This is a genomic window from Streptomyces sp. NPDC040610 (assembly GCF_055594065.1).
The window spans coordinates 1-55,618 of sequence record NZ_JBVIXA010000001.1; the positions used below are offsets into that span (position 1 = coordinate 1).

Sequence of the window (55,618 nt, forward strand, 5' to 3'; positions counted from 1 at the left end):
AGATATGGAAGCCCTGTAAGGGGTGGAGTTGACTGGTACTAATAGGCCGAGGGCTTGTCCTCAGTTGCTCGCGTCCACTGTGTTGGTTCTGAAACCACGAACAACCCCGTATGCCTGGTCACGAGTGTGGTGCGGTTGACAGTTTCATAGTGTTTCGGTGGTCATAGCGTGAGGGAAACGCCCGGTTACATTCCGAACCCGGAAGCTAAGCCTTACAGCGCCGATGGTACTGCAGGGGGGACCCTGTGGGAGAGTAGGACGCCGCCGAACTAAATTTAAGGGAAACCCCCGCACCTCACGGTGCGGGGGTTTTCTGCGTTTAGGGTCTAGGCATGCGATACGAATTGATCATCTTTGACAACGACGGTGTCCTGGTCGACAGCGAGCCGATCTCCAACACGATTCTCGCTGCGTACCTGACGGAACTCGGGCACCCCACCTCGTACGAGGAATCCCTGCGGGATTACATGGGTGGTGCCATGCACCGCGTCCACGACCTGGTCCTGGAGCGGTCCGGGCAGCGGTTGCCGGACGACTTCGACGAGGTCTTTCACGAGCGGGTCTTCGCTGCCTTCAAGCGGGAGCTCGAGCCCATGGCCGGGGCCGTGGAGGTGTTGGAGAAGCTGACCGCTGAGGGCGTCCCCTTCTGTCTCGCGTCCTCCGGCAGCCATGAGCGGATTCGGGTCGGACACCGGAAGACCGGGCTCGACAAGTGGTTCGACGACGGGCGGATCTTCAGCTCGCAGGATGTGGGGCGCGGGAAGCCGGCCCCGGATCTCTTTCTGCACGCGGCGGAGCGGATGGGCGTCGCTCCCGACAAGTGCGTCGTGGTGGAGGACAGCCCGCTCGGGGTGCAGGCGGCGCTCGCGGCCGGGATGGATGTCTGCGGCTTCACCGCCATGACCCCGGCGGAGCGGCTTCGCGATGCCACTCGACTCTTCAGCGAGCTGCGTGCGCTGCCCGACCTGCTCGCGTGAGCGCGTACTGAAGGAGGAGACGGTCGGGAAGGCTCTGCGGGAGCGGCTGGGGAAAGTCGTGAGGTGATCTATCTACCCACGGGTAGAGCGGGGATCTACGCTTCGCGGTCATGACAGAAACGCTGCGGCGTGGCAGGGCCTCCCTTGCGTTCGGCTTCCTGGTGCAGGGCGTCACGTTCGCGCTGCTGGTGACCCGGATACCCGCGCTGCAGGACCAGTACGGGATATCCGACAGCCTGCTGCCCGTGTTCCTGGCGGCCGTGCCGATCCTCGCGGGGGTCGGGAGCGTGTGCACCGAGCGGCTGGTGCGGACGGTGCCGCCCAGTCGGGTGCTGCGGTGGTCGCAGCCCGTGGTGCTGCTCTCCCTGCTCGGGGCGGGCGCGGGCGACTCGGTGTGGCAAGTCGCCGTCGCGCTCGGGGCGTTCGGCCTGGCCGTCGGGGCGCTGGACGCGTCGATGAACATGCTGGGGGTGAGCCTGCAGCGGGCGTACGGGCGCAGCATCATGCTCGGGTTCCACGCGGCGTACAGCCTGGGCGGGATCGTGGGGGCCTCGCTGGCGTGGGTGGGAGCGCACTGGGATCTGTCGTTGCTGGTGTCGTATCTGCCGGTGGTCGTCGTGCTGTTGCCGGCCGCGTTGGTGGGGAGTCGGTGGTACGTCGACGCGGGTGAGGGGGAGGGGAGCGGTGGTGAGGGTGGTGCCGGTGCGAAGGCTGGTGCTGGTGGGGCTGTGGGGCTCAAGGTGTTGTGGCCGCTGTGTCTGGTGATGACGTGTGCGTACATCGGTGACTCGACCGTCTCCAACTGGAGCGCGAAGTATCTGCAGGACGTGCTGGGGAGTTCGGAGCAGCTGGCGACGGTTCCGTACAACGTCTACATGGTGATGAACCTGGTGGGGCGGGGAGTCGGGGACCTGGGGGTGAGGCGGTTCGGGGCCGTCGCCGTGGTGCGGTGGGGCGCGGTGATCGGGGCGGCGGGGTTCGGTGTGGTGGCGGTGGCGCCGGGGGCCTGGACGGGGATCTTGGGCTTCACGCTGCTGGGGATCGGGCTGTGTGTGATCGTGCCGCAGACGTTCGCGGCGGCGGGGCGGCTGTTCCCGGGGGCGTCGGACACGGCGGTGGCGCGGCTGAACGTCTTCAACTACGTGGGGTTCCTGATCGGTTCGCCGTTGGTGGGCGGGCTCGGGGACGCGTGGAACTACCGCGGGGCGATGGTCGTTCCCATGGTGTTGGTGCTTGTGATCTTCTGGTCGGCCCGGTCGTTCGCTCCTGGACCGGACCGATACGGTGACGGTCATGAGCGGCCGCGCACAACTGATGTGGGACGAGGCAGTAACGGGCTATGACTTCGGTCCAGAGCACCCCATGGACCCGGTCCGGCTCGCGCTGACGAGAAGCCTGATCAACGCCTTCGGTCTCGACCGCGACCTGGACGTGGTCGCGGCGAAGCGTGCCGGGGAGTCGACGCTGGGGCTCGTGCACCGCGAGGACTACGTCGACGCGGTGAAGGCGGCCTCCGCGGACCCCGCTTCGGCGCGCGGGGCGTATGGGCTGGGGACCGAGGACGACCCCGCCTTCGCCGGCATGCACGAGGTGTCGGCGCTGATCGCCGGGCAGTCGGTCGGTGCTGCCGAGGCGGTGTGGCAGGGGGACGCGCTGCACGCGGTGAACTTCGCCGGTGGGCTGCACCATGCCATGCCGGGGAGCGCCGCGGGGTTCTGTGTGTACAACGACGCGTCGTTGGCCATCGCGCGGCTGTTGGAGCTGGGGGCCGAGCGCGTCGCGTATGTGGATGTGGACGTGCACCACGGGGACGGGGTGCAGGCCACGTTCTGGGACGACCCGAGGGTTCTGACGATCTCGCTGCACGAGCATCCTCGGACGTTGTTCCCGGGGACCGGGTGGCCCGAGGAGACGGGGGCGGAGTCGGCGGCGGGGAGCGCGGTGAATGTGGCGCTGCCCGCGGGGACGGGGGATGCGGGGTGGGTGCGGGCGTTTCACGCCGTGGTGCCCGAGTTGTTGGCGGAGTTCCGGCCGCAGGTGCTTGTCACTCAGCATGGGGCGGATACGCACTTCGAGGATCCGTTGGCGCATTTGGCCGTTTCGGTGGACGCACAGCGGGCTGTGCAGGTCGCCTGTCATGAGTTGGCGCACTCGTATGCGGACGGGCGGTGGGTTGCGCTGGGTGGGGGCGGTTATGCCGTGGTGGATGTGGTGCCGCGGTCCTGGACGCACTTGGTGGCTGTTGCGGCGGGGCGGGAGATCGAGCCTTCGGCTGAGGTGCCTGAGGGGTGGCGGCGGGAGGTTTTCGCTCGTACGCGGATGCTTGGGCCTGGGCGGATGACTGATGGGCGGTGGCCTGTGGGGTGGCGGGGGTGGGACGAGGGGTACGACCCCTCGGATCGGGTGGATCAGGCCGTGTTGGCTGCTCGACGGGCTGTGTTTCCGTTGCGGGGGTTGTTGGCTTAGGAGGGGTTCCCCAATCCCGCCCCTTCCCGAGACCGGGGCTTTGCCGCTGGGCCCCAAGGGTGGGAGTCGCCTTCGGGCGGGACGGAGCGCCGTCGAATCGGCGCTTCGCGCCTCGTCCTCAAACTCCCTCAAGCTCTTAAGGAGCAGGGGGTACCCCCATGACGGGCTGAGATCTTGCCGGGGCGGGCTGGTATGAGCGGGCCGTGGGGTTGGTGGGGTGGGGGGAGTGGGTGGGGTTAGCCCGACTGTGGGGTGTTTTCTGGGTTTTCGGGGTTCCGTGGGGGTATGTGCGGCAGCATCGGGGCGTGTTGAGCACCGGAGCGTTGCGCGCGCATCTGCTGGCGGCCCGGCTCGCCGGGCCCGTGGCCACGTCGCGGGAGGAGAGCCTGCGGAGCTACCGGCTCTTCGCGGCGCGGGATCCGCGGATACTTCTCGGGCTCGACCCCGAATGGAGCTGGGGCGCGGGAGACTTGCTGCGGCTGATGGCGGACAAGTGCGGGGTGTCGGACGACCCCCGGCACACCACGGGGGCCGATGTCATCGACCCGGAGCGGACGTTGGCGGCCCTGGACGCGTTCGCCGAGCGGCTGCGGGAGGCGGCCGGGCGTCGGGTTCCCGTGCTGCTCGGGACCGGACACCCGCATCGGCTCCTTGGCTTCTACGCCGCGTTGGCCGAGGCCTTGTCGGCGGCGGGATGCCCGATTCTCACCCCTGCGCAGGGTTGTCGTGTCGACATAACGACCCGGTTCGGCCTACGCACGTACAACCTTGACTACGTACAAGGCGTCGCGCTGGTGCGCGAACCCGGCGTGCGTCCCACCGGGAGTGAGACCGGCGCACACAGCCATTCCCCACTCCCGGTTCGGCGGGCCCTGGCGGCCCAGGCCGAGTCCGGAGGGCCGCTGCCCGAGCTGGTCATCGGGGACCACGGCTGGGTCTGCGGGGCAGGTCAGCTGGGGTTCGAGGCGATCGGTCTGGCGGATACGGACGATCCCGCGCTGTTCGTCGGAGAGGCGGAGGGGCGGGTGTCCGTCGTCGTTCCGCTTGATGACGCTGTGCGGTCTGATTACTACCGACCGCTTACTCGCTATGTACTCAATCGAGCGTGTCTGTCACAGTAAACGGCCGATGGCAGCTCCTCTTCCCCACTCGCATCACCCGCCCCTACTCTGGGGAGTGAGCGCACAGCGACGAGGAGTCACCGGAAGGGGAAGCCGGTGCGCGTCATGTGCGGAAGGTTCAGGTGTGTCATGGCTGCTGACCAGAGGCCTCTCAGCGAGGTTGCGTTTCTGACCGTGGCGGAGGTCGCCGCGGTGATGCGAGTCTCGAAGATGACCGTGTACCGGCTGGTGCACAGCGGTCATCTGCCCGCAATTCGGGTCGGAAGGTCCTTCCGAGTCCCGGAGAACGCGGTTCACGAGTACCTTCGCGACTCTTACGTGGGGGTGGAGACAGCCTGATCGATGTCCCTCGATTACAGGCTCGGCGCCAGGGCGGGTAGGCTAGGCCGACGTAGGTCGTGTGGGCCCAGACGCCCCGCACCGATGTCCCCGCGATGTGGGGATGTTCCGAGAAGTGAGCGAGGGTAGTCGTGGGCTCTGTTATCAAGAAGCGGCGCAAGCGGATGGCGAAGAAGAAGCACCGCAAGCTGCTGAAGCGCACGCGCGTTCAGCGTCGCAACAAGAAGTAAGCGACCGCTGACGTCAGCGAACGCAAGTGAATGTACTGAGGCCCTCCCGTCGTCCGACGGGAGGGCCTCAGTACGTTCGGGACCGGCTTCTCGGACCCGTGGGTTCGGGCGCGCGCGGTCGAGCCCATGCGGCGAGGCCCATGAGTTCAGGCCAGAACTTTCAGGGGCGGGTCGGGGCTTGTCGTTCATAGGGGATTCAATAGTTCAAAGCCGGGCGAACGGCTTGATCTTTGCGACGGAGTGTGTCCGTCGTCACTTCGCACGTCCCGCGGTCATCACAGCGCAACATCCACCCGCTAGCGTGGGCCCACGGACGTAATGCTCAGACGTGCCGCGGGGCGGGAGCATGCTCGCGCCTCGCGGGCTGGGGAAAGGCGGCGCTGATCTTGGGCAAGGTCGTGCTCGTGACCGGGGTGGCCCGGCAACTGGGCGGCAGGTTCGTCCGCCGTGTCCAGCGCGATCCGGAGGTCGACCGGGTGGTCGCCGTCGACGCCGTCCCGCCCGAGCACCATCTCGGCGGCGCGGACTTCGTCCAGGCCGACATCCGGCAGCCCACCATCACCAAGGTCCTAGCCGAGCACCGCGTCGACACGGTCGTCCACATGGACGTGACCGGCACCGCGCTCGCGGGCGGCAGCCGGGGCTCGGTCAAGGAGACCAACGTCATCGGCACGATGCAGCTGCTCGGCGCCTGCCAGAAGTCGCCGACGGTGAAGCGCCTCGTGGTGAAGTCCAGCACCAATGTGTACGGTTCGGCGCCCCGCGACCCGGCGGTCTTCACGGAGACCACACCGCCGAAGTCGCTGCCCAGCGGCGGCTTCGCCAAGGACACCGTCGAGGTCGAGGGGTATGTGCGCGGTTTCGCGCGGCGGCGGCCGGATGTCGCGGTGTGTGTGCTGAGGTTCGCCAACATCCTCGGGCCGGCCGCGGATTCGCCGCTCGCCGAGTACTTCTCGCTGCCGGTGCTGCCGACGGTCTTCGGCTACGACCCGCGGCTGCAGTTCGTGCACGAGGACGATGCCGTCGAGGTGCTGCGCCTCGCCTCGCACGACCCGCGGCGCGGCACGCTGAACAGCGGCACGTTCAACATCGCCGGGGAAGGGCTGCTGCTGCTCTCGCAGTGCGCCCGCCGCCTGGGGCGGCCGACGCTTCCGGTGCTGCTGCCGGCGGTGACATGGGTGGGCACGGCCCTGCGTACGCTCGGAGCCACGGACTTCTCACCGGAGCAGATCCGGCTGCTCACCCACGGCCGGGTGGTGGCCACCCGGCAGATGCGCGAGACACTGGGGTTCAGGCCCAAGTACACGACCGCGGAGGCCTTCGCGGACTTCGTACGCAGCCGGGGCCCCGGCCTGCTGCCCCCGGCGGCGCTCGCCGGGGCCGTCGACAGGATCGCGGCGCTGCCGTTCGCGGGCGGCGGTACGGAGTCCGGTGCCGGGGGCGGCGGACGCGATGCCGACAACAGTGCCCACCACAGCGCCAACTGAGGAGATCGTCAACGATGGCGGACGCCAAGGTCATTCCGTTCGACGACGACCGGTCGCGCGGGGCCGGCCAGCGGCCGGGGCGTCGCAGGCCCGGGCCGCGCCGTCCGGGCGACGGGGCGAAGGTGCGCGAGGTCAAGGCGGTCCCCGGACGGTTGAACGGGGATGTGCCGGAGGGTGCCGCTCCGGGCGCGGAGCCGCTGGACGCGGGGGCCGTCGGGGCGGTCGACGCGGGCGCGCGTCCCACCGGGCCCCGGAGCGCGGGGCAGGGCGCGGCGGCGGAGTCGGCTTCGGTGCCGGAGCCGCGCGGTGGGGGTGGCGGCGGCTGGGACCGGCGGATCGCGGGTGGCCTCGCGTTTCTGCGGCGGCGGCTGACGGGTGAGTATCACGTCGATGACTTCGGGTACGACGAGGAGCTCACCGATCAGGTCCTGATGTCGCTGCTGCGGCCGCTGTACGAGAAGTACTTCCGCGTCGAGGTGAAGGGCATCGAGAACATCCCCGCCGACGGTGGGGCGCTGATTGTCGCCAATCACTCCGGGACGTTGCCGTGGGACGGCCTCATGATGCAGGTCGGTGTGCACGACAACCATCCGCATGGGCGGCATGTGCGGCTGCTCGCCGCCGATCTGGTGTTCATGCTGCCGGTCGTCAATGAGCTGGCGCGCAAGGCCGGGCACACGTTGGCCTGTGCGGAGGACGCCGAGGCGTTGCTGGAGCGTGGGGAGCTCGTCGGGGTGATGCCCGAGGGGTTCAAGGGGATCGGGAAGCCCTTTGGTGAGCGGTACAAGCTGCAGCGGTTCGGGCGGGGTGGGTTTGTCTCCACGGCGCTGCGGACGGGGTCGCCGATCGTGCCCTGTTCCATTGTGGGGGCCGAGGAGATCTATCCGATGATCGGTAACGCGAAGACGTTGGCGCGGGTGTTGGGGATTCCGTACTTTCCGTTGACGCCTACGTTTCCCTGGCTGGGGCCGTTGGGGGCGGTGCCGTTGCCCACGAAGTGGACCATTCAGTTCGGGGAGGCGATTCCTACGGATGGGTATCCGCCTGAGGCCGCTGAGGATCCGATGTTGATGTTCAATCTGACGGATCAGGTGCGGGAGCAGATTCAGCACACGCTGTACAAGTTGTTGGTGCAGCGGAGGTCGGTGTTCTTCTAGGGGTGGGGCCCTGCCGAGGGCTCCCCAAGCCCGCCCCTTCCCGAAACCGGGGGCTGCCGCCCCCGGGCCCCCGCTGATCGGCGCTTCGCGCCTCGTCCTCAAAGGCCGGACGGGCTAAAAGTCCTCAAGCGCCGGACGGGCTAAGACGCAGCCGTCCGTCGGGCTGGGGAGAGGTGCCCGACGGACGGTGGTTGGTGTGAGGGCTGTTACTTCTGGTCTTCGCCCTCGATGCCCAGTTCTGGGAGCAGGCCGGGGAGCAGGGGTGGGAGTGTCACTTCCGGCTGTCCGGGCTTGGGGTGCTTGGTGGTGGGGGTGTTCTTCTCGTCTTGGGTGCCGGAGGGGGAGGAGGGGGCCTTCTCGGAGGGCGGGTCGAGGATGCCGTCGGTGACGCCGGGGAGGAGGCCTTCCTGGCTTTCCTTGTGGCCGGGGGAGGACGGCTTCGGCTTGCGGGGGGACTGGTCGCGGCCGGATTCGCCGGAGTCCCGGGGTGCGGGGCCCTCGCGGTGGGTGCCGGTGGAGGAGCCCTGGCGGGGGCCCTGGTCCGGGGTGCCGCCCTTGTCGGGCTTGCTGCTGGGGAAGAGGGAGCGCAGCGGCTCGACTTCCTGCTCCATGGCGTCGAAGACGGAGCTGACCTGCTCGCCGACGTCGCCGAGCTGGACGGGGAGCCGCTCGCGCAGGGCGCTCCAACTGCCGCGGTGGGACTGGGAGAAGGCGGACAGGGCCTGGATGGGGCCGAGTGATCCGTCGCGTTCGTACGCTTCGAGGAGGAGGCGGTGGCCCTCGGCGGCGTCGTGGCGCATGCCGGAGAGGGCGCGGCGGATCTCGCCGACGGATTCGTGGTCGAGGTGGCCGGAGCGGGAGCGCTCCATCAGGCGGCGGGCCTCGTTGAGCCGGGTCGAGGCCTGGTCGAGGTAGATCTGGCCGCGGTCGGTGTCGCTGTCGGCCATGCCGAGCTTGAGGTCTTCCATGCCGCGCTTGAGGCCGTAGAGCGAGTCGCCCGGCAGGGCGTCTCCGCTCGCCGCGGCCACGCCGCCGAAGGCTCCGGCCGCGACGCCCACGGTGAGGCCGCCGGCGGCGATGCCTTTGGACAGGCGTGTGCGGGGCTTGAGTTTCCGCAGGGGGCTGGCCCGGTGGGCGCCCTTGGCGCCTTTTCGGGAGCGTTGCTCCGGTACGGAAGGGCCTGTGCCGTCGCCCGCCGCCGTGCCCTCCGCGAACATGGCTTCCATGGCGGCCACCAGCTGGGCCCGCTGGACCACTTTGACCTCGGGGTCCAGCTGGGGCGCGGGCAGCCGTGCGAGTCCGTCGGCGAGCGCGAGCATCTGGTCGCGCTCGGCCGCGCCGGGGGGCGCGGTGTCGGCTCGGGCGGCCACCGAGGTCGCGGCGGAATCTTCGGGCTGCTCGGCCGCCGGGTCCTGGTCGGACTGCTCCTCCAGGGCCTGGGCGAAGGCGTTCGCCCGCCGGTGTGCCGATACGTTCGCGATCACTGGCGGCACCTCCTCTCGTCATGACGGTCGACTCCCCAGGGGGTCCTGAGGGTTGCACGCCCTGAACACTTCCACACGTTCGAGTGAGCGCATGGTGCCTCCCTTCGCTCTCGGAGAGCTCGGGGAAGGTCAGGTCGCAACCACAGGGAGCCTGCATCCCGCACAACGAGCGTCGCGGCACTTGGGTTACGGACGAAAGATGATCGGACCGCGAAGGGCTCGGCAAAGTCCGTGACGGCCAGCAGGCCGTCACGGATGGTGAGTTGGGCGTCGCACCCGGTGGCGGGACGCCGTGCGGGCGGCGCTAGCGGGCGTCGTCCGGGAGGAGCCGGGCGAGGGTGCGGACCGCTCGGTACTGGAGGGTTTTGATCGCGCCTTCGTTCTTGCCCATGACGCGGGCGGTCTCGGCCACGGAGAGGCCTTGCAGGAAGCGCAGCGTCACGCACTCCTGCTGTTGGGGGTTGAGGCGGCGGACCGCGTCCAGGAGCGCGGCGTTCGAGAGGGACTCAAGGACGGAGTCCTCGGGGCTGCGCTCGACCTCGTTGGCGTCGAGCATCTCGCCGGTGGTGACCTCGAGGCGGAAGCGGCTCGACTTGAAGTGGTCGGCCACCAGGTTGCGGGCGATGGTGACGAGCCAGGCGCCGAAGTCGCGGCCCTGCCAGGTGAACGTACCGATCCTGCGCAGGGCGCGGAGGAACGTCTCGCTGGTGAGGTCCTCGGCGGTCGCCTTGCCGCCGACGCGGTAGTAGATGTAGCGGTAGACGGTGTCGCTGTACTGGTCGTAGAGGCGGCCGAAGGCGTCGGACTCGCCTGCTTGGGCGCGCTCGACGAGTTCCATCATGCGGGCGCTGTCACTGTCCGCCGCGGGACGGCGGTGGGTGGTCGTGGCGGCGGCGGAGCGGGTCCGTCTGCTCACAGCCGCACCGCCGTCCGCCAGGGCATAGCACGGCCCGGCGGGTGCCGGGACGGCGAAGGCGGGGACGGCGTACGCGGTGGGGACGAAGCCGCGCAGGCGGTCCACGACCGTCGCGCGCAGCGTAGCCAGGCCCGAGGCGTCAACCCCGACGTGTGGGTACACGGGACTCCCAGAGGCAGAGCTTCCATCACTTGCAGTACCGAACCGTTCACCCGTCGTAGCGACGTGCATGGTCCGTTATGCGTCTGAGGAGAATAACGCTTCGTACAGGCAGCGCTACACCCAGTTGCTCAAATCATCGATTACGTCGCTTCTGTTACCGATCGGCGGTCGATCAAGCACCGGTTATTGAACGGTTGTTGATCGGATTAGCGCGCATTCGGGGTGGGCGCGGGGCGTGTTGTGGCCGAGTTGAACGAACGGGACTGGCGGGGGGCGTGGCGGGTAAGACAGAACGATTGCCGTCGTTTCCGCGCGCGGCAGGCGGCGGAGGCCCGGGTTCCGAGGTCTCCGCGCGAGATGGTCACCGTGAGTGTTCGCCCTGGGGGCGGCCTGCCGTCAGTGGCGGCGGCGGTGCAGGGCGATCGCGGCCGCCGTGCCGCCCGCGAGGGCGCCGACGCCCGCGGCGGCCGGGATGCCGACCTTCGCGGCCTTGCGGCCCGTGCGGTAGTCCCGCAGCCGCCATTCGCGGGCGCGGGCGTGCTTGCGCAGCTTGGTGTCGGGGTTGATCGCGTACGGATGTCCGACGAGCGACAGCATCGGGATGTCGTTGTGGGAGTCGCTGTACGCGGCGCAGCGGGCCAGGTCCAGGCCCTCGGCGGCGGCCAGGGCGCGGACGGCCTCGGCCTTCGCGGGGCCGTGCAGCGGCTCGCCGACGAGCTTGCCCGTGTACACGCCGTGCACGGACTCGGCGACGGTGCCGAGGGCGCCGGTCAGGCCGAGGCGGCGGGCGATGATCGTGGCCGTCTCCACCGGCGCGGCCGTGACCAGCCAGACCTTCTGCCCCGCGTCGAGGTGGGCCTGGGCCAGGGCGCGGGTGCCGGGCCAGATGCGCTCGGCCATGTACTCGTCGTAGATCTCCTCGCCGATGGACATCAGCTCGGCGACGCGGTGGCCCTTGACGATGGACAGGGCGCTGTCGCGGGCGTCCTGCATGTGCTCGGGGTCCTCGATGCCCGCCATCCGGAACCACGCCTGCTGCCAGGCGAACCGGGCGAGCTCGCGGCGCTGGAAGAACTTCCGCTTGTACAGGCCGCGGCCGAAGTGGAAGAGGGCGGCGCCCTGCATCACGGTGTTGTCGAGGTCGAAGAACGCGGCGGCCTTCTCGTCGCCGGCGACCGGGAACTCGGGGGCCTCGGGGGCCTCGGGGGCCTCGGGGGAGCCTGCCTCCTCGGGCGGGGCGTCCTCGGCCCGGTCGTCGAGCTCCTCCAGCTCTTGTGACGACTTGCGCGCTGCCTCCGCCGAGGCCTCGCCTGCCAGCACGCTGCGCGCGGTGGCGGAGCGCCTGCGGGGATGGAGCCAACCCAGAGCGGCCATGCCGTCGAGCATAGCCACTCTGTTCGGTCCCCCTGTGAATGGAGGGATTCGAACCCGTCAACGATCCGTGTCGCGCTGGTCACACTGGGGTGCGGCGCGGGCCGGTGCCGGGCGGGCGGCGCCGCGTAGGAAGCTGGGGGCATGAGTCCTCTTTTCCGCCGTGGCGGCGGTGCAGCGAAGAAGGTGCCGGGCGACCGCCTGGTGACGTTGATCGGCAAGCCCGGGTGTCACTTGTGCGACGACGCGGAGGCCGTGGTGCGGAAGGTCTGCGGTGAGCTCGGGGTGGCCTGGGAGAAGAAGGACATCACCGTGGACGAGGCGCTGCACAAGGAGTACTGGGAGCAGATTCCGGTGGTGCTCGTGGACGGGGAGCAGCACACGTTCTGGCGGGTGGACGAGGGGCGGCTGCGGCGGGAGTTGGCCGGATAGCGCGGGGTCGCCGGACCCGATGGCTGGTAAGGACGTCCGGAGCTGTCCGGAAAGTCGTTTAGCATCGGGGGTCGGTTTTGAGGTCTCGGGGGCGAGGGTCGTGAGGAGTGTGTGCGGTTTTGCCCCCGTCGGTTGAGTGTCGTCGCTGGCCGTGCGCCGGTTCCAGGAAAGTGCGCCGGGGGTGCGTGACCCCGGTCACGTTGGGCGGGCAAATCGGACACCATCTTTGTGCACGCGTTCACAAAGACATAGCCTGCTGTCGACGGGGCGGTCTTGGGATGAACGGCCGCCTTCAGCCCCGCTCTACCCGCAGGAGCACCGTGGCAACTGGCCGAACTCACCGACCGGCGACCCGCAGCCGAGGGATTCCCGAGGCCACTGTCGCCAGGCTTCCGCTGTACCTGAGGGCTCTGACCGCGCTGTCGGAGCGCTCGGTGCCCACGGTCTCCTCCGAGGAGCTCGCGGCCGCCGCGGGGGTCAACTCCGCGAAGCTGCGCAAGGATTTCTCGTACCTCGGGTCCTATGGGACGCGGGGCGTCGGCTACGACGTCGAGTACCTCGTGTACCAGATCTCCCGTGAGCTGGGCCTGACCCAGGACTGGCCGGTTGTCATCGTCGGTATCGGTAACCTCGGCGCCGCGCTGGCCAATTACGGCGGGTTCGCCTCGCGCGGTTTCCGCGTGGCCGCTCTCATAGACGCCGATCCGGCGATGGCGGGCAAGCCCGTCGCGGGGATGCCGGTGCAGCACACGGACGACCTCGAGAAGATCATCAGCGACAACGGCGTCTCGATCGGCGTCATCGCGACCCCGGCGGGCGCCGCCCAGCAGGTCTGCGACCGGCTCGTGGCCGCGGGTGTCACGTCCATCCTGAACTTCGCGCCGACCGTCCTGACCGTCCCCGACGGCGTCGACGTGCGCAAGGTCGACCTCTCCATCGAGTTGCAGATCCTCGCCTTCCACGAGCAGCGCAAGGCCGGTGAGGAGTCCGCCGCGGACGCCGAGGCCGCGGCCGGGCCCGCCGTCACCAAGAACCAGCACCGCAAGGGACCCGACGGGGACGTTCCCGCCGTGATGCCGGCATGAGTCTCCTCGTCGTGGGCCTCAGTCACCGCAGCGCTCCGGTGAGCGTGCTCGAGCGGGCCGCGCTCACCGTCGACGCGCAGGCCAGGCTGCTGCACGACACGGTGGCCGCCGAGCCCGCGGCCGAGGCCGCCGTGCTCGCCACCTGCAACCGCATCGAGCTGTACGCGGACGTGGACAAGTTCCACGCGGGCGTCGCCGAGCTGTCGACGCTGCTCGCGCTGCACAGCGGCGTGAGCCTCGAGGAGCTCACTCCTTATCTGTACGTGCACTACGAGGACCGGGCCGTCCACCATCTGTTCTCGGTGGCGTGCGGGCTCGACTCCATGGTCGTCGGCGAGGGGCAGATCCTCGGCCAGATCAAGGACGGTCTCGCGCGGGCGCAGGAGCTGCACACCGCGGGCCGCCTCCTCAACGACCTCTTCCAGCAGGCCCTGCGGGTGGGCAAGCGGGCGCACTCGGAGACCGGCATCGACCGGGCCGGGCAGTCGCTCGTCACCTTCGGCCTGGAGCAGCTGGCCGGGCGCGAGCCCGTGCACGCCTGGGCCAAGGGCAAGCGCGCCCTGGTGATCGGCGCGGGCTCGATGTCGTCGCTGGCCGCGGCGACCCTCGCGCGCTCCGGCGTGGACGAGGTCGTCGTCGCCAACCGCACCCTGGACCGGGCCGAGCGCCTGGCCGAGATCCTCACCGAGGGCGGCACCGGAGTCGTCGCCCGTGCCGTGCCGATGGCCCAGGTGGCCGGGGAACTGACACGTGCCGACGTGGCGGTGTCCTGCACCGGTGCCACAGGGCTCGTGCTGACCGCCGCGGACGTCGAGGCGGCGCTCGCGGGGCGCGTCGGTGACGTGCGCGACGGGTCGGTCGGTGACGTACGGGATGGTGTGCGTGCCGGTCATGACGGGTCGGCCTGCGATGACGACGACTGTGTGATCGCGCCGCACACCGCGGCCGAGCGGCCCGCCGAAGCCTCCGCCCCGGACACCGCCGCCTCCGCCTCGGACGCGGGCGGTTGCCCCGTCGGCGCGCAGGTCGGCGACGAGACCGCGTACGAGCAGCACGCCGCGCTCGTCGAGAACAGCCCCGCCGTCGGCGGCGGCCCTGTGCGGGCGGGCCGGGTGGCCGCCGCCGTGGTGCCCGCGGCCCGCACCGCCGCGCTGTACCTGCTCGACCTCGCCATGCCCCGCGACATCGACGCCGCCGCGCACCGCCTCACCGGCGTGCGCCTCGTCGACATCGAGTCCCTCGCGGACGCCTCCGCCGACGCGCCGATGGCCGCCGACGTGGACGCCGTGCGCACCATCGTGTCCGACGAGGTCGCCGCGTTCGGCGCCGCGCAGCGGGCCGCGCACATCACGCCGACCGTCGTCGCGCTGCGCACCATGGCCGCCGACGTCGTCAGCGGTGAGATCGCGCGGCTCGACGGCCGGCTGCCCGGCCTCGGCGACAAGGAGCGCGCGGAGATCACGCAGACCGTGCGCCGCGTCGTCGACAAGCTGCTGCACGCGCCGACGGTGCGGGTGAAGCAGCTCGCCAGCGAGCCCGGCGGCGCCGGATACGCCGACGCCCTGCGCACCCTCTTCGACCTCGACCCCGAGACGGTGGCTGCCGTCTCCCGGGCCGACCTGCTGAGCAACGCGGGCGGCCAGCAGAACCAGCTCCACGAGAACGACGAACCCAAGCGAGGCCGCGCATGACCGAGAAGGCACTCAGACTCGGGACCAGGCGCAGCAAGCTGGCCATGGCCCAGTCCGGGCAGGTGGCGAGGAAGGTCACCGAGCTGACGGGGCGGCCCGTCGAGCTCGTCGAGATCACCACGTTCGGCGACACCTCCCGCGAGCACCTCGCCCAGATCGGCGGCACCGGTGTGTTCGTCACCGCGCTGCGCGACGCGCTGCTCGCCGGCGAGGTCGACTTCGCCGTGCACTCCCTGAAGGACCTGCCGACCGCGCAGCCCGACGAGCTGACGCTCGCCGCGGTGCCGGAGCGGGAGGACCCGCGGGACGTACTGATCGCGCGCGACGGCCTGACGTTCGCGGAGCTGAGGGACGGCGCCCGCGTCGGCACCGGCTCGCCGCGCCGCATGGCGCAGCTCAACGCCTACGCCCGCAACCACGGCATGTCCATAGAGGCCGTGCCGATCCGCGGGAACATCGACACCCGCATCGGATACGTACACGACGGGAAGCTGGACGCCGTCGTGCTCGCGGCCGCGGGGCTCAGCCGCGTCGGCCGGATCGACGAGGTGACCGACTTCCTGTCGGTCGACACCGTTCTGCCCGCCCCCGGCCAGGGGGCACTGGCGATCGAGTGCGCCGCGACCCACGCGTCACTCGCCGCCGCGCTCGCCGAGCTCGACGACCCGTACACCCGGGCCGCCGTGACCGCCGAGCGATCCCTGCTCGCCGCCCTGGAGGCCGGTTGCAGCGCGCCTGTTGGCGCGTTGGCCGACTTGCTGGCCGACGGGCAGGTTGTCAAGGAGATGCGCCTGCGCGGCGTCGTCGGTGCCACCGACGGCTCGACGCTGGTGCAGCTGTCCACCACCGGTCCCGTGCCCGGGACACACGACCAGGCGCTGGCACTCGGGCGGGAACTCGCCGCCGAGATGCTCGCCAAGGGCGCGGCCGGTCTGATGGGGGAGCGAGCACTTTGAGCCCCACCTCGAACCTTCCCGGCCTTCCCGCACACGGGCACGTCACCTTTCTCGGTGCCGGACCCGGAGATCCGGGACTGCTGACTCTGCGCGCCGTCGAGGCGCTGGCCCGAGCGGATGTGCTGATCGCCGAGCCGGATGTTCTCGATGTCGTACGTGTGCATGCCCGAGGGGGTGTGGACACACCTCTCCCGCAGGCCGCTGACGGCACGTCAGCGGGCGGCGACGGGCCTTCGGCCTCAGCCGCGGCCAATCTTGTCATGGAGGGCGCGCGCGGCGGCAGGCGGGTCGTGCGCGCGGTGAGCGGTGATCCGGGCCTTGATGCGTACGCGGCCGGGGAGATGCTGGCCTGCGCCGCGGAGGGCATCCCCTTCGAGGTGGTGCCTGGCATCGCGGCCGCGGTCGGTGTGCCCGCGTACGCGGGGGTGCCACTGCGGGACGCGCAGGGCACCGACGTCCGGTTCGTCGACGCCCGCACCGCCTCCGAGCGCTGCTGGGGCGAGGTCGGCGCGTCCGACGGGACGGTCGTGGTGTCGACCTCCCTGGACTCCGTCGCGGCCGCCGCCGGTGAGCTGGTGTCCGCCGGGCGCAAGCCCGACACCCCGATGACGGTGACCGTCGCCGGTACGACGACGCGCCAGCGCACCTGGACCGCGACGCTCGGCACCATCGCGCAGGTGCTCAAGCAGGCCAAGGTGCTGCCCTCGCCCGACGGCGGGCAGGCCGTCATAGCCGTGGTCGGTGAGCGCTCGGCCGCCGCGCAGCGCGACCAGCTGTCGTGGTTCGAGTCGAAGCCGCTCTTCGGGTGGCGGGTCCTCGTACCCCGCACGAAGGAGCAGGCGGCCTCGCTCTCCGACCAGCTCCGGTCCTACGGCGCGGTGCCGCACGAGGTGCCGACGATCGCCGTCGAGCCGCCGCGGACGCCGCAGCAGATGGAGCGGGCGGTCAAGGGGCTCGTCACCGGGCGCTATGAGTGGATCGCCTTCACCTCCGTGAACGCGGTCAAGGCCGTGCGGGAGAAGTTCGAGGAGTACGGGCTCGACGCCCGGGCCTTCGCGGGGATCAAGGTCGCCGCCGTGGGCGAGCAGACCGCCGCCGCGCTGGTCGCCTTCGGCGTGAAGCCGGATCTGGTGCCGAGCGGGGAGCAGTCCGCGGCCGGTCTCCTTGAGGACTGGCCCCCTTACGACCCCGTCTTCGACCCGATCGACCGGGTGTTCCTGCCGCGCGCCGACATCGCCACCGAGACGCTTGTCGCCGGGCTCATCGACCTCGGGTGGGAGGTCGACGACGTCACCGCCTACCGGACCGTGCGGGCTTCGCCGCCGCCGGCCGAGACGCGTGAGGCCATCAAGGGCGGTGGGTTCGACGCCGTTCTCTTCACCTCGTCCTCGACGGTGCGGAATCTGGTGGGCATCGCCGGTAAGCCGCACAACGTGACCGTGATCGCCTGTATCGGGCCTGCCACCGCCAAGACGGCGGAGGAGCACGGGCTTCGGGTGGACGTGATGGCTCCTGAGCCCTCCGTGCACAAGCTGGCTGCCGCGCTTGCCGAGTTCGGGGCGCGGCGGCGGGCTGCCGCGATTGAGGCCGGGGACGCTGTTACTCGGCCGAGTGAGCGGAGGCCGGGGGCGCGGCGGCGGCGGGCTGCGGCGCCGTAGGGTGCCCTCGCGGGGGCGCCCCGGGCCCGCCCCTTCCCGAAACCGGGGGCTGCCGCCCCCGGGCCCCCGCCATCGGCCTGAACGGCCTCGTCCTCAAACGCCGGACGGGCTGATACCTCGCCGAGGCGGGCCGAAGAGCGCGCCCGAAGGGCGAAGCGCGCAGCGCGATTTACCGTGAGGTGGATTCTGCAATGAGTACGTACGGTTCGTTTCCCGGTTCGCGGCCCCGGCGGCTGCGTACCTCCCCCGTCATGCGGCGCATGGTCGCCGAGACGCGGCTGCACCCGGCCGATCTGGTGCTGCCCGCGTTCGTGCGGGAAGGCATCGGTGAGCCCGTCGCGATCGGGGCGATGCCGGGGGTGTTCCAGCACACCCGGGACACCCTGAAGAAGGCCGCTGTGGAGGCGGTCGAGGCGGGGGTCTCCGGGATCATGCTCTTCGGTGTGCCGGAGGAGTCGAAGAAGGACGCGCTCGGCACCGCCGGGACCGACCCGGACGGGATCCTTCAGGTCGCGCTGCGCGATGTGCGGGCCGAGGTCGGGGACGACCTGATCGTCATGTCCGACCTGTGCCTGGACGAGTTCACCGACCACGGCCACTGCGGTGTCCTGGACGAGCAGGGCCGGGTCGACAACGACGCGACCCTGGAGCGGTACGCCGAGATGGCGCAGGTCCAGGCCGACGCGGGCGCCCATGTGGTGGGCCCGAGCGGCATGATGGACGGCCAGATCGGCGTCGTCCGTGACGCGCTCGACCAGACCGGGCACGAGGACGTGTCGATCCTCGCCTACACGGTGAAGTACTCGTCGGCGTTCTTCGGGCCGTTCCGCGAGGCCGTCGGGTCGTCCCTCAAGGGCGACCGCAAGACCTACCAGCAGGACCCGGCGAACAGCCGTGAATCCCTGCGCGAGCTGGCGCTCGACCTCGAAGAGGGCGCCGACATGGTGATGGTCAAGCCCGCGGGCCCCTACCTCGACATCCTGGCCAAGGTCGCCGAGGCGTCCGACGTGCCCGTGGCCGCGTACCAGATCAGCGGCGAGTACGCGATGATCGAGGCGGCGGCGGAGCGCGGGTGGATCGACCGGGACCAGGCGATCATGGAGTCGCTGCTCGGCATCAAGCGGGCCGGGGCGCAGATGATCCTCACCTACTGGGCCACCGAGGTGGCGCGCAAGCTCTAGCGGTTCCCGGCGGTGCGAACAGCGGTTGGAGTCCCTTGACTTCAACCGCTGTTGAGGTTCGAGAGTGGGGGCATCTACTCGATCCCACGTCCGGGAGGACCAGATGCACGCCGTTGTTCTTCATGAGTTCGGGCCCGCCGCGAATCTCTCGTACGAGAGCGTGCCCGACCCGGTGCCAGGGCCCGGGCAGGTGCGGGTGGCGGTGCGGGCCGCGGGCGTGCACTTCATCGAGACCGTGATGCGGGCGGGGGCCGCCAGTGATCTCGCGCCGCCGCTGCCGGAGTTGCCGGCGATCTTCGGCGGGGAGGTCGCCGGGGTGGTCGACTCGGTGGGCCCCGGCGTGGGGCAGGAGTGGCTCGGGCGGGGTGTGGTGACGGCGCGGGGCGGCCCTGGCGGGTACGCGGAGCTGGCCGTCGCCGGGGTGGAGGAGCTGCACGCGGTGCCCGAGGGCCTTGGATTCGAGGCCGCCGTGGCGATGGTGGTCACGGGGGCCACCACCATGGGGCTGCTCGATGTCGCCGAACTGCGCCCCGACGACGTGGTGTTGGTGACGTCCGCCGCCGGGGGCGTGGGGCGGCTCGTGGTGCAGTACGCGCACGAGATGGGGGCCACGGTTGTGGGTGCGGCGGGTGGGCCCGGCAAGGTCGCCGCCGTGCGCAAGCTCGGGGGCGGGGGCGGTGCCGAGGTGATCGGTGTCGACTACGACGAGGACGGGTGGGGCGACGAGGTGCGCGCGCGGATCGGCGGGCGGCGCGTCACCGTCGTCCTCGACGGGGTGGGCGGGGAGAAGGCCGCCACCGCGTTCGAACTGCTCGCCGACGGCGGGCGGTTCGTGTCCATCGGGTCCGCGTCGCAGGTGGAGTTCGTGCCCGGTGGCGCGGTGCTCGCCGAGCGCGGCATCACGTACCGGAACGCCCTGTTGGAGCTCCTTGCGAGCCCCGAGGCGCGGCCCGACCAGGAGCGGCGCGCCCTCGCCGCAGCCGCCGCGGGGCGGCTCACCCCCGCCGTCCAGTCGTTCCCGCTGGCCCACGCCGCCGAGGTGCACGCGGCGTTGGAGCGGCGGGAGACGACCGGCAAGGTGGTGCTGGTCCCGTGACGCCGTGGCGGCCCGGGCCTTCGTGCCCTACGGGGTGCTGACCGGCGCGGCAGCCTCGACCGGTTCGGGGGACCTGAGCAGGTCGACGATCCGGGACAGGCCGTCCGCGCCGTGCCCCTGCGCGACCGCGCGCTCCAGGAGCGGCCGCAGTGGCGTGAACACCGGGTCGCTGACGCCGAGTTCGGCGAACGTGTCGGTGAAGTTGGGCAGCACCGCCAGGTTCATCTCCAGGTTGGACACGTCCGTGAGGTGCTGCCCGGACTCGATGGCCTCGGCCGTGCCGTGCACGACCCCCTGGGTCATCGCGACGACCCAGTCCGCGAGGAGCGGCGCGAAGTCCTTCGCGGGCACGCCCGCGCTGCCGGTCAGCGCGTAGGCCTGGGCGACGCCGAGGGCCATGCCGTACATGCCGGTCAGCAGGGCCAGGTCCCACAGGGCGGCGAGGCCCGCGTCGGCGCCGACCCACTTGGTGTCGGCCAGCGCGGCGAGCGTGTCGCGATGCCGCGCGTACGCCTCCTCGTCGCCGCTGTAGAGGATGTACGCGCCCGGGCCCGCGATCATCTGCGGTACGGCCATGATGCCGCCGTCGACGTAGGCGATCCCGTGTTCCCGCGCCCAGGCCGCCAACTCCCGTGCTTGGGACGGCGTTCCGTTGGTGAGGTTCACCAGGGTGCGGCCGCGCAGCTCCGCGGCGAGCGGCGCGAACAGCTCGCGCACGCTGTCGTTCGTCGTCAGGCAGGCGATCACGAGGGGGCTCGCGGTGACCCCGGCCGCAGGGGTGTCGGCCGGGGTCGCGCCCTGTGCGACGAGCGGTCCTGTCTTCGCCGCCGTGCGGTTCCAGACCGTCGTGGGGTGGCCCGCCTTCAGCAGGGCCGAGGCCAGGGCGGAGCCCATCAGGCCGAGGCCGAGGACGGAGACGGGGTGGTTGCTCGGGGTGTGGTCGGTGGCGGGCACGGGGGCTCCTTCGAGGGTGGTGCGGAGAGGGCGCTGAGCGCGCCGGTCTCGCTGTTCTCGCTGAGGTGTTCCGGGGAACACCTCGATCCTCGCCGTGCCCGCACTCACCGACAAGTACCGACTATTTTGTGCGGTACTCACCAAAAGGTAAGTGAGCGGTGGCCGTTCGACGGCCCGGGGGCTACCAGTCCAGCGCGGCGGCCGACGTGGACTGCCAGTACGTGACGAACGCCGAGCTGTCCACGTACACGCCCCCGGCGGGCAGCTTCGGCTTGGTCATGCTGCCGGCGCCGCCGTTCATCGCGCGGTTGGAGAAGAGCACCCCGAGCTTCTTGGTCTTGAAGCCGTCGGTGCCCTCGGGGGACTCCGTGCGGATGCCCGCGTACGCCGACTTGCCCGGCTTCAGGGTGACCACGGCCTGCGGCACGCTGTCGCGCAGGACGGAGGTCGCGGCTTGCGACTGGCCGAAGCGCAGGAACGGGGCGTGGTAGGCGTAACAGGTCTTGGTGCCGGTGTTCTTGGCCCGCAGGAGCAGGTGGTTCACGGGGCGGTCGACCTTCTTCACCGTCACCTTGGTGTTGGCGGCCGTGCAGGTGACCGGGGCCGCCTCGGCGCCGGTGCCGCTCGCGGCCGCGCTGCCCGCGAAGGCCGGGACGGAGAGGGCCGCGGTCAGGGCGAGGGCGGTGGTGACGGTGCGGGTGCGGAGAGTGGTGCGCATGGGGTGCCTTCTTCTCTTGGTTCGGGTGTGAGTGTGTGGAGTCGGTCGGGATTCGGGGTGGTGGTACGTCAGGACGGCGGTACGCCAGGACGCTGGTGCTTCAGGACGTGAGCGCGTCCGCCGAGTCGCTCACCCAGTACGTGACGCGCAGCTTGTCGTCGATGTGCACGCCCCGGGCCTGGAGCGCCGCGTCGGTGAACTTGTCGCTGCCCTGGAAGCCGATCTGGAGGCTCTGCGCGGTGCGGCCCTCGCCGCCGCTGCCGTCGCCCGCCGAGAGGATCGCGGCCGCGTAGCCCTTGGCTCCCGGCTTGAGCGAGGTGACCGCCTGCGGCTTGCTGTCCTCGATGACCGGCGGCACCGACTGGGCGCCGTCGAACTTGAGGATCGGATAGCCGTTCAGGTCGCACATCTTGGAGCCGGTGTTGGTGATCGTGATCAGCATGTAGTTGAGGGGGCGGGACACCGGCGTCGCGGCGGCCGAGGTGTTGTCGGCGGTGCACGGGACGCGGTTCGCGGGGTCGTCCGGATCGGAACCCGCGCCGCCGCCCGTGTTCTCGCCGGCGCCGGACGAGCCGGAGCCCTCGCTGCCGGAGCCGCCGGAGCCGCCGCCGGAATCGGTGCCGCCGAGCGCCTCCCCCGACTCGCTCTTCCCCTTGCCCGCGGAGGAATCCTCGGCGGTGGACGAGGAGTTCGCGGCGCCTTCGTCCCGCGTTCCGGACGCGTCGTCGTTGCCGCAGGCGGTGAGCGAGAGCGCGGCGATGGCGAGCGTCGCGGCGGCGAACAGGCGAGTACGGGGGCGGCGGGCGGAGGCAGGCATGGGTGATCTCTTCCTTCGGGAATGTGACCGGAGCGACGTGCGCCGCTCCGAGGACTTGGCGGGGGCGGCGTGCTTGGATGACCCAAGCTTGTGCGGCGTGTTGTCCCGGTGGCCAGAGCGGCTGGACAACGAGGGACACTGGAACGCTCGCACCGGCTGTGACCTGCGGGAACAGGGGTTCCTTGGAACGGTCGGCTGGAATGGCGGACAGGGGTGGAGGAAGCGTGGGGTCGGGTGATCTCGCGGCGCTGCTGCGGGAATTGAAGGACCGGTCGGGGCTCAGCTACGGAGTCCTCGCCAAACGGCTGCATGTGAGTACGTCGACACTGCACCGGTACGTGAACGGCACCGCCGTGCCGACGGAGTTCGCGCCGGTCGAGCGCCTCGGCAGACTCTGCAAGGCCAGCCCCGACGAGCTGGTGGAGCTGCACCGGCGGTGGATCGTGGCGGATGTGTCGCGGGGGCGGAAGCCCGAGGGGGCCGCGGGGGCCGCAGAGGCTGAAGGGGCTGCTGCGGGGGCTGAGGTTTCTGGGGCTGCTGAGTTCGCCGGGGCCGACGAGGCACGTGAGCCCGTCGCGGCCGACGAGCCTGTCGAGCCCGTGGAGGCCGTCGAGCCCGCGGAGGCCACCGCCCCCACCGAAGCCGCCGCCGCATTCCGGCCCGACCCGCCCGACCCGGACCCCGACCCCCACCCCGAACCCGAGCTCTCCCCCGTCTCCCGCACCCCCGCCCCCGGCACCCCCGCCACCCGGGCACGCCGAGGCGGCCGCCTGTCCCGCCTGCGCCGCCGCCAGCTCGCCGTCGTCGGTGCCGTCGGCGTCGTCCTCGCCCTCGGCGGCACCGCGCTCGCGCTGCAGAACGCGTCCGGCGGCTCGGACGGCGGGCACGACAAGGCAGTCGACCGGACCCTGCCCACGGCGGACGAGGCTCCGTCCGGGACGGGGCGGAACCCGGACAAGAAGCCGTCCGCCACACCCTCCGCCAAGGAGGACCCGGACGACAAGGGCAAGAAGGGCGACAAGGACAAGGCGAAAGGGAAGGGCGAGGGGAGCGAAGGGAAGGACGACCGGGACAAGGGCGGCCCGTCCTCGGGCGGCGGCCGACCCGGCACCGGCTCGTCCGGCGCCGCGAAGGGCACCCCCGTCACCGCCCGCGTACGCCCCTTCCCCTACTACCCGAACCCGTGCGCCCAGAACTTCCTCATCGACCGGGAACCGGGCGAGGTGCTCCAGCCGCCCTCCGAGCGGGAGGCGCCGACCTGGGTGCGGGCCATGGGCGGGGTCCAGGCCGCCGGCGGGTTCGTCGAGGTCACCCTCCAGGGCACCGGCGAGGACACCGTCGTACTGGAACGCCTCGACGTCGACGTGCGGCGCAAGAGCGCGCCGCTCAAGTGGAACAGCTACCAGTCGGGCAACGGCTGCGGCGGCCCCGTGGGCACGAAGTCCTTCGGCGTCGACCTCGACGCGGCCCATCCCACGGCCGTCCCCAAGGCCGGGCAGCGGAACTTCCCGTACAAGGTGAGCGAGTCCGACCCCGAGGTCTTCTACGTCGAGGTCGACACCAAGAACTACGACGCGCTGTGGTCCCTGAACCTGCAGTGGTCGAGCGGCGGGCGCAGCGGGGTCCTCCGGATCGACGACGCGGGCAAGCCGTTCCGCACCAGCTCGGACCGGGGGCGCCCGGAGTACAAGTGGCCGAACGGTGCCACGAAGTGGAGCAGGGAGGAGCCGCAGACGTCCGACCAGGGCTGAGCGGGCTGCGCCCGGGGCCCGTCGGAGGCCGCGGGGCCGGGGAGACCGGGGCCGTCGTGGAGCCCCGGCGTCCGCATTCCGAAAGGGGTGTCGCGGGCGGCGCTCCCATGTCTACCCTGCCGTGACCCACGTACCGGGAGGGACCCACGATGACCGTCACCAGCCGTGCCACCGCCGCCCCCACGCCGCCGCTCGCCGCGCGTGCCGCCGCGATCGGGGGCTCGCCGGTACGGGACATCCTCGCGGTCACCGCCCGGCCCGAGGTCATCAACTTCGCGGGCGGCCTGCCCGCGCCCGAACTCTTCGACGCGAAGGGGGTCGCCGCCGCGTACCAGGCCGTCCTCGCCGACGCGCCCGGCCGTGCCCTGCAGTACTCGACGACCGAGGGCGAGCCCGCGCTGCGCGGGGCCGTCGCCGAGCGGTACACCGCCCGGGGCCTCGCCACCGGCGCCGACGACATCCTCGTCACCACCGGGTCGCAGCAGGCCCTCTCGCTGCTCGCCACCGCCCTCGTCGAACCCGGCGACACCGTCCTCGTCGAGAACCCCTGCTACCTCGCCGCCCTCCAGGTCTTCGCCTTCGCCGGGGCGCACGTCGTGCCCGTGCCCGGCGACGCCGACGGCGTCGACCCGGAAGCCCTCGACGCGCTCGTCGCCGAGCACCGGGCCAAGCTGCTCTACACCGTGCCCACCTTCCAGAACCCGACCGGGCGGACCCTGCCCCTCGGGCGGCGCACGGCCGTCGCCGAGGTCGCCGCCCGGCGCGGCCTGTGGATCATCGAGGACGACCCTTACGGGGAGCTGCGGTTCGAGGGGGAGCGGGTGCCGTGGATCGCCTCCCGGGCGGGCGGTGAGGACCGGACCGTGGTCCTCGGGAGCTTCTCCAAGGTCATGGCGCCGGGGCTGCGGCTCGGGTGGCTGCGGGCGCCGGCCGCGCTGCGGCGGGCCTGCGCCATCGCCAAGCAGGCCGCCGATCTGCATACGCCCACCGTCAATCAGCTTGCCGCCGCCTGGTACTTGGAGCGGTACGACCTGGACGCGCATGTGGGGCGGGTGGCCGGGGTGTACCGGGAGCGGCGGGACGCGATGCTCGCGGGGCTCGGGGACGCGTTGCCCGCCGGGGCGGAGTGGAATCGGCCCGAGGGCGGGATGTTTCTTTGGGTGCGGCTGCCTGAGGGGTACGACGCGACGGAGCGGTTGCCGGGGGTCGTGGGGCACAACGTGGCCTATGTGCCGGGGGCGCCGTTCTATGGCGGGGCGCCGGACCCGCGGACCCTGCGGCTGTGCTTCGTGACCCAGACGCCCGAGGAGATCGCCGAAGGCCTGCGGCGGCTTCGGGGGGGGCTGTCGTGACAGCCCCCGCCGGGGTGGTTACAGGCGTTCCGGGGTGCGGATGCCCAGGAGGGTCATGCCCTGGTGGAGGGTGCGGGCCGTGAGGTCGCAGAGGAACAGGCGGTTCTCGACCTGGGCCGGGGTGTCCGCCTTGAGGACCGGGCACTGGTCGTAGAACGTCGTGTACAGCGACGCCAGTTGGTACAGGTACGCGGCGAGCTTGTGCGGGGCGTACTCCGCCGTCGCGTCCGCGAGGACCTCGCCGAACGCGTCCAGGTGCAGGCCGAGGGCCCGCTCCGCCGGGGCGAGTGCGACCTCGGCGTGGGCGACGGGGCCCGTGCCCTCGGCCCTGCGCAGGATCGACTTGATGCGGGCGTAGGCGTACTGGAGGTAGACCGACGTGTCGCCGTTGAGGGAGACCATCTGGTCCAGGTCGAACTTGTAGTCGCGGTTCGCCGAGGTGGAGAGGTCGGCGTACTTCACGGCGCCGATGCCGACGTACCGGCCGTTCTCGATGATCTCCTGCTCGGTCAGGCCGACCTTCTCGGCCTTCTCGCGCACGACCGCCGTGGCCCGCTCGACGGCCTCGTCGAGGAGGTCCTCCAGGCGCACCGTCTTGCCCTCACGCGTCTTGAACGGCTTGCCGTCCGCGCCGAGCACCGTGCCGTAGCCCATGTTGTGCGCGGTGACGTCGTCGTTCAGCCAGCCCATCCGGCGGGCCGCCTCGAAGACCATGCGGAAGTGCAGCGACTGGCGTACGTCCACGACGTACAGGAGCGACGTGGCGTGCAGCCCGACGACGCGGTCGCGGATCGCGGAGAGGTCGGAGGCCGCGTACCCGAAGCCGCCGTCGGCCTTCTGCACGATCAGCGGCACCGGCTGGTCGTCCTTGCCGCGGATCTCGTCGAAGAAGACGACGAGCGCGCCGTCGGAGCGGACGGCGACACCGGACTCCTCAAGGAGGCGGGCCGTCTCCGGCATCATGTCGTTGTACGCGGACTCGCCGACGATCTCCTCGTCGCGGACCTCCATGTCCAGCTTCTCGAAGACCGAGTAGAAGTAGACCTTCGACTCGTCCACGAACCGCTGCCACAGGTCGAGGGTCTCCTTGTCGCCGGACTGCAGGGCGACGACCCGCTTGCGGGCCCGCTCCTTGAACGCCTCGTCGGCGTCGAAGACCGCGCGCGAGGCCTTGTAGACCCGGTTCAGGTTCGACATGGCCTGGTCGCCGTCGGTGTCGGTCTCCGGGGACAGCTCGTCGGGGTGCTCGATCAGGTACTGGATGAGCATGCCGAACTGGGTGCCCCAGTCGCCGATGTGGTGGCGGCCGATCGTCTTCTCGCCGGTGAAGTCCAGCATCTGCCGCAGGGCGTCGCCGATCACCGCGGAGCGCAGGTGGCCGACGTGCATCTCCTTGGCCACGTTCGGCTGGGCGTAGTCGATGACCGTCGTGCCCGGCTCGTCCTTGAGCGGCACGCCGAGGCGGTCGCCGTCGGCGGCGCGGGCGGCGAGGGTCTCGGTGATCGCCCGGTCGGTGACCGTGACGTTCAGGAAGCCGGGGCCCGACACCTCGACGTCGGCCAGCAGGTCACCGTTGGTGATCTTCTCGACGACCTGCGTGGCCAGGTCCCGCGGGTTGGCCTTCGCCTTCTTCGCGAGCGCGAGGATGCCGTTGGCCTGGAAGTCCGCCCGGTCGCTGCGTCGCAGCAGCGGGTCCGCGGGGGCGGCCTCCGGCAGGGCTGCCGAGAGGGCGTCCGCGAGACGCTGGTGGACGGATGCGGCGAGGGACGTGACCGGGGCCATGAGCTTCCGTTCTGGTAAATGGCGTGCATCAGGGTGAGCGTCAAGTGTCCCATGGGGAGGGACGCCGGTTCGCCTCCATACTGCGTCTTCCCGGGGGATGACCCCCGGACCCCCAGCCGGAAAAGCAGGTCGGTCAGCCGCGCTGGGCGCAACCCCGGACCGAGTCCTTCCGTCTGGGACAATGGCTTACGCCAGATTCCCTGAATCCCGAGGAACAAGAGGACGTGCCGATCGTGGCTCAGAGCACCGATACCACCGACTGGGTCTCCCGCTACGCGGACGAGGTCATCGCCGAGTCGGAGCGTCGTGCCCCGGGCAAACCGGTTACGGTCGCCTCCGGCCTGTCCCCCTCCGGCCCCATCCACCTGGGCAATCTGCGCGAGGTCATGACCCCGCACCTGGTCGCCGACGAGATCCGCCGCCGCGGCCACCAGGTCCGGCACCTGATCTCCTGGGACGACTACGACCGGTACCGCAAGGTCCCGGCCGGCGTCCCGGGCGTCGACGAGTCCTGGGCCGAGCACATCGGCAGGCCGCTGACGTCGGTGCCCGCGCCCGCGGGGTCGGCGTACGCGAACTGGGCCGAGCACTTCAAGGCCGCGATGGCCGCGTCCCTGGCCGACCTCGGCGTCGAGTTCGACGGCATCAGCCAGACCGAGCAGTACACCTCGGGGGCGTACCGCGAGCAGATCCTGCACGCGATGCGGCACCGCGCCGACATCGACGCGATCCTCGACCAGTACCGCACCAAGAAGGACCCGGCCAAGGGCAAGAAGCAGCAGAAGCCCGCCGACGAGGCCGAGCTGGAGGCCGCGGAGGGCTCCGGCGCGGCCAGCGAGGACGACGGCAGCGGCGGCTCCAGCGGGTACTTCCCGTACAAGCCCTACTGCGGCCAGTGCGGCAAGGACCTGACCACCGTCACCTCCTACGACGACGACTCCACGGAGCTGGCCTACGTCTGCACGGCGTGCGGCTTCGAGGAGACCGTGCGGCTGAGCGAGTTCAACCGCGGCAAGCTGGTCTGGAAGGTCGACTGGCCGATGCGCTGGGCCTACGAGGGCGTGATCTTCGAGCCGTCCGGCGTGGACCACTCCTCGCCCGGCTCGTCGTTCGTCGTCGGCGGGCAGATCGTGCGGCAGATCTTCGACGGGGTGCAGCCGATCGGCCCCATGTACGCCTTCGTGGGCATCAGCGGCATGGCCAAGATGTCCTCGTCGCGCGGTGGCGTGCCCACCCCGGCCGACGCCCTGAAGATCATGGAAGCGCCGCTGCTGCGCTGGCTGTACGCCCGCCGCAGGCCCAACCAGTCCTTCAAGATCGCCTTCGACCAGGAGATCCAGCGGCTCTACGACGAGTGGGACAAGCTCGCCGCGAAGGTCGCCGACGGCTCCGCGCTGCCCGCCGACGCCGCCGCGTACACGCGCGCCGTGGGCACCGCCGCCGGACCGCTGCCGACGACGGCGCACCCGCTGCCGTACCGCACGCTCGCCTCCGTCGCCGACATCACCGCCGGGGCCGAGGACCAGACGCTGCGCATCCTGTCCGAGCTGGACCCGGCCGACCCGCTGGCCTCCCTCGACGAGGCGCGGCCCCGGCTCGACAAGGCCGAGGCCTGGATCAACACGCACGTCCCGGCCGACCAGCGCACGGTCGTGCGGGACGAGCCCGACAAGGAACTGCTCGGCTCCCTCGACGAGGAGGGCCGCGAGTCGCTGCGGCTGCTCCTGGACGGCCTGGACTCGCACTGGTCCCTGGACGGCCTGACCCACCTCGTCTACGGCGTCCCCAAGGTCCGCGCGGGCTTCGCCGCCGACGCCGGGCCCAAGGAGCTGCCGCCGGAGATCAAGACGGCCCAGCGGACGTTCTTCGCGCTCCTGTACCACCTGCTCGTGAGCCGGGACACCGGGCCGCGCCTGCCCACGCTGCTGCTCGCGGTGGGGGCGGAGCGGGTGCGCAAGCTGCTCGGCGCCTAGGGGATACGCCTGGGGGCGCTCAGGCACAGAGCGAAGGGGGCGGGTCCGTTTCGGACCCGCCCCCTTTCGCGCGCTGCCGCCCTGTGCATCCTTCGGACTACCCCGGATTCGGCCCCGGGCACGACGTCATGGCAGGTCGAGCCGGTGATCCTTGATGCATGAAGGAAATCATCAGCATCATCGGCTGGGTCGTCGGAGTGCAGGGCGGGCTCGGGCTCGCGGGACGCCTCTTCGGGGAGAACCCCTGGGGCCTGATCCACAAGTGGTGGGACGTGCCCACCGCCGGGTACGCCGTGCTGCTCGCCGTCGGAGCCGCGCTGGCCTTCTACGGGGAGCAGGGCAGGACGCGGGCCCGGCGCTAGGGGCCGTCGGCCGCGGCACCGGTCGGCGCGGCCGGTCGGCTAGGAGCGTCGCCTGCGTCGTACGACGAGGAAGGTGCCCGCGGCGGCCACGGCGACCGCGCCCGCTGTGACGGCGACGACGGTCGTCGTGTGCGACTCCTCGTCGGCCCGGGCCTCCTCGACGCACCGGGAGCCGTCGGCCGACCCGCCCGCCTCGACGGTCACCTTTCCGGCCTTCGTGTCCTCGCCGGGGTGCACCGGCTCGGCGAAACGGACGGTGTAGGTGCCGGGTTCGGCGTCGCAGCGGACCGTGGCGTGCGCCTCCAGCGAGACCTTGCCCGTGGACTCCAGCTCCACCGCCCCCGTGAACGCCTCGGACCGCACGGTCGCGCCGTCGTCGAGCTCCGGGTTCACCGTCGACAGCTTGACCCGGCCGCCGGGCGGTACCGAGCCCGGCGCGACGGTCAGTTCGCCATTTCCGTCCGAATCCGCGACAGCGCCCGGAATGGCCGCCAGGGAAAGCGCGAGCGTGAAAGCTCCGACGGCGGCGTATTTGCGTGTCATAGGATGCAGTCCTCAGGTTCGGACAACCGGAGTTGATTCCGGGTCGCAGGATCCGTTCGTCGCGATCCTACCCAGGGGGGTTTCCGCGCGGCCATTTGACCACGGCCGCGCGGCTATTCGGAACGTGCGCGAGTCCGTGCCGGGCGAGGTGTCCAAAACCCAGTAACAGAAGGTTTGTTGTGCGTATTTCTCGTCGGCTCCGTACGGTCGCCGTGGGGGTGGGTGGCGTATTGCTCGCCGCGCTGGCGACCACCGCATCCGCTGCGGAGAGCAAGGAACAATGGACGGTTGAGGCCGCGGAGGACTTCTGGACGTCCGCGCGCATGGAGTCGGCGACCCCGCCGCCGGCCGCCGAGGGCGGGACGCCGGGCGGCGCCGACACCGGGGCCGCGAAGCGCGGCGCCCGCGCCTTCGGCCCCGCGCGGTACGCGGCGAGCTCCGAGACGTACTACGAAGGCTCCAAGACCATAGGCGTGCTCTACTACGTCGACAACGGCATGGCCTCGCACCACTGCACGGCCAGTGTCGTGCACAGCCCCAAGGGCAATGTGATCCTCACCGCCGGGCACTGCGGAAACGGCAGCAAGTACGCCTTCGTGCCGCAGTACCGCACCGGTAAGCCCGCGTCCCGACAGCCCCACGGGATATGGGCGATCGACCGGGTCTTCAAGGACCCGCGGCACACCGACACCGGCCCCGGCTCGAACCTCGACTTCGCCTTCGCGACCGTCAGGCCCGACAAGCTCGGCCGCCAGGTCGAGCAGGTCACCGGCGCCAACACCCTCACGCGGACACCCTCGTACGACGTGCGGGTCGACGTCATCGGCTATCCACGGGTGAGGCACGACCCCAAGGACCAGGCGATCAAGTGCCGCACGAGGACCACGCGGCTGACCGGGTACAAGCAACTGCGCATGAAGTGCGGCGGGTTCCACGGCGGCACGTCCGGCAGCCCCTGGCTGCTGAACTACGACGAGAGGACGAAGACCGGCCAGGTCGTCGGCAATCTCGGCGGTGTGGGCGGCGGCGGAGCCACCTCCGACGTCTCCTACAGCCCGTACTACGACAACGAGGTGTTCAAGCTCTACAAGGACGCCGTCGACAACGTCGCCGCGGTCAAGCGCCCGCCGCTGCCGTACAGCCCCGGCACCGGCGAGACCTGGCAGCACGCCAAGCAGATGGCCTCCGGCGACTACACCGGTGACGGGAAGGCCGACCTGCTCGTCGTGTGGGCCGACGGCGAGGTCACCCTCTACACCGGCAACGGCAAGGGCGGGTTCTCCGGCGAACGGCGGCTCAAGGCCGCCAACAGCACCTGGAAGCACGCCACGACCATCACCGGCGGCGACTTCACCGGCACCAAACGCTCCGACCTCATGGTGCGCTGGTCCGACGGCGAGGTCACCCTCCACCCGGACGTGAGCCCCACCGGATTCGGCCGGGAGATCAAGCTCGCCGCCCCCCAGTCCGTCTGGAAGCACGCCGGCCAGATCACCGCGGGCCGCTTCACCGCCAACAAGCGGACCGACGACGTCGTCGTGCGCTGGAGCGACGGCGAGGTCACCCTCTACGGCGACGTCGGCGGCCGCGGCTTCAAGAAGGAGCACAGGCTCCAGAAGCCCAACGGCACCTGGAAGCACGCCACCCTGCTCACCAGCGGCGACTTCACCGGCACCAAGAACTGGGACGTCATCGTCCGCTGGACCGACGGCGAACGCACCCTCTACCAGGACGTGAGCGCCTCCGGCCTCGGCAAGGAGACGCGGATGCAGGCACCCAACGCCCTGTGGAAGCACGCCAAGGCGATGACCGCGGGCAACTACACCGCCAACGGACGCCCCGACGACCTGATCGTGCGCTGGAGCGACGGGGAGGTCGCGCTCTACGCCGACACCGGCACCAAGCTCGGCGCCGAGCGCAACATCGTTCCGCCGAAGGCACGTTGAGGGGTTCTTGCTGTCCTGTGTGCCGCCCTAGGCCGACTTGAGGCGGCCGACGGCGCCGTACCCCATGATCTCGGTGATCTCGGTGGCGTCGTCCGGGCGCCACTCGAAGAGGGGCACGAGGCCCGGCTCGACGATGTCCATGCCCTCGAAGAACCGCAGCAACTGCTCGATGGTGCGGGGCTGGTACGGCAGGGCGCCGGGCGCGGCCGAATAGACCTCGCACGCCTTGATGATGGACGGCGTGGGGATGTCGTGGCTGAGCATGAGGCAGCTGCCGGGGGCGAGCCGTTCGAGGAGGCGTCCGATGACTCCGTGCGCCTCCTCGTCCGAGAAGTGGCCCAGGACGCTGCTGAAGGTCAGCATCACGGGCTTGCCGAGGTCGAAGCACTCGGCGACATGGCTCATGACGGTGTCGGTGTCGCGCATGTCGGCGTCGATGTAGCTGCTCAGGGGCGGGTCCTGGTAGGCGCCCTGGTGCGCGAGGACGACGGGGTCGTTGTCGACGTACAGCACGCGCGCGTCGGGCTGGTGGCGGCTGACGATCTGGTGGATGTCGGGCTCCAGCGGGAGGCCGGAGCCGAGGTCCAGGTACTGGGTGACGCCCGCGTCGGCGGCGGCCCAGCGGACGGTGCGGCGCAGGAACTGGCGGGCGGAGCGGGCGTCGGCGGTGATGCCGGGGGCTATCGCCTCGACCGCCTCGACGGCCTGCCGGTCGCGCTCGTAGTTGTCCTTGCCGCCCTGTGCGGCGTTCCAGAACCGTGCGCTGCTCACCCCTCCGTCAGCGGCGGCCGACGGCTCGTGGCGGTCTGCGATGTGCTCGCTCATGGGGGGCTCCTCGGCGGTCGTCGAGTGCGGGCGGCAGGGTGCTGGTGCCGTCAACTGCCGTACGACGACCGAGACTTGCCCGCACGTAGGCGACCGTACACCGCGCGATCACCTGCACGAGAGCCAGGTGCCGCCCGCCGACGTGCCCGCGCGGGAACGTCCAGGCGTGTCGATGGCCCGCACTCCGGGCCTCGTAACTGCCCTTTCGATAAACCCACTTGCGCGTCAAATGTATTGCGCCGGAGCCGAAGTCAGTACCCCCGGGGGGAATTCGCGATTACCTGACGGCATGGTGCGACGGGCGTGCGGTCGCGTACGTTCCACAATCCGCCCGTGAGGGGCGTCACTTTACGGAGAATTGAACTGTCACCTGAGGGGCGTTAACGTCTTTCACGCCCATCCCGGATGGTCCAGGCCAATTCGGGAATATGACGATGCACGGGGGGAGGCCGGGCGATGCCATCAGGTTTCGCAGGCCACGAGAGCATCACCGGGCCTCACCTCGTGCGCATACAACGCACTAAGGACTGTACGTGAACCGCAGCGTTCTGCGCTTTCGCACGACTGTGATTTCCACCGTGGCGGCCGGAGCCGTCGCCTTCACCGGCATCGGCGCCGCGCACGCCTCCGAGGCACCCGAGGCCCGCACCACGGCCGGGGACGCCGACACCGGCACCGTCGGCGAGCCCACCCCCGAGCAGGTCGACGAGCTGGCCCGCTACCTCCAGGCCCTGGAGAACGGCGATGTCCTCAACTCGGCGGGCGAGTTCGACTACGACAAGACCCGCGCCGAGTTCGGCGCGGAGTTCGCCGACGCGATCCAGGCCAAGATCCGCGGCGACATCCCCGTGGGCGCCTACGGCAGCTACACCTCGTGCCTGCTCAAGGGCGTCGGCCTCGGCGGCCTGGGCGGCGCCACCGCGGCCATCACGGCCAAGCTCAAGAAGAAGCACTTCACGGACGCGGCCAAGCTGATCATCAAGGAGGCCGCCAAGCGCGGGATCAAGGTGGGCGTCAAGGGCGGCGTCGCGGGCCTGGCCGCCTCCCTGGGCACCTACGCGGTCTGGTGCGCCACCCCGTGGGCCTGACGGCCGCGTGCTGAGCCGGCAGCCTGATGATCGGCAACTGGCGGATGCCGAGCCAGTGGTCTGATCGGCGACTGGCGCATGCCGAGCTGGCAGTCTGATCGGAAACCGGCGAAGGGGGCGCGCCCACCGGGCCGCGTCCCCTCCGCCGGATTCCCCCTCGGCCCTCCGCCCCCGGCCTCCCGCTCTCCGCCGAGCGGCCCCGTCAGCCTTCGCCGACCACGGCCCGCAGGTGCGCGAGATACTCCTCGAAGCGGACGCGCCCGTCGTCGGACAGGCGCACGAAAGTGCGGACACGGCGTTCCTGACCGCCGCGCAGCTTGGCCAGCTCCACCACGCCCGCCTCCTCCAGGACCCGCAACTGCCGCGAGAGCTCCGGCGAATCCAGTTCCAGGGCCTCGCACAGGTCGGCGAACGACGCGTTGTGCACGCGCCGCAGCGTGCCGAGGACGGCCAGGCGCACCGGCGAGTGCATCAGCGTGGTCAGCGCCTGCCGATGCTGTCCCCCTTCGCCCATCAGGCCCTCCACCGGGACACCAGGTAGCCCAGCAGGGCCAGCGCGGGAGCCGCGGCGGGGACCACGATGCCGATGGTGGAGTCCGGGGTGTCCCACAGGACGTTGCCCGCAGGAAGGCCCAGCAGGAAACCGGCCGCGATCCCGACACCGCTCTCCAGCCGGGTGTGGGGGCGGCGCAGGGCACGCTCGCGGTGGAAGTAGTTCCAGCCCGCCACCACGGCCAGCCCCGCCAGACACACCGGGATGCCGAGCACGAGCGGCACCCTCTGCTCGGCGGCCACCCACAGGGCGCCGAACAGCGCGAGTGCCGACACCACTCCTCCCACCCGTTCGCCCGCCGGGGCGGGCCGGTTGAGCGCGGGCGCCCGCTCGGCGATGGCGAGCTGGTCGGCGGCGGTCTGTGGGTCCATGCCGGGATCCCCCAAGGTCGTGCGGATCGTTCAGTTGCCACCTTCGCATTCAGTTGGCAAACATGCAACTAAGTGGGTGCCCTGCCGATCTTGCCCCCGACGAACCCACGGCCCGAGCATGGGCCGACCACGTCCGAGAGAAAGGCACGCCCACGTGACCGTCGAACTGCGCCACTACCGCGACATCGAAGAGATCCGCCAGACCCTCGTGGACATCCACGTCGAGGTGAGACAGCACGACTTCGGTCTCGTCGGGGACTTCTACAGCGCGGACCGGTTCAACGAACGCCTGTCCCGCCACCGTTCGGCCCCCGACTGGAAAGCCGTCGTCGGCTACGCGGACGGCGAGCCCGTCGGCTTCGCGTACTGCGCGCCCCTGGGACCCCACACCCGCTGGTGGGCGGCGATGACCACGCCCCTGCCCGAGGGATACACCGAGGAGGACGGCACCCGCACGCTCGTCCTCAACGAAATCGTCGTACGCCGCGCATGGCGGGGCAGAGGCGTCGCCGGCCGACTCCACGAAGACCTGCTCAAGGGCCGCTCCGAGCAGCGGGTGGCACTGCTGGTCAACCCGAAGGCGGGCGACGGGAAAGTCCAGGCCCGCTACGAGCAGTGGGGGTACGAGAAGGTCGGCGAGCAGCAGCCCTTCCCCGACTCCCCGGTATTCGCCGCCATGGTGCGCGCCCTGCCCTGACCCCGCTACGCGATGTGCTCGGCGTCCTCGTCGAGGGAGCGCTGGTAGCGGTCGCGGAAGCCCCGAAGGTACGGGCGCAGCGTGCTCTCCGTCAGCGGGCCGCCGGACTGGCCCGTCACGCCGTACAGATCCATCAGATACAGGCTGAACTGGCGGGCGTTGGGATAGTCGCCCATCTCGCTGACGTACTTGCGGAAGGCGTTGAAGTACGCCTCCTCGCGGGTCATGTCGTCGGGGAGGCCCGAGCCTTCCGCCGCGGCGGGCTCGGGCAGGGGCTCCGCCTCGGGCGCGGGCTCGGGAGCCTGCTCCTCGCGCGGGCCTGGGATCAGATGCGCGCCCCCCGCCAGCGGCCGGGTGCGGCCGGGGCCCGCCGGAACACGGAAGCCCGAGCCGTCGTCGACCACCTCGGCCCGCTGGTCGTGCGCCTGCGGGTCGTGCGCCTGCTCGGCCCGCGCCTGCTGCTCAGAGAGCTGCTGCTCGTAGACCTGCCGGTCATAGGCCTGCTGATCGGCGTACTGCTGCTGCTCGTACGCCAACTGCTCGCCATAGTCCTGCTGCTGGGCCTGCTCCTCGTACCACTCGTCGTACGGGGCCTCCGGGTCGTACGACACCGGGCCGTCGGCGTACTGCTGCGGCGGCTGCGGGGCCGCGAACCACGGGCTCACATGGGCGCCGGGCTGCTGCTCGCCGGGGCCCGGGGGCTCCTCGGCGTGCGGGTGCTCCTCGGGGGCGGGCTCCGGGTCGGGCTGTGCCGCCGGGGCGGGCTGTGCCTCCGGGCGGGGCTGTGCCTCCGGGAGGGGGCGGGGCTCCGGGGACGGGTCCTTCGTCAGGGCCGCGGGCGTCGCGGGCTCGGCCTTCGTCAGCTCCGGCTTGTGGGGCGCGGCCTGAACGGGCGGCAGGACGGGCGGCTCGATCCCGGCCGCCGCGAGGCCCGCGGGAGCCGTCTCCGCGAGCGGGACGCCGTAGCGGGCCAGGCGCAGCGGCATCAACGACTCCACCGGGGCCTTGCGGCGCCAGCTCCGGCCGAAGCGGGAGCGGAGGCGGGCCTGATAGACCAGACGCTCCTGTTCCAGCTTGATCACCTGGTCGTACGAGCGCAGCTCCCACAGCTTCATGCGGCGCCACAGCAGGAACGTCGGCACGGGGGAGAGCAGCCAGCGCGTCATGCGCACGCCCTCCATGTGCTTGTCCGCCGTGATGTCCGCGATCCGCCCGATCGCGTGCCGGGCCGCCTCGACCGCGACCACGAACAGCACCGGGATGACGGCGTGCATCCCGACACCCAGCGGGTCCGGCCAGGCCGCCGCGCCGTTGAAGGCGATGGTGGCCGCCGTGAGCAGCCACGCCGTCTGGCGAAGGAGCGGGAAGGGGATCCTGATCCAGGTCAGCAGGAGGTCGAGCGCCAGCAGGACGCAGATGCCCGCGTCGATGCCGATGGGGAAGACCATCGAGAAGGTGCCGAAGCCCTTCTTCTCGGCCAACTCCCGCACGGCCGCGTACGACCCCGCGAAGCCGATCCCGGCGATGACGACCGCACCGAAGACGACGACCCCGATGAGTATCCGGTGCGTACGTGTCAGCTGCATCGCGGCCACCCGCGAACCCCTCCCTGTCCATGCCCGTCCGGCTGTCCCAGTCCGGCGTGTTGCGAGCGACAGCCTGGCACATGTGTGCGTGCGCCTGTGTGCCGGTACGGCAGCCGAGGCGTGAGCGGGCACGGCAGGAGCCCGGCCGCGTGGGCGGCCGGGCTCCGGTAACTCCAGGGCGTGAGCGCCGAGTTGGGCTCATCCCCTCGCGCGCGAGGGGGCTCGGGCCACTGACTCTCGGGCTACTCGCTCGCGGGCTAGCTCTTGGGCTTCGCGTCGGTCTTCGGCTTCGCGCCGGAGCCGTCGGAGGCCTTATCGTCCTTCGCGGCCTTGTCGCCCTTGTCGTCCTCAGAGGTCTTGCCGTCCTTGGGAGCGCCGGAGGACTTGTCCGCGCCACCCGCCTTGTTCGCCGCCACGACCGCCGCGACGGCCTCCTTCGCGGCCTTCTGCGTGTCCTTCGCGAGGGCCGCCTCGTCCGGGGACTTGTCACCCGCGAGACCGGCGCCGTTGTAGTCGACCGTGACGACGGCGTTCTCCACGCGGGCCACGAGCGTCTGCTGCTTGAAGGTGTCCTTCTCCTTCTTGACGTCGTAGCTCACCAGCGTCGCCTGGTCGCCCACGCCCGGCACCGGAGTGGTCTTGACGCCCTTGGCGTCCTTGGCCGCCTGGGCGTCGGTGACCTGCTTCGCGAAGTTGCCCTGGGCGCGCTTGGCGCCGCTGCCGAGGGACTGGTCGGACTCGAAGCGGTTCAGCGAGACACGCAGCCAGCGGAACTGGGAGCCGTCGACGCCGTTGTTGTCGAGGCTGTCCCACGTGCAGTTGCCGCGCGTGGACACGTCGTCCGACGTACCCGTCTTGCCCGCCTTGTTCTTCGTGGCCGGGACGAGATCGCCGAGGGTCTTCTTCGAGAGCGTGGCGCAGGGCTCGGGCAGCTTGGCGAACGCGGCCTTCTCCACGGTCGCCGCCTTGTCGCCGGAGCCGCCGGAGCCCTCGGACCCGCCGGAGGCGGACGCGGAGGCCTTGTCGCCGCTGTCCTTCTTGTCCCCGTCCGACCCGGAGTCGCTGCTGCAGGCGGAGGCGAAGAGGATCACCGGTACGGCGGCCGCGCCCACCAGAACGCGGGTGAGTCGCTGACGCTGTCGCTGTGCGGGTCGGTGCATGGTTCCTTCACTCGTGTTCGCTCTTGGCGGCCGTGCCGTTCGATGGGGTCGTTGGGCCACCGTACGCGGTGTGCGACGCGGGTGACCCGGCTTCCGGGGAGCCCGTACGCGCTCGGAACAGCCGTCAGCCGTCGAACCTGTCGACCAGGTTTTCCGCCAGTTCGCGCGCGTTGTCCTGCATTTCCTTGGAGTCGGGGACCTCGGTCCTGCGGGCCGGCTGCTCGTCGTACTCCACCGTCACGATCACGTTCGACGTGCGGAACACCACAGTCACAGTGCGCTGCCGGGTCGCCGACGCGGCGGTCGTCAGCACGTCGTCGAGGAACGCCTCGTCGCCGAGGTCGTCCAGGGTGCGCGGCTCGTACCCGGCGGGAGTCCCCTCGTCCGTCACGGCCGAACCGCCGTCCGGCTCGTCGTCGGCCGCGGCGCCGTCGCCCTTCTTCACGGAGGCGTGGGCGGCGGCGGGGGCGCCCTGGGCGCGGGGGGAGCCGCCCGAGCCATCCGATTTGTCCGAGCTGTCCGGCTTGCCCTTGGGGGAGTCGGAGCCCCCCGACCCCTCGGGCTCCTCCGTGTCCTCGCCCTCGTCCGACCCCGACGACGGCGGCTCCGCGATGCCCGCGTCCCGCAGCTTCGTCCGATAGAGCTCCTGCGCCCGGGTGTCGTCGCTGACCGTCCCGTCGTACGACACCACGCGCTCGAAGTCGACCAGCAGATGGTGCGTGGCGTCCGCCGACTCGGTCTTCCAGCGGCAGCCCACGCGCCGGTCGGTGTCGTACGTCACCGTCGGAGAGCCCGCGTACGCCTTCTCGCGCTGCTTGGCGTCCTCGATGTCCTTGATCCCCGGCAGCATCGAGTCGAGCGTCGAGCCGTCGACCGCGCCGCAGGGCTCGGGCAGCGTGCGGTACTTGCCGGGCTCGGCGGCCGCCGTGGAGCTGCCGGAGTCGCCGGACTTGCCGTCGTCGCCCTCGCCGGTCCCCGAGCTGCCGGTGCAGCCGGCGAGCAGTGCCACCAGGAGCGCCGCTGTGCCCGGTACGTAGACCCTCCGCTGCACCGTGCTGGCTCCTCTCGACGTGGACGGGTCCGGCCGACCCGTGCGGGCCGGGCCACCGGGCCTGTCCGGCCTGGTTATTCGGTTGCCGCCGACGGACGGCCGGTGGACACAATGTGTATCGCACGCGCCGCTGTGGATGCCGGTCCGTTATCCCATACGTCGACCTTGGCGCCGGTATTTGCGCTTCAAGTCTTTTGTTGTCGTACGGGGGAAAGAGGAAGTTATGTCGTACGTGGAGATGCCGGGGGCGAACGTCCCCATCCGGATGTGGGCGGACCCCAAGACGGTCGAGGGCGCCGCGATGCAGCAGCTGCGCAACGTCGCCACACTGCCGTGGATCAAGGGCCTGGCCGTCATGCCGGACGTCCACTACGGCAAGGGCGCCACGGTCGGCTCCGTGATCGCCATGCAGGGCGCGGTCTGCCCGGCGGCGGTCGGCGTCGACATCGGCTGCGGGATGTCGGCGGTACGCACGTCGTTGACGGCCGCCGACCTGCCGGACGACCTGTCGCGGCTGCGGTCGAAGATCGAGCAGGCGATTCCGGTGGGGCGGGGGATGCATGAGGACCCGGTCGAGCCGGGGAAGTTCCACGGGGTGCCGACCGGAGGGTGGGACGACTTCTGGGGGCGGTTCGACGGGGTGGCGGATGCCGTCAAGTTCCGTCAGGAGCGCGCCGTCAAGCAGATGGGAACGCTCGGAAGCGGCAACCACTTTGTCGAATTCTGTCTCGACGAGTCCGGTTCGGTCTGGCTGATGCTGCACTCCGGATCCCGGAACATCGGCAAGGAGCTGGCCGACCACCACATCGGCGTCGCCCGCGAACTGCCGCACAACCAGGGCCTGGTGGACCGCGACCTCGCGGTGTTCATCGCGGACACCCCGCAGATGGCGGCGTACCGCAACGACCTGTTCTGGGCGCAGGAGTACGCGAAGTACAACCGCGCGCTGATGATGGCGCTCTTCAAGGACGTGGTCCGCAAGGAGTTCAAGAAGGCCGCGCCGACCTTCGAGCAGGAGATCTCCTGCCACCACAACTACGTGGCGGAGGAGCGGTACGACGGCATGGACCTGCTGGTCACCCGCAAGGGAGCGATCCGCGCGGGCTCCGGGGACTACGGCATCATCCCGGGCTCGATGGGCACCGGCTCGTACATCGTGAAGGGTCTCGGCAACGAGGCGTCCTTCAACTCGGCGTCGCACGGCGCGGGCCGCAAGATGAGCCGCAACGCCGCGAAGAAGCGGTTCTCCACGCAGGACCTGGAGGAGCAGACGCGGGGCGTGGAGTGCCGCAAGGACTCCGGTGTCGTGGACGAGATCCCGGGGGCGTACAAGCCGATCGAGAAGGTCATCGAGCGGCAGACGGACCTGGTCGCGGTGGTCGCGAAGCTCAAGCAGGTCGTGTGCGTGAAGGGCTGAGGCTCCGCTGCCGGGCTACTTCGCGTGCATGACCGCGTAGATCATGATGAACGCGACGATGTGGATGCCGAAGAGGAAGTACGCGAGGTACCACCACACCAGGCGTTCGTTCTTCTTCTCCTGGGCGAGGCGGCGGGACTCCTGTTCGTGGACCAGGCGGTCCAGGGGGTCGGGGGAGTCGGGGGAGCCGCCGGGAGTTCCGGGGTCGTCGGCGGCGTAGGTCATCGCTGCTCCCGGTGGACCTTCGTGTTGGACGCCTGGGCGCGGGGGCGGACCACGAGGAGGTCGATGTTGACGTGGGGCGGGCGGGTGACCGCCCAGGTGATCGTGTCCGCCACGTCGTCGGCGGTCAGCGGCTCGGCCACGCCCGCGTAGACCTTGGCGGCCTTCTCCTCGTCGCCGCCGAAGCGGGTCAGTGCGAAGCCCTCGGTCTTGACCATGCCGGGGGCGACCTCGATCACGCGGACCGGGGTGCCGACGATCTCCAGGCGCAGGGTCTCGGCGAGGACGTGCTCGGCGTGCTTGGCGGCGACGTAGCCCCCGCCGCCCTCGTACGTGCCGTGGCCCGCCGTGGAGGAGACGACGACCACGGTGCCGTCGCCGCTCGCGGTGAGGGCGGGGAGCAGGGCCTGGGTGACGTTCAGGGTGCCGATGACGTTCGTCTCGTACATCTGGCGCCAGTCGGCCGGGTCGCCGGTGGAGACGGGGTCGGCGCCGAGCGCGCCGCCCGCGTTGTTCACCAGGACCGCGATCTCGCGGAACGCCGTCGCGAAGGTGTCGACGGCCGTGCGGTCGGTGACGTCGAGCTCGTACGCCGTGGCGCTGTGCCCGGCGTCCGTCAGCTCGGCCGCGAGTGCCTCGATGCGGTCCTTGCGGCGGGCCGTCAGGACGACCCGGTATCCGGCCGCCGCGAGGCCGCGGGCGGTGGCCGCGCCGATGCCGCCGCTGGCACCCGTGACGATGGCGATGCCGGGCTTGCGGGGCGTTGCGGCGGCGGACATGCGGGCTCCCTGGGGGTCGGGCCGGGGCGGGCTGGTTCGGGGTGGTGCGGCGTGGTGCGGGCCGGCCCGGGGTGGGCCGGTTCGTTTCGTACGTGCGTTCCTTGCTGCCTCGGTCAGCATAGGCGCGCCCCGCCCGGCCCGGATGGCCGACGTCGGCCTCGGTGAGGGCGGTGGAGTGGGCGGCGGGCGTGGTCAACAGGGTGGCATGTGGGGGGTTGGGGGGTCCGGAGCGGCGGCGGGTGGCATGTATGGCGCAGGTGTGGACGCCGGTGGTGTGGATGTCGGCGCCATGGACGGGCAGTGTCGTGGTTGGTAGTGGAGGTAGTCGTGCGGGTGCTCTGTGTGGGGGCCGTGGTCGCGGGGGCGGTGCTGTGGGGGAGCGGCGGCGCCGTGGCGGACGTGGACGCGGTGCCGGAGGCGGATGTCGCGTACCACGGGCAGGTGGCCATGACCCGTGGGCTCGCGGCGGTGTCCCTGACGCCGGAGAACCACGGCCCGGACGACGTCCCCGGCGCCACGGTCCGGCTCGTCTGGTCGGTGCCCCTGGAGGACGGCATGCGGCTGCCGGACACCTGTGTGCGGGCCGGTGAACGCGGGGTGCTGTGCCGCACGGGCGCGCTGCCCGCGGGTGCGCGCGGCGAACGGCTGCACCTTGCCGTCCGGCTCCGCGGGGCGCCGCGCGAGGTGACGGTGACGGTGGGCACGGTCTGGAACGGCGGCGCGGTCGACCACAATCCGCGCAACAACGAGCATGCGGTGCTCGTCCTCGACACCGGGGACTCGTACTACTTCTGAGCCGGCTGCTGCTGGCCAGGCGCTGCTCCCGGGGGCGCTTCCCAGGGCGCGTTTCCCCGGGGCTGCTTGCCAGGGCGCGTTTCCCCGGGGCCGCTCCCGGCTACCCCTGCCCCGGCCCGGCCGTCTCCGACAGGTCGAGGCGCCAGTCGTTGCACCGCATCCAGTGCCCCTTCGGGTACTCCATGTCCTCCTCCCCGAGGAGCGTGAAGCCCGCCTTGCGGCACACGCCGTTGGACGCGGGGTTGTCCACGGAAGGGAACGCGTGCAGGTGGCGGTGGTGGGCCGCGCGGCGGGCCTCGGCCACCACCAGGCGCACGGCCGTGCCCGCGATGCCGTGGCCCTGGAACTCGGGGACCACGCCCCAGCCGGCCTCCCACACGTCCTCGCCGCCGTGGGTGGTCTCCCAGAAGCCGACGATGCCCGCCGACGCCCCCTCGGGGCCCGCCGCGATCCGGAACATCCGGCCCCGGCGGCCGTCGTCCAGGCCCAGATACCGGCGGTGCCGGTCGAGCAGCTTCTCGTGGGTCTCGGGGCCGCCCAAGTGCGCCGTCATCTCGGGCGAGTTGTGCCGTACGAGCAGCTCGAAGTCGCCCTCCGACCAGGGCGCGAGCCGGACATCCTGAGCCTGTGTTCTCTCCATGGACTCACGGTAGGCGGAGGGTCTGACAATCAACCGGCGCCGACGGCCGCCGCACCCCGCCGCTCCCGGCCCTCCCCGCCGCGCCCCCGCTGCCCCCGGCCTCAGCCCGGCGCGTACGCCGTCGGCGGCACCCCCACGGTCGCCGTGAAGTCCCGTACGAGATGCGCCTGGTCGGCGTACCCGAGCCCCGCCGCGAGGTCCGCCCAGTCCACCGCCGCCGCCGACTCCGCTCGCTCCAGGGCCTCGTGGATGCGATAGCGCAGGACGACCCACTTCGGGCCGACGCCCACGTACGCCGCGAACAGCCGTTGCAGCGCCCGCACCGACAGGCCCGCCTCGCGCGCCAGGTCCCCGACGCGCCGGATGGTGCGGTCGGCGCGGATGCGGTCGGCCAGCTCCATGGCGAGGTCGGCCCCCGGGTCGGGGGCGGGGCCGTGGCGCAGCAGGAAGGCGTCGAGGGCGGCCACGCGCGCGTGCTCGTCGTCGGGGCGGAGGACCGCGTCGGCCGCGTCGGCCGTGTCGTCCGGCCCGGCCGCCGCGCTCGCGCTCACCGCCCCGCCCGTGCCCGCGCCCACCGGGCCGGAGTCCCCCGCTCGTCCCCCTCCGAACACCTCGCCCAGCCCCACCTCCCGCCCCGTCAGCTCCGCCACCGCCCGCCCCGGTGCGAACGGCCGGAAGCCGCCCGGCCGGAACTGGACCCCGCACACCCGCCCGCGCCCGGCCAGCTCCTTGCTGAACAGGCCGAGGCCGACGCCCGCCACCTCCCCGAAGGGTTCGCGCCCGGGCAGGTCCTGGAAGACGACGTTCACCGACGGGTGCGGCACCACGTGCGTCACGTACGGCTCGGTGAGGTCCCAGTCGACCAGCCAGTAGTGCTCCAGGTAGGGCCGCAGGGGCTCGGCGGGGGCGTGCCGCCGGAAACGTACGCGGGTCATGAGACCGGAGGCGTCGACGATGCCCCGGGTGTCGCGACGAGGCGTGCCGGAGGAATCAGCAGGACCAGCAGGACCAGCGGGGCCAGCAGGGTCAGCAGGACCAGGAGCGCGGGAGGGGCCGGGCATGTCGTGATCGTAGGACGGGGCACTGACAGTGGTCCGGGACCCGCCGCCCGCCGGGCTGTCGCGTTTGTTCAAGACGGGCCGTGCCCCCGCTGCCTACCGTCGCCCCATGAACACCACCCACAAGACCGGAGACCTCCTGGCCGTCGCCGCCGTCCACGCCCTGCCCGTGGTGCGGAACCTCCCCGACGACCGCCTCGACGCCCGCACGCCCTGCGCCGAGTACGACGTACGGGCCCTGGTGAACCACCTCTTCCACGTGGTGGTGCAGTTCCAGGAGCTGGCCGCCAAGCGGAACGCCGACTTCGGCGGCGACACGCCCGACTATGTGGCCGAGGGCGACGACTGGCGCGAGCGGTTCGCGGCGCAGACGGAGAAACTGGTCGCCGCCTGGTCCGCGCCCGGCGCCGACGAGGGCACGACGGGCGCGATGAACATGCCCGCGCGGACGGTCGGTTCGATGGTCCTGCTCGATCTGACGGTGCACGCCTGGGACCTGGCCCGCGCGACCGGCCAGGCGTACGGGACGGACGAGGCGGCCGCGACCGGCGTACCGGACGTCGTGGACACCCTGCGCGCGGCCGTCGCCGAGCTGGCCCCCACGGCCCGCGCTATGGGCGTCCTGGGGGAGCCGGTGCCGGTGTCCGAGGACGCCTCGGACTTCGACCGGCTGCTCGCGGCGACGGGCCGGGACCCGCACTGGAGCTGAGCCCGCCCCCCCGTGGAGCCCGACCGCCCCACCCTCACGACGGCGTCCGCAGCGCCTCCACCGCGATCCGCGCCGCCGTCCCGATGACCGCGTCCGCCGACGGCAGCGTCGCCGCCGTGCGGGCGGCGCGGGTGAACACGGCGACGGCGTAGCGCCCGCCGTCGGGGTACTCGACGACGCCGACCTCGTTGCGCACGGTCGGCAGGCTGCCGGTCTTGCCCGCGACGTGGACGTCGTCGAAGGGGAAGCCGGCGGCGAGGCGGTGCGGCCAGACCTGGAGGCCGAGGACGCGGCGCATGGCGGCGCCGTGCTCGGGGACGCAGGCCTCGTCCCGCCACACCGCGCCGAGCAGGCGGGTCATGTCGCGCGGGGTGCTGTGGTTGGTGCGGGCCGGGTCGAGGGCGCGCAGCCGGGCGATCACGTACGGGTCGGTCAGGGCCTGCGCGCCGCCGGGGCCCGCGTCCTCGCGCATGGACGCGAACATCTCGCGGAAGCTGTGTACGGCCCGGGTGCGGGTGAGGCCGAGGCGGGCGGTCGTGGCGTTGACGGCGTCCAGGCCGACGCGTTCCAGGAGGAGTTCGGCGGCGGTGTTGTCGCTGACGGCCATCATCAGGTACGCGGCGTCGCGCAGGGACATCCGTACGGGGTCGAGCATCGCGGAAAGACCGGTCGGGCCGGACGTGCGGTCGGCGGGCGGGCACTCGATCTGTTCGGTGAGGTCGACGCGGCCCGCCGCGGCCTGCTCGTGCAGCGTGACGAGGACGCACAGCTTGTGGACGCTGGCGGTGACGACGGGCTGGTCGGCGCCGACGCCGACCTCCGCGCCGGAGTCGATGTCGACGGCGTGCAGCCGGCCCGTTACTCCGGCCTCGGTGAACGCGTCCTGGAGACGGATGGGGGTCGTGGTCACAGCCAGTACTCCGCGGTCGGACGCAGATGGAGCGGACGTGGGGGCGCGTCGGCGGTCAGGGCGGCGGTGTCGCGCAGGGCGCGCGTGACCGCCTCCGCGAACGCCACCACCGCGGTGTCGCCGCGCCCCTTGGGCCAGGCCACCGAGTGCCGCCAGGCCAGCGGGGCACCGGCGAGCGGCCGCCAGACGATGTCGGGGTCGGTGCCGGGAGGGGGCGCGGGGTGGGCGTCCTTGGGGCTGAAGGCGACGGCGTGCGCGGACAGGATCAGGCCGCGCACGAAGCTGGCGCCCTGGCCGTGCCGGACGGCGGTGGGGGTGTAGCCGTCGCGGGCGCAGGTGGTGAGGAGGTCGTCGTGCAGGGCGGGGGCGGCGCCGCGGTGGAAGAGGACCAGGTCGTAGCCGGCGAGGGCGGGGAGGGGGACCTCGTCGAGGGCGGCGGCGGGGGCGCCGCGCGGCAGCAGCACGCCGACCTCGCGGCGCAGCACCGGGCCGAGTTCGAGGCCGGTGACATCGCAGGGGTGGTGGATGAGGCCGACGTCCAGGTCGTGCGCGGCGAGCTGGGCGAGCTGCTGGGTGGTGGTCAGCTCGCGCAGCTCCAGTTCGACGCCCTCGTGGTGCCGCCGGAAGTCGGCGAGGAGCGCGGCGACGGTCTCGCCCGCGATGTCCGGCGGGAGCGCGGCGCGCAGCAGGCCGCTCTCGCCGTCGCGGATGCGGCGTGCGGTGGCGAGCAGCGCCTCGGAGCGGGCGAGGAGCTCGCGGGCCTCGTCGAGGAGCAGCGTCCCGGCCTTGGTGATGGTGACCTGTCTGCTGGTGCGTTCGAAGAGGCGCACGCCGAGGTGGCGTTCCAGGCGCTGGACGCGTTGCGACAGGGGTGGCTGGGCCATGCCGAGGCGTTCGGCGGCCCGACCGAAATGTGACTCTTCCGCAACAGCCACAAAGCACTCCAGGTGCCGCATCAGGTCCACGAACAGCGACGATATCGCAGATTAATGAATACGTAAGTGATATCGAACTTGGACATAGGGTGCTCGGCGCTGATCTGCTCGGTGCATGACCTCGCTCTCTTCGGTACGGCCCGCCTCCGCTCGCGTACGTCGTCGGAGCACCGTGCGCCGCTGGTCCGGCGCCCTCGTCGTGGGCCTCGCCCTGACCGCGGGCTGCTCCACCGCCTCCGACTCCGGCTCGGCCGCGCCCTCGGACTCCCCGAAGCCGACGGCCGCCGCCGACACCCGCGAGCGGCTGCGCGTGGACGGCACGACCCGCGACTACCTCCTGCACAAGCCCACCGCACCCGGCTCGGGCCCGCGCCCGCTCGTCGTCGCCTTCCACGGCCGGGGCGCCGACCCCGCCGAGATGCGCGAGCTGACCGGCCTGGACGAGGCGGCCAAGGCGCGCGGGATGCTGGTCGCCTACCCCAGGGCCCTGCGCAAGACGTGGGGCGCGGGCGCGGCGCCGTCCCGGCTGCGCCCGGACCCCGACGCCGACGTGCGCTTCACGCAGGCCCTGGTCGACAAGCTGGTCCGCACGGAGCGGGCCGACCCGCGGCGGGTGTACGTCGTGGGGTTCTCCAACGGCGGCTCGATGGCGCTGCGGGTGGCGGCGGACCGGCCGAAGCTGGTGGCGGGGGCGGTGTCCGTCGCGGGGCAACTGCCCACCGGGCGGGACGAGGTGCGGCCGAAGGGGCCGGTGCCGGTGATGGTCGTCTACGGCGCCAAGGATCCGGTGCGCCCGGTCACGGGCCTGGCCCGGCCCGGGCCCGCCCCCAAGGGCCAGGAGCCCATCATGGCAACCAAGTCGGCCCGCTCGAGCGTCAAGGCCTTTGCCACGGCCGGTCGTACGAAGCCTCCGGCCCAGCAGTCCCGCGAGGGCTACGACCGCACCGTGTGGCGTCCCGGCCCCGGCACGGTCCCCGTCGAACTCCTCGTCGTGCGCGACGCGGGCCACACCTGGCCAGGAACGCGCGTCACCCCGCCCAAGGGCTTCGGCCCCGCCAGCAAGGCGCTGGACACCACCGGCACCGTGCTCGGCTTCCTCACCGCCCAGAGCCCCCGGCCCCCGCACGGGACGGCCACCACCCAGGAGCGCACCGACCGATGAACGAGAGCGACCGATGAACATGAGCGACCTCAACGAGAGCAACCGATGAACAAGACCGTCCGCCGCGCAGCCGTCTTCTGCGGGCTGCTCGTCCTCGCCCTGCTGGTGCGCGCCACCTGGGTGCAGTTCGTCAGCGCCCAGACCCTCGCCGAGCACGAGCAGAACCGGCGCGTGAAGATAGCCGACTTCGGCCAGCCGCGCGGCGACATCATCGTCGGCGGCGAGGCCATCACCGGTTCCGTGACCACGCCCGGCTCGGACTTCAAGTACAAGCGGGTCTTCAAGGACGGCCCGATGTACGCGCCCGTCACCGGCTTCTTCTCGCAGTCCCAGGGGCAGACGTTCCTGGAGGGCGTGCACAACGACCTGCTCACCGGCAGGGACAGCAGGCTGCTCGGCTCGCCCCTGGACACCCTGACCGGCGAGCGGCCCAAGGGCGGCGACGTGGTCACGACCATCGACCCGAAGGCGCAGAAGGCCGCCTACAAGGGCCTGACGGACCTGGACGCCAAGGGTGCGGTGGTCGCCCTGGACCCGCGCACCGGCAAGATCCTGGCGCTGGCGAGCACGCCCTCGTACGACCCTTCGGTGTTCTCCGGGATCTCCGGCAAGGACGGCCGGGCGTTCGAGAAGCTCAGGAAGGACAAGGCCAAGCCGCTCAACAACCGGGCGTTCCGCGAGGCGTACCCGCCGGGGTCGACCTTCAAGATCCTCACCGCGGCGGCCGCCCTGGAGCACGGCACGGTCAGCGACATCGACAAGCCCTCGCGCGCCCGCGCCCCCTACCGGCTGCCGCAGAGCTCCACGGAGATCGGCAACGTCGTGCCGAACGACATGTGCGACAAGGCCTCGATGCGCACCGCGATGCAGTGGTCGTGCAACAACGTCTTCCTGGACGCGGCGCTGCGGACCGGAAAGGACAAGATGCGGGAGACGGCGGAGCGGTTCGGCTTCAACGAGGAGCAGTTCATGCCCGTACGGACGTCCGCGAGCGGCTATCCGGAGAAGCTGGACAAGCCCGGGACGGCGCTCACCGGCATGGGCCAGGGCAGCGTCACCACCACCCCGTTCCAGATGGCCATGGTCACCGCGGGCCTCGCCAACGACGGCAAGGTCATGAAGCCGTACCTGGTCGAGGAGTTGCGCGGCGCCGACCTGTCGACGGTGGAGAAGGCCGAGCCGGAGGAGCTGGAGCAGGCCGTCTCGCCGGAGACCGCGCGCAAGGTGCAGGACATGATGGAGTACACGGTCACCGACGGCACCGGCGACAAGGTGGCCATCGACGGGGTCACCGTCGGCGGCAAGCCCGGCACCGCGCAGCACGGCTCGAACGTGCGTGACGCGCGGCCGTACGCGTGGTTCGTGTCCTACGCCAAGCAGTCCGACGGCACGTCACCGGTGGCGGTCGCCGTGCTCGTCGACCCCGAGGACATGGACATCACCCGCTCCGAGATCGCGGGCGGCAAGCTGGGCGCGCCGATCGCCAAGGCGGTGATGAAGGCGGTCCTGAAGAAGTCCTGACCGGACGTGGACCGTGCCTGGTGTGGCCGCTCTCGGTGGCTCAGGGCCACACCAGGCAGTACGCCTGATGCCCCGCGTCGTGCAGGCGGTGGCTGAAGTCCTGCCACTCGTGCAGCAGTTGGTAGACGTTGAAGGCGTCCCGGGGGCCGCCGCGGTCGGGGACCGTGGACCAGATGAAGGCCGCCGCGCCGACGGACTCCTCGCCGATGCCGCGCAGCGGGTCGACGACCGTCATGGGGAGCTTGACGACGGCGTAGTCGGGGTGGAGGACGACCAGCTCCAGCGGGGGGACCTTGTGCAGGGGTATGCCCTCGATGCCGGTCAGGACCATCGCGGCCATCGTCTCCGGCTTGATCTTGGTGAACATGCCGCCCATGCCCAGCTCGTCGCCGCCGAGCTCCTCGGGGCGCATCGAGATGGGGACCCGGGCCGCCGTGGCGCCGTCGGGGGCGCCGAAGTATTTGTAGGTCACCCCCACCCCGCCGCTCCTGTTTCCCGCCCGCTCACCCTGCACTCTGTCCGGCGTCCGCTGCTCGGGGGCCGGGACCGCCTCTGCCTCTCGCCGGTGCTTGCCCCGCCGGGCACGCCGGGGACCCAGGCCGTCGGTCCCCTCGCCCAGTCCGCCACCGCGCTGCATATCTCCACCCGACTGCTTTTCTAGAGCGCGCGGACCCCGCCGCGCAACCCGATCATCGTGTCAGTGACCTCCCCCACGGTCACCCGCCGAAACGTGGGGTGAAACACCAGTCCACAGGATTTCCGCACAACGGCCCCACGGCGAGGCCGACAGCGCGGAAAGCCGCCGCACAGGAGGCCCGGCCACGATGTCCGGACCCTCTGACACCATGGTTCATGTGAGCTTCCCGTATAGCGCCCCAGTTTCGCAGACTCTTTTCGACCGCGCGGCGGCCGTGACGCCCGGCGGTGTGAACTCGCCCGTCCGCGCCTTCCGAGCCGTGGGCGGTACGCCCCGTTTCATGGTGTCCGGTACGGGTCCGTACCTGACGGACGCCGATGGCCGCGAGTACGTGGACCTCGTGTGTTCATGGGGACCCATGATCCTCGGGCACTCCCACCCCGAGGTCACCGCCGCCGTCCAGGAGGCCGTCGCCCGCGGCACCTCCTTCGGCACGCCGGGCGAGGGCGAGGTCGCCCTCGCCGAGGAGATCGTCGACCGGATCGCCCCGGTCGAGCAGGTCCGCCTCGTCTCCAGCGGCACGGAGGCGACGATGTCCGCCATCCGGCTCGCCCGCGGCTTCACCGGGCGCGCCAAGGTGATCAAGTTCGCCGGGTGCTATCACGGGCACGTGGACGCGCTCCTGGCCGCGGCCGGGTCGGGCGTCGCGACCCTCGGCCTGCCGGACACGCCGGGCGTCACGGGCGCCCAGGCCGGTGACACCATCGTCCTTCCGTACAACGACCTGGAGGCCGTGCACGAGGCCTTCCACACCCACCCCGGCGAGATCGCCTGTGTGATCACGGAGGCCTCGCCCGGGAACATGGGCGTCGTGCCGCCGCGCCCCGGCTTCAACGAGGGCCTGAAGTCCGCGTGCGCGAAGAACGGCGCGCTGTACATCTCCGACGAAGTCATGACCGGATTCCGGACAAGTAAAGCCGGATGGTTCGGAGTTGACGGGGTGACGCCGGATCTCATGACCTTCGGAAAGGTCATGGGCGGTGGATTCCCGGCGGCCGCTTTCGGCGGCCGCGCCGATGTCATGGGGCATCTCGCGCCGGTGGGACCCGTTTATCAGGCGGGCACGCTGTCGGGGAATCCCGTCGCCACGGCCGCGGGTCTCGCACAGTTGCGTCTCCTCGACGACGCGGCGTACGAGAAGGTGGACGCCGTCTCCGCCGAACTGCGCGGCCTTGTCGGCGATGCGCTGAACAAGGAAGGCGTCGCGCACCGCGTGCAGAACGCCAGCAATATGTTCTCCGTGTTCTTCACCGACCGTGAGGTGCGGAATTACGACGACGCCAAGACGCAGGAGTCGTTCCGCTTCACCGCGTTCTTCCACTCGATGCTGTCGCAGGGCGTCTATCTGCCGCCGTCGGCCTTCGAGTCCTGGTTCGTTTCCACCACCCATGACGAGCGTGCCGTCGAGCGCGTCGCCGCCGCCCTGCCGGCGGCCGCGCGCGCGGCCGCCGAAGCCACGAAGACCCCGGAGGCCACCGCATGACCGCGGGCAGCACGAGCGCCGGCAGTGAGATCACCGTCGTCCACCTGATGCGCCACGGCGAGGTGCACAACCCCGACGGGATCCTCTACGGCCGCCTTCCCGGCTACCACCTCTCCGACCTCGGCAGGCAGATGGCCGACCGCGTCGCCGAGCACCTGTCCACCAGGGACATCACGCACGTCGTGGCCTCCCCCCTGGACCGGGCGCAGGAGACCGCGACCCCCATCGCCAAGGCGCACGGCCTCGACCTGGCCTCCGACGGGCGGCTCATCGAGGCGGACAACGTCTTCGAGGGCAAGACCTTCGGCGTCGGCGACGGCGCCCTGAAGAACCCGGACAACTGGAAGCACCTCGTCAACCCGTTCAAGCCGTCCTGGGGCGAGCCGTACGTCGAGCAGGTCGTGCGGATGATGGGCGCCCTCGACGCGGCCAAGGACGCGGCGCGCGGGCACGAGGCCGTGTGCGTGAGCCACCAGCTGCCGATCTGGATCGTGCGCAGCTTCGTGGAGAAGCGGCGCCTTTGGCACGACCCGCGCAAGCGGCAGTGCACGCTCGCCTCTTTGACGACGTTCACCTATCGCGGCGACAAGATCGTATCCGTGGGTTACTCGGAACCTGCCCGAAATCTTGTCCCCAAGCACCTTCTCGCGGGCGCCAAGCCGGTGAAGGGGAAGAGCAAGGCATTCGGCGCGTGACGCTTGCGCTGTGCCTGTAGGACGGGGTTCGGCTAAGGGGCTTGTGTTTGTGGGGAAACTGCGGGCCGGTTGTGGCTGGTCGCGCAGTTCCCCGCGCCCCTAACGGTGCACCTGTGTGTCCGCTGTGTGCGCCGGGTAATTGCGTGAGCACCCTATGGCGTTGAATGTCTCCTCTCTGTAATAGACCCCATATTGATGCCCTTGTTCGGAACCCGGGTCTTCGTCGCACCCTCTAAGGGGTTGTCCTTCAGCCAGGAGGACCAAAAGCGCGACGAATGGGGTTGGAATGCGCGACGACAGCCGCACGGACCGGGGACGCGGAGTACCGGCGATGCGCCGGACCTCCCTGAGTCGCCGGGGCGCGCTCGGCCTGGGGGCCGGTGCGGCGGCGGCCATCGGCCTTTCGGCCTGCGGCTCCGGTTCCGGTGACTCGGGATCGGCCGCGGACAACGCCAAGGGCGCCGGGAAGCCGGGTACGCCGAGCCGTCCGGCCAAGCCGATCGGCGACGGTTCCACGGCCTTCACGGGCAAGCAGCCGAACCAGCCCGAGAAGCCGCGCCCGCTGGAGCCCGGCGAGACCCCGCCCCAGTTCGTCGTCTTCTCCTGGGACGGCGCCGGTGAGGTCGGCAACGGCCTCTTCCCGCGCTTCCTGAAGCTGGCGAAGGAGCACGACGCGGGGATGACGTTCTTCCTCTCCGGGCTCTATCTGCTCCCCGAGTCCAAGAAGCGGCTCTACCGGCCGCCGAACAACGGCGTCGGCGCCTCCGACATCGGCTACCTCACCGACGGCCACATCAAGGACACCCTGAAGTACGTGCGCCAGGCCTGGCTGGAGGGCCATGAGATAGGCACGCACTTCAACGGCCACTTCTGCGCGGGCACCGGCTCGGTCGCCAACTGGACGCCCGCCCAGTGGCAGTCCGAGATCGACCAGGCGAAGTCGTTCGTGACGAAGTGGCGCACCAACACCGGCTGGGACGACCTGCCGCCGCTGCCCTTCGACTACGAGAAGGAACTCGTCGGCGGCCGCACCCCCTGCCTGCTCGGCCAGGACAACCTGCTGCCGACCGCCAAGAAGCTCGGCTGGCGCTACGACGCCTCCTCGCCGGGCGGCCGCCAGAAGTGGCCGGACAAGAAGATGGGCATCTGGGACCTGCCCCTGCAGGCCGTGCCGTTCCCCGGCCACACCTTCGAGGTCCTGTCGATGGACTACAACATCCTCGCCAACCAGTCGAAGAACTCCACGAAGGCCCCCGCCCACAACTACCCGGGCTGGCGCAAGCAGGCCACCCAGGCCTACCTCAAGGGCTTCCAGCGCGCCTACGAGTCCAACCGGGCGCCCTTCTTCATCGGCAACCACTTCGAGGAGTGGAACGGCGGCATCTACATGGACGCCGTCGAGGAGGCCCTCAAGGGCATGGCCGGGAAGAAGGACGTACGCCTGGTGTCCTTCAAGCAGTTCGTGGACTGGCTGGACGTGCAGAAGCCGGACGTCCTCGCCAAGCTGCGCGGCCTGGAGGTCGGGCAGAAGCCTGCGGGCGGCTGGAAGAGCTACCTGTCGGGCGGCTCGTCGGCCAACCAGGGCGACGCCGAGAAGGACACCGGCAACGCGGCCTGAAATGGGACTTTCCGCTACCGCGGGGGGCGTCGAAGATCCCCGGAACGGGCATGCGAAACTTTTCACATGAGTGCCGCCCGTCGCGCCCCCCGCAGCCAGGAACGCAGCCTCCGCCGAAGCGCCCGCAGCCGTCGCAGTCGTGCGACGCTGCTGGCGGCGGGCGCCGCGGCGGCCGCGCTGACCCTCTCGGCGTGCACCTCGGGCGGAACCTCCGGCGGCTCGGGGAAGACGAACTTCATCACCGGCAAGGACGGCATCGCCACCGTCAAGCAGGGCGACCGGCACGACGCCCCGGCCATCGACGGCAAGACCCTCGACGGCAAGCAGCTCAGCATCGACGACTACAAGGGCAAGGTCGTCGTCCTGAACGTCTGGGGCTCCTGGTGCCCGCCCTGCCGGGCCGAGGCACCGAACTTCGTGAAGGTCGCCGCCGACACCAAGGACGACGTGCAGTTCGTCGGCATCAACGCCCGTGACCCGCAGAAGGGCCCGGCGATCTCCTTCGAGAAGGACTACAAGGTCACCTACCCGAGCCTGTACGACCCGATGGGCAAGCTGATGCTGCGCTTCCCCAAGGGCACGCTGAACCCGCAGTTCATCCCGTCGACCATCGTCGTCGACCGGGACGGCAAGATCGCGGCGCGCTCCCAGCAGCCCCTCAACGAGGAGAAGCTGCGCAAGATGGTCGAGCCCCTGATCGCGGAGAAGTGAGCGCCTTGTCCGGCACCCTAGCCACCACCACGCTCGCGGCGTACGGCCAGAACGACACGGTCATGAGCGGGGCGCTGCTGCTCGCCCTGCCGATCGCCGTCCTCGGCGGGCTCGTGTCGTTCTTCTCACCGTGCGTCCTGCCGCTCGTGCCCGGCTATCTGTCGTACGTCACCGGCGTCAGCGGCACCGACCTCGCCGACGCCCGGCGCGGCCGGATGGCGGCGGGCGCCACGCTCTTCGTGCTCGGCTTCACCGTCATCTTCGTCTCCAGCGGCGCCCTCTTCGGCTACTTCGGGCAGAACCTCCAGGACTACCAGGGCGTCATAACGCGCGTCCTCGGCGTACTGATGCTGGTGCTCGGGTTCTTCTTCATGGGCCTCATGCCCTGGCTCTCGCAGCGCGAGTTCCGCTTCCACAAGAAGCCCGCCGTCGGGCTCGCGGGCGCGCCGCTGCTCGGCGCGCTCTTCGCCGTCGGCTGGGCGCCCTGTGTCGGGCCGACGCTCGCGTCCGTGAACGCCCTCGCGATGAGCGAGGCGAGCGCCGGACGCGGGGCCCTGTTGAACGTGGCGTACTGTCTGGGACTCGGGCTGCCGTTCATCGTCGCGGCGGTCACCTTCCGCAAGGCGCTCGGCGCCTTCGGCTGGGTCAAGCGGCATTACGTATGGGTGATGCGCGTCGGCGGCGGCATGATGATCGTGACCGGGCTGCTGATGCTGACCGGCGTCTGGGACAGCGTGCTTCAGCAGATGCAGGTCTGGAGCAACAGCTACTCGGTGGGGATCTGATCCATGAGCAAGACCACGACCAGCGCCGCCAGCGCCGACCGCGACACCACCGGCGCCAGGGACGACCTCGGTGCCGCGGGCGCGCAGCTCTCCACCGCCCCCCTCGACGACACCGCGGGCCCCACGCCCGGGCCGAACATGCC

General features: G+C 71.1%; 54 protein-coding genes and 1 rRNA gene (1 of these 55 cut by a window edge). 34 read left to right on the forward strand and 21 right to left on the reverse strand.

The annotated features are described in order from the left end of the window. The first annotated feature begins 153 nt into the window (after window positions 1–153). The 9 genes from rrf to ACZ6AA_RS00045 all read left to right on the forward strand — a co-directional run bounded on the left by rrf (window position 154) and on the right by ACZ6AA_RS00045 (window position 7,777). Window positions 154–270, forward strand: a 5S ribosomal RNA gene (rrf, locus tag ACZ6AA_RS00005). Between the two features lie 62 nt (window positions 271–332). Beyond that, on the forward strand, window positions 333–977 hold the full coding sequence (locus tag ACZ6AA_RS00010) for an HAD family hydrolase (RefSeq protein WP_468450278.1): 645 nt from the start codon (window positions 333–335) through the stop codon (window positions 975–977). Between the two features lie 110 nt (window positions 978–1,087). Beyond that, window positions 1,088–2,320 (forward strand): MFS transporter, encoded by a 1,233-nt coding sequence (locus ACZ6AA_RS00015; protein WP_471455639.1) that lies wholly within the window; start codon window positions 1,088–1,090, stop codon window positions 2,318–2,320. Then, window positions 2,271–3,443 carry an acetoin utilization protein AcuC gene (locus tag ACZ6AA_RS00020; RefSeq protein ID WP_471455640.1) on the forward strand — a complete coding sequence of 391 codons (1,173 nt, stop codon included), beginning with the start codon at window positions 2,271–2,273 and terminating at the stop codon, window positions 3,441–3,443. The genes ACZ6AA_RS00015 and ACZ6AA_RS00020 overlap by 50 nt, the downstream gene beginning before the upstream one ends. Before the next feature lie 305 nt (window positions 3,444–3,748). Then, window positions 3,749–4,564, forward strand: coding sequence for a phosphatase (locus tag ACZ6AA_RS00025; protein ID WP_468450284.1), 816 nt, complete (start codon window positions 3,749–3,751; stop codon window positions 4,562–4,564). Window positions 4,565–4,693: 129 nt separating this feature from the next. Further along, a complete protein-coding gene (locus ACZ6AA_RS00030; protein WP_157164103.1) occupies window positions 4,694–4,903 on the forward strand; it encodes a helix-turn-helix domain-containing protein in 210 nt (69 codons plus the stop codon). A 131-nt stretch (window positions 4,904–5,034) separates the two neighbouring features. Beyond that, complete coding sequence (locus ACZ6AA_RS00035; protein WP_003948845.1) at window positions 5,035–5,133, forward strand: 30S ribosomal protein bS22; 99 nt, start codon at window positions 5,035–5,037, stop codon at window positions 5,131–5,133. 386 nt (window positions 5,134–5,519) lie between these two features. Next, entirely contained in the window at window positions 5,520–6,620 is a 1,101-nt protein-coding gene (locus tag ACZ6AA_RS00040; protein ID WP_468450286.1) for an NAD-dependent epimerase/dehydratase family protein, read from the forward strand. Window positions 6,621–6,634: 14 nt separating this feature from the next. Further along, on the forward strand, window positions 6,635–7,777 hold the full coding sequence (locus tag ACZ6AA_RS00045) for a lysophospholipid acyltransferase family protein (RefSeq protein WP_468450288.1): 1,143 nt from the start codon (window positions 6,635–6,637) through the stop codon (window positions 7,775–7,777). A 206-nt stretch (window positions 7,778–7,983) separates the two neighbouring features. Here ACZ6AA_RS00045 and ACZ6AA_RS00050 read toward each other — a convergent pair whose 3' ends face one another. The 3 genes from ACZ6AA_RS00050 to ACZ6AA_RS00060 form a co-directional block, all read right to left on the reverse strand. After that, complete coding sequence (locus tag ACZ6AA_RS00050) at window positions 7,984–9,261, reverse strand: DUF5667 domain-containing protein (RefSeq protein ID WP_471455641.1); 1,278 nt, start codon at window positions 9,259–9,261, stop codon at window positions 7,984–7,986. A 304-nt stretch (window positions 9,262–9,565) separates the two neighbouring features. Continuing rightward, complete coding sequence (locus ACZ6AA_RS00055; RefSeq protein WP_030361087.1) at window positions 9,566–10,339, reverse strand: ECF subfamily RNA polymerase sigma factor, BldN family; 774 nt, start codon at window positions 10,337–10,339, stop codon at window positions 9,566–9,568. A 396-nt stretch (window positions 10,340–10,735) separates the two neighbouring features. Beyond that, a complete protein-coding gene (locus tag ACZ6AA_RS00060; RefSeq protein ID WP_471455642.1) occupies window positions 10,736–11,713 on the reverse strand; it encodes an HAD family hydrolase in 978 nt (325 codons plus the stop codon). Window positions 11,714–11,854: 141 nt separating this feature from the next. Here ACZ6AA_RS00060 and ACZ6AA_RS00065 point away from each other — a divergent pair, with 141 nt between their 5' ends. The 7 genes from ACZ6AA_RS00065 to ACZ6AA_RS00095 all read left to right on the forward strand — a co-directional run bounded on the left by ACZ6AA_RS00065 (window position 11,855) and on the right by ACZ6AA_RS00095 (window position 19,809). Continuing rightward, the gene (locus tag ACZ6AA_RS00065; protein ID WP_468450294.1) at window positions 11,855–12,142 is read left to right on the forward strand and encodes a glutaredoxin family protein; all 288 of its coding nucleotides are present in this window, start codon (window positions 11,855–11,857) and stop codon (window positions 12,140–12,142) included. Between the two features lie 320 nt (window positions 12,143–12,462). Continuing rightward, a complete protein-coding gene (locus tag ACZ6AA_RS00070; protein WP_468450296.1) occupies window positions 12,463–13,227 on the forward strand; it encodes a redox-sensing transcriptional repressor Rex in 765 nt (254 codons plus the stop codon). Further along, a complete protein-coding gene (locus ACZ6AA_RS00075) occupies window positions 13,224–14,918 on the forward strand; it encodes a glutamyl-tRNA reductase (protein ID WP_471455643.1) in 1,695 nt (564 codons plus the stop codon). Before ACZ6AA_RS00070 ends, ACZ6AA_RS00075 begins: the two co-directional genes overlap by 4 nt. Further along, window positions 14,915–15,874, forward strand: a complete 960-nt coding sequence (gene hemC, locus ACZ6AA_RS00080; RefSeq protein WP_468450300.1) for a hydroxymethylbilane synthase — start codon at window positions 14,915–14,917, stop codon at window positions 15,872–15,874. Before ACZ6AA_RS00075 ends, hemC begins: the two co-directional genes overlap by 4 nt. Next, entirely contained in the window at window positions 15,871–17,532 is a 1,662-nt protein-coding gene (locus ACZ6AA_RS00085) for a bifunctional uroporphyrinogen-III C-methyltransferase/uroporphyrinogen-III synthase (RefSeq protein WP_033264632.1), read from the forward strand. Before hemC ends, ACZ6AA_RS00085 begins: the two co-directional genes overlap by 4 nt. 191 nt (window positions 17,533–17,723) lie before the next feature. Continuing rightward, window positions 17,724–18,713, forward strand: coding sequence for a porphobilinogen synthase (hemB, locus tag ACZ6AA_RS00090; RefSeq protein WP_468450302.1), 990 nt, complete (start codon window positions 17,724–17,726; stop codon window positions 18,711–18,713). 103 nt (window positions 18,714–18,816) lie between these two features. Further along, entirely contained in the window at window positions 18,817–19,809 is a 993-nt protein-coding gene (locus ACZ6AA_RS00095; protein WP_468450304.1) for a zinc-binding dehydrogenase, read from the forward strand. A gap of 27 nt (window positions 19,810–19,836) precedes the next feature. Here the strand turns inward: ACZ6AA_RS00095 and ACZ6AA_RS00100 are convergent, their stop codons facing one another. The 3 genes from ACZ6AA_RS00100 to ACZ6AA_RS00110 all read right to left on the reverse strand — a co-directional run bounded on the left by ACZ6AA_RS00100 (window position 19,837) and on the right by ACZ6AA_RS00110 (window position 22,298). Continuing rightward, window positions 19,837–20,763, reverse strand: a complete 927-nt coding sequence (locus ACZ6AA_RS00100) for an NAD(P)-dependent oxidoreductase (protein WP_468450306.1) — start codon at window positions 20,761–20,763, stop codon at window positions 19,837–19,839. Between the two features lie 181 nt (window positions 20,764–20,944). Beyond that, on the reverse strand, window positions 20,945–21,481 hold the full coding sequence (locus ACZ6AA_RS00105; protein WP_468450308.1) for a DUF4232 domain-containing protein: 537 nt from the start codon (window positions 21,479–21,481) through the stop codon (window positions 20,945–20,947). A 100-nt stretch (window positions 21,482–21,581) separates the two neighbouring features. Next, window positions 21,582–22,298, reverse strand: coding sequence for a DUF4232 domain-containing protein (locus ACZ6AA_RS00110; protein WP_468480307.1), 717 nt, complete (start codon window positions 22,296–22,298; stop codon window positions 21,582–21,584). Between the two features lie 224 nt (window positions 22,299–22,522). On the opposite strand from ACZ6AA_RS00110, the gene ACZ6AA_RS00115 reads away from it, so the two are divergent. After that, on the forward strand, window positions 22,523–24,049 hold the full coding sequence (locus ACZ6AA_RS00115; RefSeq protein WP_471455644.1) for a helix-turn-helix domain-containing protein: 1,527 nt from the start codon (window positions 22,523–22,525) through the stop codon (window positions 24,047–24,049). Window positions 24,050–24,198: 149 nt separating this feature from the next. Next, window positions 24,199–25,401 (forward strand): aminotransferase-like domain-containing protein, encoded by a 1,203-nt coding sequence (locus ACZ6AA_RS00120; protein ID WP_468480309.1) that lies wholly within the window; start codon window positions 24,199–24,201, stop codon window positions 25,399–25,401. 18 nt (window positions 25,402–25,419) lie between these two features. On the opposite strand, the gene argS is transcribed toward ACZ6AA_RS00120, so the two are convergent. Next, entirely contained in the window at window positions 25,420–27,183 is a 1,764-nt protein-coding gene (gene argS, locus ACZ6AA_RS00125; protein ID WP_468450316.1) for an arginine--tRNA ligase, read from the reverse strand. 224 nt (window positions 27,184–27,407) lie between these two features. Here argS and lysS point away from each other — a divergent pair, with 224 nt between their 5' ends. Both lysS and ACZ6AA_RS00135 read left to right on the forward strand, forming a co-directional pair. Next, complete coding sequence (gene lysS / locus ACZ6AA_RS00130; protein WP_468480310.1) at window positions 27,408–29,156, forward strand: lysine--tRNA ligase; 1,749 nt, start codon at window positions 27,408–27,410, stop codon at window positions 29,154–29,156. 158 nt (window positions 29,157–29,314) lie between these two features. After that, entirely contained in the window at window positions 29,315–29,518 is a 204-nt protein-coding gene (locus ACZ6AA_RS00135; protein WP_468450320.1) for a hypothetical protein, read from the forward strand. A gap of 39 nt (window positions 29,519–29,557) precedes the next feature. Here the strand turns inward: ACZ6AA_RS00135 and ACZ6AA_RS00140 are convergent, their stop codons facing one another. Next, window positions 29,558–30,061: a hypothetical protein gene (locus tag ACZ6AA_RS00140; protein WP_471455645.1), complete on the reverse strand. Its 504-nt coding sequence runs from the start codon at window positions 30,059–30,061 to the stop codon at window positions 29,558–29,560. A 218-nt stretch (window positions 30,062–30,279) separates the two neighbouring features. Here ACZ6AA_RS00140 and ACZ6AA_RS00145 point away from each other — a divergent pair, with 218 nt between their 5' ends. Further along, window positions 30,280–32,007: a trypsin-like serine peptidase gene (locus tag ACZ6AA_RS00145; RefSeq protein WP_471455646.1), complete on the forward strand. Its 1,728-nt coding sequence runs from the start codon at window positions 30,280–30,282 to the stop codon at window positions 32,005–32,007. Between the two features lie 27 nt (window positions 32,008–32,034). On the opposite strand, the gene ACZ6AA_RS00150 is transcribed toward ACZ6AA_RS00145, so the two are convergent. Then, entirely contained in the window at window positions 32,035–32,832 is a 798-nt protein-coding gene (locus tag ACZ6AA_RS00150) for an SAM-dependent methyltransferase (protein WP_468450326.1), read from the reverse strand. A 533-nt stretch (window positions 32,833–33,365) separates the two neighbouring features. On the opposite strand from ACZ6AA_RS00150, the gene ACZ6AA_RS00155 reads away from it, so the two are divergent. Continuing rightward, window positions 33,366–33,920, forward strand: coding sequence for a hypothetical protein (locus ACZ6AA_RS00155; RefSeq protein ID WP_468480314.1), 555 nt, complete (start codon window positions 33,366–33,368; stop codon window positions 33,918–33,920). A 202-nt stretch (window positions 33,921–34,122) separates the two neighbouring features. On the opposite strand, the gene ACZ6AA_RS00160 is transcribed toward ACZ6AA_RS00155, so the two are convergent. After that, window positions 34,123–34,434: a transcriptional regulator gene (locus ACZ6AA_RS00160; RefSeq protein ID WP_468450330.1), complete on the reverse strand. Its 312-nt coding sequence runs from the start codon at window positions 34,432–34,434 to the stop codon at window positions 34,123–34,125. Further along, the gene (locus ACZ6AA_RS00165; protein WP_468450332.1) at window positions 34,434–34,844 is read right to left on the reverse strand and encodes a hypothetical protein; all 411 of its coding nucleotides are present in this window, start codon (window positions 34,842–34,844) and stop codon (window positions 34,434–34,436) included. Before ACZ6AA_RS00165 ends, ACZ6AA_RS00160 begins: the two co-directional genes overlap by 1 nt. 154 nt (window positions 34,845–34,998) lie before the next feature. Here ACZ6AA_RS00165 and ACZ6AA_RS00170 point away from each other — a divergent pair, with 154 nt between their 5' ends. Then, window positions 34,999–35,541, forward strand: a complete 543-nt coding sequence (locus ACZ6AA_RS00170; protein WP_468450334.1) for a GNAT family N-acetyltransferase — start codon at window positions 34,999–35,001, stop codon at window positions 35,539–35,541. A 5-nt stretch (window positions 35,542–35,546) separates the two neighbouring features. Here the strand turns inward: ACZ6AA_RS00170 and ACZ6AA_RS00175 are convergent, their stop codons facing one another. The 3 genes from ACZ6AA_RS00175 to ACZ6AA_RS00185 all read right to left on the reverse strand — a co-directional run bounded on the left by ACZ6AA_RS00175 (window position 35,547) and on the right by ACZ6AA_RS00185 (window position 39,338). Beyond that, window positions 35,547–37,127, reverse strand: coding sequence for a DUF2637 domain-containing protein (locus ACZ6AA_RS00175; protein ID WP_471455647.1), 1,581 nt, complete (start codon window positions 37,125–37,127; stop codon window positions 35,547–35,549). 257 nt (window positions 37,128–37,384) lie between these two features. Continuing rightward, entirely contained in the window at window positions 37,385–38,287 is a 903-nt protein-coding gene (locus ACZ6AA_RS00180; RefSeq protein WP_468450338.1) for a DUF3558 domain-containing protein, read from the reverse strand. Between the two features lie 124 nt (window positions 38,288–38,411). Then, window positions 38,412–39,338, reverse strand: coding sequence for a DUF3558 domain-containing protein (locus tag ACZ6AA_RS00185; RefSeq protein WP_468480316.1), 927 nt, complete (start codon window positions 39,336–39,338; stop codon window positions 38,412–38,414). A 223-nt stretch (window positions 39,339–39,561) separates the two neighbouring features. Here ACZ6AA_RS00185 and ACZ6AA_RS00190 point away from each other — a divergent pair, with 223 nt between their 5' ends. Further along, entirely contained in the window at window positions 39,562–40,755 is a 1,194-nt protein-coding gene (locus ACZ6AA_RS00190; RefSeq protein WP_468450342.1) for an RtcB family protein, read from the forward strand. A 15-nt stretch (window positions 40,756–40,770) separates the two neighbouring features. Here ACZ6AA_RS00190 and ACZ6AA_RS00195 read toward each other — a convergent pair whose 3' ends face one another. Beyond that, entirely contained in the window at window positions 40,771–40,980 is a 210-nt protein-coding gene (locus ACZ6AA_RS00195; protein WP_468450344.1) for a hypothetical protein, read from the reverse strand. After that, window positions 40,977–41,756, reverse strand: a complete 780-nt coding sequence (locus ACZ6AA_RS00200) for an SDR family NAD(P)-dependent oxidoreductase (RefSeq protein WP_468450346.1) — start codon at window positions 41,754–41,756, stop codon at window positions 40,977–40,979. The genes ACZ6AA_RS00195 and ACZ6AA_RS00200 overlap by 4 nt, the downstream gene beginning before the upstream one ends. Window positions 41,757–42,056: 300 nt before the next feature. Here ACZ6AA_RS00200 and ACZ6AA_RS00205 point away from each other — a divergent pair, with 300 nt between their 5' ends. Next, a complete protein-coding gene (locus tag ACZ6AA_RS00205; RefSeq protein ID WP_468480318.1) occupies window positions 42,057–42,551 on the forward strand; it encodes a hypothetical protein in 495 nt (164 codons plus the stop codon). Between the two features lie 100 nt (window positions 42,552–42,651). Here the strand turns inward: ACZ6AA_RS00205 and ACZ6AA_RS00210 are convergent, their stop codons facing one another. After that, window positions 42,652–43,191 carry a GNAT family N-acetyltransferase gene (locus ACZ6AA_RS00210; RefSeq protein WP_471455648.1) on the reverse strand — a complete coding sequence of 180 codons (540 nt, stop codon included), beginning with the start codon at window positions 43,189–43,191 and terminating at the stop codon, window positions 42,652–42,654. Between the two features lie 101 nt (window positions 43,192–43,292). Continuing rightward, window positions 43,293–44,126: a DUF6597 domain-containing transcriptional factor gene (locus tag ACZ6AA_RS00215; protein WP_471455649.1), complete on the reverse strand. Its 834-nt coding sequence runs from the start codon at window positions 44,124–44,126 to the stop codon at window positions 43,293–43,295. Window positions 44,127–44,358: 232 nt separating this feature from the next. Here ACZ6AA_RS00215 and ACZ6AA_RS00220 point away from each other — a divergent pair, with 232 nt between their 5' ends. Further along, window positions 44,359–44,958: a TIGR03086 family metal-binding protein gene (locus tag ACZ6AA_RS00220; RefSeq protein ID WP_468450354.1), complete on the forward strand. Its 600-nt coding sequence runs from the start codon at window positions 44,359–44,361 to the stop codon at window positions 44,956–44,958. 34 nt (window positions 44,959–44,992) lie between these two features. Here the strand turns inward: ACZ6AA_RS00220 and ACZ6AA_RS00225 are convergent, their stop codons facing one another. Together ACZ6AA_RS00225 and ACZ6AA_RS00230 are read right to left on the reverse strand one after the other, a co-directional pair. Further along, entirely contained in the window at window positions 44,993–45,868 is an 876-nt protein-coding gene (locus ACZ6AA_RS00225) for a serine hydrolase (RefSeq protein WP_468450355.1), read from the reverse strand. Continuing rightward, a complete protein-coding gene (locus tag ACZ6AA_RS00230) occupies window positions 45,865–46,833 on the reverse strand; it encodes a LysR family transcriptional regulator (RefSeq protein ID WP_468450356.1) in 969 nt (322 codons plus the stop codon). The genes ACZ6AA_RS00225 and ACZ6AA_RS00230 overlap by 4 nt, the downstream gene beginning before the upstream one ends. Before the next feature lie 85 nt (window positions 46,834–46,918). On the opposite strand from ACZ6AA_RS00230, the gene ACZ6AA_RS00235 reads away from it, so the two are divergent. Both ACZ6AA_RS00235 and ACZ6AA_RS00240 read left to right on the forward strand, forming a co-directional pair. Further along, window positions 46,919–47,965 (forward strand): CE1 family esterase, encoded by a 1,047-nt coding sequence (locus ACZ6AA_RS00235; RefSeq protein ID WP_468450357.1) that lies wholly within the window; start codon window positions 46,919–46,921, stop codon window positions 47,963–47,965. Window positions 47,966–48,010: 45 nt separating this feature from the next. Next, the gene (locus ACZ6AA_RS00240) at window positions 48,011–49,486 is read left to right on the forward strand and encodes a peptidoglycan D,D-transpeptidase FtsI family protein (RefSeq protein ID WP_471455650.1); all 1,476 of its coding nucleotides are present in this window, start codon (window positions 48,011–48,013) and stop codon (window positions 49,484–49,486) included. A 40-nt stretch (window positions 49,487–49,526) separates the two neighbouring features. Here the strand turns inward: ACZ6AA_RS00240 and ACZ6AA_RS00245 are convergent, their stop codons facing one another. Next, entirely contained in the window at window positions 49,527–49,964 is a 438-nt protein-coding gene (locus ACZ6AA_RS00245) for a hypothetical protein (RefSeq protein ID WP_016640275.1), read from the reverse strand. Window positions 49,965–50,331: 367 nt separating this feature from the next. Here ACZ6AA_RS00245 and hemL point away from each other — a divergent pair, with 367 nt between their 5' ends. The 6 genes from hemL to resB form a co-directional block, all read left to right on the forward strand. Further along, complete coding sequence (hemL, locus tag ACZ6AA_RS00250; protein WP_468451664.1) at window positions 50,332–51,666, forward strand: glutamate-1-semialdehyde 2,1-aminomutase; 1,335 nt, start codon at window positions 50,332–50,334, stop codon at window positions 51,664–51,666. Further along, window positions 51,663–52,361: a histidine phosphatase family protein gene (locus ACZ6AA_RS00255; RefSeq protein WP_030361122.1), complete on the forward strand. Its 699-nt coding sequence runs from the start codon at window positions 51,663–51,665 to the stop codon at window positions 52,359–52,361. The genes hemL and ACZ6AA_RS00255 overlap by 4 nt, the downstream gene beginning before the upstream one ends. Window positions 52,362–52,692: 331 nt before the next feature. Next, complete coding sequence (locus ACZ6AA_RS00260; RefSeq protein WP_471455651.1) at window positions 52,693–53,979, forward strand: polysaccharide deacetylase family protein; 1,287 nt, start codon at window positions 52,693–52,695, stop codon at window positions 53,977–53,979. Window positions 53,980–54,045: 66 nt separating this feature from the next. Next, window positions 54,046–54,690, forward strand: coding sequence for a TlpA family protein disulfide reductase (locus ACZ6AA_RS00265; protein ID WP_468450364.1), 645 nt, complete (start codon window positions 54,046–54,048; stop codon window positions 54,688–54,690). 62 nt (window positions 54,691–54,752) lie between these two features. Continuing rightward, window positions 54,753–55,475: a cytochrome c biogenesis CcdA family protein gene (locus tag ACZ6AA_RS00270; protein WP_468451666.1), complete on the forward strand. Its 723-nt coding sequence runs from the start codon at window positions 54,753–54,755 to the stop codon at window positions 55,473–55,475. A 3-nt stretch (window positions 55,476–55,478) separates the two neighbouring features. Then, window positions 55,479–55,618, forward strand: the 5' end (the start) of a protein-coding gene (gene resB, locus ACZ6AA_RS00275) for a cytochrome c biogenesis protein ResB (RefSeq protein WP_471455652.1). It continues 1,681 nt past the right edge of the window; 140 of the gene's 1,821 nt are visible here — the first part of the coding sequence; its start codon is at window positions 55,479–55,481; the stop codon falls past the right edge of the window.

Excerpts from the sequence above, each read along its gene's own strand:
- ACZ6AA_RS00010 (WP_468450278.1), top strand. The coding sequence starts at position 333 with ATGCGATACGAATTGATCATCTTTGACAACGACGGTGTCCTGGTCGAC.
- ACZ6AA_RS00015 (WP_471455639.1), top strand. The coding sequence starts at position 1,088 with ATGACAGAAACGCTGCGGCGTGGCAGGGCCTCCCTTGCGTTCGGCTTC.
- ACZ6AA_RS00020 (WP_471455640.1), top strand. The coding sequence starts at position 2,271 with ATGAGCGGCCGCGCACAACTGATGTGGGACGAGGCAGTAACGGGCTAT.
- ACZ6AA_RS00030 (WP_157164103.1), top strand. The coding sequence starts at position 4,694 with ATGGCTGCTGACCAGAGGCCTCTCAGCGAGGTTGCGTTTCTGACCGTG.
- ACZ6AA_RS00045 (WP_468450288.1), top strand. The coding sequence starts at position 6,635 with ATGGCGGACGCCAAGGTCATTCCGTTCGACGACGACCGGTCGCGCGGG.
- ACZ6AA_RS00060 (WP_471455642.1), bottom strand. The coding sequence starts at position 11,713 with ATGGCCGCTCTGGGTTGGCTCCATCCCCGCAGGCGCTCCGCCACCGCG.
- ACZ6AA_RS00065 (WP_468450294.1), top strand. The coding sequence starts at position 11,855 with ATGAGTCCTCTTTTCCGCCGTGGCGGCGGTGCAGCGAAGAAGGTGCCG.
- ACZ6AA_RS00075 (WP_471455643.1), top strand. The coding sequence starts at position 13,224 with ATGAGTCTCCTCGTCGTGGGCCTCAGTCACCGCAGCGCTCCGGTGAGC.
- hemC (WP_468450300.1), top strand. The coding sequence starts at position 14,915 with ATGACCGAGAAGGCACTCAGACTCGGGACCAGGCGCAGCAAGCTGGCC.
- hemB (WP_468450302.1), top strand. The coding sequence starts at position 17,724 with ATGAGTACGTACGGTTCGTTTCCCGGTTCGCGGCCCCGGCGGCTGCGT.
- ACZ6AA_RS00095 (WP_468450304.1), top strand. The coding sequence starts at position 18,817 with ATGCACGCCGTTGTTCTTCATGAGTTCGGGCCCGCCGCGAATCTCTCG.
- ACZ6AA_RS00105 (WP_468450308.1), bottom strand. The coding sequence starts at position 21,481 with ATGCGCACCACTCTCCGCACCCGCACCGTCACCACCGCCCTCGCCCTG.
- ACZ6AA_RS00110 (WP_468480307.1), bottom strand. The coding sequence starts at position 22,298 with ATGCCTGCCTCCGCCCGCCGCCCCCGTACTCGCCTGTTCGCCGCCGCG.
- ACZ6AA_RS00120 (WP_468480309.1), top strand. The coding sequence starts at position 24,199 with ATGACCGTCACCAGCCGTGCCACCGCCGCCCCCACGCCGCCGCTCGCC.
- argS (WP_468450316.1), bottom strand. The coding sequence starts at position 27,183 with ATGGCCCCGGTCACGTCCCTCGCCGCATCCGTCCACCAGCGTCTCGCG.
- ACZ6AA_RS00135 (WP_468450320.1), top strand. The coding sequence starts at position 29,315 with ATGAAGGAAATCATCAGCATCATCGGCTGGGTCGTCGGAGTGCAGGGC.
- ACZ6AA_RS00140 (WP_471455645.1), bottom strand. The coding sequence starts at position 30,061 with ATGACACGCAAATACGCCGCCGTCGGAGCTTTCACGCTCGCGCTTTCC.
- ACZ6AA_RS00150 (WP_468450326.1), bottom strand. The coding sequence starts at position 32,832 with ATGAGCGAGCACATCGCAGACCGCCACGAGCCGTCGGCCGCCGCTGAC.
- ACZ6AA_RS00160 (WP_468450330.1), bottom strand. The coding sequence starts at position 34,434 with ATGGGCGAAGGGGGACAGCATCGGCAGGCGCTGACCACGCTGATGCAC.
- ACZ6AA_RS00165 (WP_468450332.1), bottom strand. The coding sequence starts at position 34,844 with ATGGACCCACAGACCGCCGCCGACCAGCTCGCCATCGCCGAGCGGGCG.
- ACZ6AA_RS00175 (WP_471455647.1), bottom strand. The coding sequence starts at position 37,127 with ATGCAGCTGACACGTACGCACCGGATACTCATCGGGGTCGTCGTCTTC.
- ACZ6AA_RS00180 (WP_468450338.1), bottom strand. The coding sequence starts at position 38,287 with ATGCACCGACCCGCACAGCGACAGCGTCAGCGACTCACCCGCGTTCTG.
- ACZ6AA_RS00190 (WP_468450342.1), top strand. The coding sequence starts at position 39,562 with ATGTCGTACGTGGAGATGCCGGGGGCGAACGTCCCCATCCGGATGTGG.
- ACZ6AA_RS00195 (WP_468450344.1), bottom strand. The coding sequence starts at position 40,980 with ATGACCTACGCCGCCGACGACCCCGGAACTCCCGGCGGCTCCCCCGAC.
- ACZ6AA_RS00200 (WP_468450346.1), bottom strand. The coding sequence starts at position 41,756 with ATGTCCGCCGCCGCAACGCCCCGCAAGCCCGGCATCGCCATCGTCACG.
- ACZ6AA_RS00210 (WP_471455648.1), bottom strand. The coding sequence starts at position 43,191 with ATGGAGAGAACACAGGCTCAGGATGTCCGGCTCGCGCCCTGGTCGGAG.
- ACZ6AA_RS00215 (WP_471455649.1), bottom strand. The coding sequence starts at position 44,126 with ATGACCCGCGTACGTTTCCGGCGGCACGCCCCCGCCGAGCCCCTGCGG.
- ACZ6AA_RS00220 (WP_468450354.1), top strand. The coding sequence starts at position 44,359 with ATGAACACCACCCACAAGACCGGAGACCTCCTGGCCGTCGCCGCCGTC.
- ACZ6AA_RS00235 (WP_468450357.1), top strand. The coding sequence starts at position 46,919 with ATGACCTCGCTCTCTTCGGTACGGCCCGCCTCCGCTCGCGTACGTCGT.
- ACZ6AA_RS00240 (WP_471455650.1), top strand. The coding sequence starts at position 48,011 with ATGAACAAGACCGTCCGCCGCGCAGCCGTCTTCTGCGGGCTGCTCGTC.
- hemL (WP_468451664.1), top strand. The coding sequence starts at position 50,332 with ATGGTTCATGTGAGCTTCCCGTATAGCGCCCCAGTTTCGCAGACTCTT.
- ACZ6AA_RS00255 (WP_030361122.1), top strand. The coding sequence starts at position 51,663 with ATGACCGCGGGCAGCACGAGCGCCGGCAGTGAGATCACCGTCGTCCAC.
- ACZ6AA_RS00260 (WP_471455651.1), top strand. The coding sequence starts at position 52,693 with ATGCGCCGGACCTCCCTGAGTCGCCGGGGCGCGCTCGGCCTGGGGGCC.
- ACZ6AA_RS00265 (WP_468450364.1), top strand. The coding sequence starts at position 54,046 with ATGAGTGCCGCCCGTCGCGCCCCCCGCAGCCAGGAACGCAGCCTCCGC.
- ACZ6AA_RS00270 (WP_468451666.1), top strand. The coding sequence starts at position 54,753 with ATGAGCGGGGCGCTGCTGCTCGCCCTGCCGATCGCCGTCCTCGGCGGG.